Origin of the sequence: Actinomadura chibensis NBRC 106107, from assembly GCF_001552135.1 — a bacterium.
GTDB lineage: Bacteria > Actinomycetota > Actinomycetes > Streptosporangiales > Streptosporangiaceae > Spirillospora > Spirillospora chibensis.
In genome coordinates this window covers 1-41,771 of record NZ_BCQP01000003.1, presented here as the reverse complement: position 1 = coordinate 41,771, position 41,771 = coordinate 1, and the positions used below count along the sequence as shown (strand labels likewise).

The following is a 41,771-nucleotide window of genomic DNA, read 5'->3' as shown; positions in this document are numbered from 1 at the left end:
CGGCGAGGCCCGCCACCGGCTGCTCCCCCGTCACCCGGAACGTGGCGCTGCTCCCGCCGTGCCCCGGCTGCGGCGCGGCGCCCTGGTCGGCCTGCACGGCCGAGCCGAGGACCTCTCCGAGCACGCTCCTGATCTCGTACCCCGCCACGCCGTCAGTCGTCACGATCAGCATGTCACCACGGTAGATGACGGTCCGGACGGAACGCGACGCATCGCCGCGGAACGGGCGTCGGGCGGCCGAGACGCGACCGTCCTCCCGGGGGTGCGTCCGGGAGGACGGTCGCGCCGGACGTCGTCCGCGCCGCTCTCGTTCGGTCCAGCCGTTCGGTCCAGCGGTTCAGTCCAGGTACTCGCGGAGCATCTGCGCGCGGGACGGGTGGCGCAGCTTCGCGAGCGTCTTCGACTCGATCTGGCGGATCCGCTCCCTCGTCACGCCGAACTCCCGGCCCACCTCCTCCAGGGTGCGCGGATGCCCGTCGGTCAGGCCGAAGCGCAACTGGATGATGCGCTGCTCCCGCTCCGACAGCGTGCCGAGGATGTCCTCCAGCTGGTCCTGGAGGAGGATGAACGCCGCCGCCTCGATCGGGACGACGGCGTCGGCGTCCTCGATGAAGTCGCCGAGGTCGGAGTCCTCCTCGCCGATCGGCGACTGCAGCGAGACCGGCTCCTGCGCGATCCGCTGGATCTCCACGACCCGGACGGGCGACAGGCCCATCTCCAGGCCGATCTCGTCGGGGCTCGGCTCCCTGCCGAGGTCCTGGTGCATCTGCCGCTGCACGCGGACGAGCTTGTTGATCGTCTCGACCATGTGCACCGGGATCCGGATCGTGCGCGCCTGGTCGGCGATCGCCCGGGTGATCGCCTGCCGGATCCACCAGGTGGCGTAGGTGGAGAACTTGAACCCCTTCGTGTAGTCGAATTTCTCGACCGCGCGGATCAGTCCGAGATTTCCCTCCTGAATGAGGTCGAGGAACAGCATTCCCCGGCCCACGTAGCGTTTCGCGATCGAGACCACAAGGCGGAGATTGGCCTCGATCAGGCGTTGCTTCGCCCGCGCACCCTCGCGGGAGAGCAGTTCGAGGTCGAGCAGCTCGCCGCGGGCGAGGACGGCGGTCTGCGCCATCTTCTCCTCGGCGAACAGTCCCGCCTCGATCGATTTCGCCAGTTCTACTTCATCTTCTGCCGTTAGAAGCGGTACGCGACCGATCTCTCTCAGGTAGATCCGAACCAGGTCGCTCGTCGGCGCCCGCTTGCCGAGGTCTCCCTCGTCCGCTCGCGCGACGTCCTCGGTCTCCTGCTGAGACTCGAGTACGTCCACCCCCTGCTCTGCGAGCATCCGGACGACCCGCTCCAGCGAGTCGTCCGGCAAGTCCGAGCGATCGAGCGCGGCAGCGACGTCCTCGACGGTCACGCCGCCGCGTTCTCTGCCGCGTGCGACGAGGTCCGCCACCTGATCAACCGATGGCGCCTCGCTTGGCAGCACCGAAGGGCCCACGAAGACAGTCTGCGTCAAATGGGGTCTAGATCACAGGACCCATTTTGCGGTCTCTTGACTTACTGTGACCCAAGCCCTCGCTCCCGCAACACCCGTCTCTGCTGCTCAAGCGCGACAAGATCGCCGAAGAGCCGGTTGTACTCCTCGGGGGCCTCGACCGGATTCAGCCGCCCGAGTTTAGATTTCGCGTCGGCGATCATGCGGGTGAGCTGGCGTTCCTGTATTCGGGCGAGCAGTTCGACGGCATAGCGGTCGTCCGAATCCTGGGCGGCCCGGGCCGGTTCCACGCCGAGTTTGGTGATCAGGTCTCTCACCTGGTCGTTCGGCGCCCCCTCCAGCAGGTGCGCGACCCATTCCTGGACCGCGCCCGCGGCCGTCACCCCGCCCGCCGCCGCGATCACCGTGCGCACCGCCGCGTGCGGCGGCGCGATGAACGCCTCGGCCGGCACGTCGTCGAACGCCGGGCCGAGCAGCGCGGGCCGCTGGACGGCGAGTTTCAGCAGCTCGCGCTCCCGCTGGACCTCCGGGTCGTGCGGGTCGAAGGCGGGCCGCGGCGGCGCGTCCGGCGCGCCGTTCCCGTTCTGCGCGCGGGCGTCGCCGAGGTCGCGGCCGCCGCCGGGACGGCCGTTTCCGGCCCGTCCGTTACCGGGTCTTTCGCCCCCCTGGCCGGGACGGCCCTGCCGCCGGTTCGCGAGCTCGCGGACGCGCCGCAGCACGAACTGCTCGTCCATGATCCCGAGCCAGCGGTCGAGGTTCACCGCGTACATGTGGCGGCGCGAGCGGTCCTTGATGGCGGCGACGACGGGGGCCGCGGCGTCGAGCGCGCCAAGCCGCCCCTCGACCGTGTCGAGGTCGTGCTGCTCGATCGCGCTGCGCACGGCGAACTCGAACAGCGGCAGCCGGGACGCCACGAGGTCGCGCACGGCCGCGTCGCCGTGCCGCAGGCGCAGGTCGCACGGGTCGAGCCCGTCCGGCTGGACGGCGACGAACGTCTGCGAGACGAACTTCTGCTCGTCGTCGAACGCGCGCAGCGCCGCCTTGCGCCCGGCCGAGTCGCCGTCGAAGGTGAAGATCACCTCGCCGCGGAACTCGTCCTGGTCCATGAGGAGGCGGCGCAGGACCTTGATGTGGTCGTCGCCGAAGGCCGTCCCGCAGGTGGCGACGGCGGTGGGGACGCCCGCGAGGTGGCAGGCCATCACGTCGGTGTAGCCCTCGACCACGACGGCCTGGCGGCGGCGCGCGATCTCCTTCTTCGCGAGGTCGGCGCCGTACAGCACCGAGCCCTTGTGGAAGAGCGGCGACTCGGGGGTGTTCAGGTACTTCGGGCCTTCGTCGTCCTCGTAGAGGCGGCGCGCGCCGAACCCGATGACGTCGCCGGACAGGTCGCGGATCGGCCACATCAGCCGCCCGCGGAACCGGTCCATCGGGCCGCGCCTGCCCTCCTTGGCGAGGCCGCCCGCGACGATGTCGCGGTCGGCGAAGCCGCGCCCGCGCAGGTGCCGGACGAGCCCCTCCCACTCGCGGGGCGCGAAGCCCACCCCGAAGTGCTCGGCGTCGGCGGCCTCGAAGCCGCGCGCGGACAGGAACTCCCGGCCGATCGCGCCGTCCGGCGCGCGCAGCCGCTCGGCGTAGTACTCGGCGGCGGCCCTGTGCGCCTCGATCAGCCGGGCGCGCTGCCCGCCGTCCTGCCGGGGGCCGCGGCCGGGGCCGCCGTCCTCGTAGCGGAGCTGGACGCCCGCCTGCGCCGCGAGCCGCTCCACCGCCTCGGCGAACGTCAGGTGCTCGATCTCCTGGACGAACTTGATGACGTCGCCGCCCGCCTCGCAGCCGAAGCAGAAGTACAGCCCGCGCGCGGGGGTCACGTTGAAGGACGGCGACTTCTCGTCGTGGAACGGGCAGAGGCCCTTGAGATTGCCGCCGCCCGCGCTGCGGAGCTGCAGGTACTCGCCGATCACGGCGTCGATGGACGCCCGCTCGCGGACGAGCGCGATGTCCTCGTTGCGAATCCTGCCTGCCACGACGAGGAGTCTACGGCGGGCCCACGACATCCGCCGCCGCGCGCCGGAACCCGCGCACCGCCCGTCCCGCCGCGCCTCCGGCGGGCTCCGCCGGACACGGCTTAGGGCCAGCGGTCTGGATCATCCTGACATGACCGGAATTCCGGTTTTCGTGGCCGGACTCGGCCGGATTGACGGCGGTCCGTGCCGGGTCGACTATGGACAAACGGCCCCGCGCACGATGTGATGACGAGCCGAGATTTTGCTCACACGCAGGCGGAAACCGATGACGGATGTAGTGCTCGACGGCGTCGACAAGGTGTACCCCGGAGGGTTCGAAGCCGTCCGGAACGTCCGCCTGCGGATCAACGACGGTGAGCTGTTCGTCCTGCTCGGGCCGTCCGGGTGCGGCAAGTCCACCATCCTGCGGATGATCGCCGGGCTGGAGGAGATCACCAGCGGCGACATCTGGCTGAACGGGTCCGTCGCGAACGACCTCCCGCCCCGGGATCGGAACGTGGCAATGGTGTTCCAGGAGGGCGCGCTCTACCCGCACCGCACGGTCAAGGGCAACATGATGTTCCCCCTGGAGGTCTCCGGGGACGACCGCGCCGAGGCGCACGCGAAGGTCCTCGAACTGGCCCGCGCGCTCGGCATCAACACGATGATCGACCGGCTGCCGCGCACGCTGTCCGGCGGCCAGCGGCAGCGCGCCGCGATCGGCCGGGCGCTGATCCGCGAGCCGTCGGTGTTCCTCATGGACGAGCCGCTCTCCAGCCTCGACGCGGGCCTGCGCACCGAGCTGCGGGTCGAGATCGCCGGGCTGGTGCGCTCCAGCGGCACGACCACCGTCTACGTCACGCACGACCAGGTCGAGGCCATGACGATGGCCGACCGGATGGCGGTGCTGCGCGACGGCGTCCTGGAGGACGTCGGCACCCCCGAGCAGATCTACTCCGACCCGGCGACCGTGTTCGTCGCCGCGTTCCTCAGCTCCCCGCCGATCAACCTGCTGCAGGCCACGCTCTGGGCGGTGGAGGGCGAGGGGCTGCTGCTCGACTTCGGGCCGCAGCGGCTGACCGTCCCGTGGGAGGACCCGCGCGCCTCCTCGCTGATCAGCCACCACGGCCGGTCGGTCATCGTGGGGATCCGCCCGGACACGCTCATGCCCATCGCGCCGGGGACGCCCGCCGCCCCGGGAACGGTCCTTTCCGGGCAGGTCCGCGCGCTGGAGTTCCACGGGCACGAGTGGCTCGCCTACGCCGAGGCGGGCATCGCGACCGTGGACGCGACCGAGATCGGGCGCCCGCCGCGCCCCGCGCCGGCGGCGCCGGAGCGCCCCGGGCTGCGCGACCGGGTGCGCGAGCTGCTCGGCCGGCCGAACCAGGGCGGGGAGGCGGTCGAGGAGGAGCACGCCGGCCACCACCGCCGGTCCGACCTCGTGTTCCGCATCGCCCCGGGCGACCGGCCGAACCGCGGCGACCACGTCGCGCTGACCGTCGACCTCGACCGCGTGCTGTTCTTCGGCGCGGACGGGCGGCGCGTCAACCCCGTCCTGCGGTAGCGGGCTCCGCGGCGGCCCCGGTCGCGGCTCCGGCGGTGGCGGTGAGGTCGGCCTCGCCGCGCCCCGCCGAGCAGGCTCCGGTGAGCGCGTCGCCGTAGATGCCGATCTTCCACTTGATCCGCGTCTGCTGCTCGCGCAGCAGGGCGATCTGCTCCTCGACCCGGCGGTCGTGCGCCTGCAGCAGTTCGAGCCGCTCCGACACCGTGCCGGGGCCGCCCCTGGCCAGCTCGGAGTACCTGAGCATCTCGGCGATCGGCATGCCGGTCCCGCGCAGGCAGCGGAGCATTTCGAGCCAGGACAGGTCGTCGTCGGTGAACACGCGGCGGCCGGACGCGTTCCGCGCGATGCCCGAGAGCAGGCCGATCTTCTCGTAGTAACGCAGCGTGTCGATGCTGAAGCCGCTCTTCTCGGCGGTCTCAGCCGGAGAGTAGGAACCCACGTCCTCCAGACTCCCACCTGGAGTGCACTCCAGGTCAAACGCGGGCACGTCCTCTACTTGACCTGGAGTGCGCTCCAGGACGGAGAGTGAGGTCCGGCACGGCCACGAACGAAGGACCATTGAGACGAAAGGCAGACGTCCATGCGCATCGGACTCCAGATTCCGAGTTTCACCTTCCCCGGCGGGCCGGAGGGGATCGCCCCGGTCTTCGGGCGCATGGCCCGCGAGGCGGACCAGGCGGGGCTGCACTCGCTCTGGGTGATGGACCACTTCTTCCAGATCCAGGGGGTGGGGGCGTCCGAGGAGCCGATGCTGGAGGGCTACTCGGCGCTCGCCTACGCCGCCGCGCTCACCGAGCGGATCACGCTCGGGACGATGGTCACCGGCGTCACCTACCGCCACCCCGGCATCCTCGTCAAGACGGTGACCACGCTGGACGTCCTGTCCGGCGGGCGCGCCTGGCTCGGCATCGGCGCCGCCTGGAACGAGGAGGAGTCGCGCGGGCTCGGCGTCCGGTTCCCGCCGACCGCGGAGCGGTTCGAGCGGCTTGAGGAGACGCTGCGCCTCGCCCGCCAGATGTGGGACGGCGACGAGTCGGCGTTCGAGGGCGTCCACTACGCGCTGGAGCGCCCGCTGAACTCACCGCCCCCGGTGCGCCGCCCGCACCCGCCGATCCTGGTCGGCGGCGGCGGGGAGAAGAAGACGCTGCGGTTCGTCGCCAAGTACGCCGACGCGTGCAACCTCTTCGACTCCGACGAGCTGCCGCGCAAGCTGGACGTCCTGCGCGGGCACTGCGAGCGCGAGGGACGCGACTACGCCGAGATCGAGAAGACGTCGCTGTCCCTCCTCACCGGCCCGGTGTCGGTGGACCAGGTCGTCGACGCCGTCGGACGGCTCGCCGGCGCGGGCGTCGACCAGGCGATCTTCTCCCAGGGCACCGGGCAGGACCTCGCGGGCGTCCTCGGCGAGGCGCTGGCGCAGACCGAGAAGATCGTCCCGGCCGGCCGCTGAACGCGGAGCGCTACGCGGCGGCGGGGGTGAACACCCACTTCTTGTACGACCAGTAGCGGAACGCCGCGCCGAACGCGACGCCCGCGAGCAGCCCGCCGTTGTAGGCGACCCCGCCGTGCAGGCCGAGGGTGTAGTACGTGAACCCGGTGCACAGCACCTGGATGAGCAGCCCGACGCCGTTCAGCGCGAAGAAGATCGCGACCTCGCGGCCGGAGCCGTCGCTGTCGCGGTGGCGGAACACCCAGTAGCGGTTGAGCAGGTAGGACGCGAACGTGGACACCACGGTCGGCACGGCGACGCTGGTGACCGGGCTGCCGCCGAGCCAGGCGCGCATCAGGTTGGCGCCGAAGATCATGATCAGGGTGCCGACGACCCCCACGAAGCCGAAACTGAGCAGCTCGCCGAGGAAGGTTCGGTACGCCGGGGCGGCCGCGACCGTTTTGACCGGCCTTGACCGCTGCATGGTGCTCACTCGCCCAGACCTTACCTGAGTAGGACATTTACCAATGTCACAACCCGGCCAAAAAGGGTAAGAGGCTTTACCGTTCCGGGGCGGCGGCGTCCGCGGCGGTCGTGGCGGGGGCGCTCGCCGAGGCCGCCGTCCCGGCCGCGGGGGCGAGCAGCACGATCAGCCCGACCAGCCCGACGGGCACCGCGAGCGCCCACCCGAGCCCGACGCCCTGCGCGACGAACCCGATGACCGGCGGCCCGCCGAGCAGCCCGAGGTAGCCGACCCCGGTGACGCGGGAGATCCCGCTCGCCGCCGGGACGCCGGGAACGTTCCCCGCCGCGCTGAACGTCACCGGCGCGACCACCGCGACGCCGAGGCCGAACACCGTGAACCCGCCGACGGCCGCCGCCGGGTGCCCGGCGGCGAGCCCGAGCCCGAGGCCGGCCGCGGCGAGCAGGGACCCGGCCCGCAGCACCGGGACGGGCCCGAACCGGGCGACGACCCGGTCCCCGGCGAGCCGTCCGAGGGTCATCGCGACCGCGCAGCCGGCGAAGCCGAGCCCGGCGAGGCCCGGCCCGGCGCCGAGGTCCTCGCGCAGGTAGACCGCGCTCCAGTCGGCCATCGCGCCCTCGCCGACGAACGAGCAGAGGCCGATGACGCCGAGCATCAGCAGCGGCCACCGGGACGCCCGCGCCGCCGCCGCCGTCCCGGCCGGGCGGTCGTCGGCGACGGGCGCGGCGTCCAGGGTGTCGTGGGACGGGTCGAGCAGGTCGCGGCAGCCGACCGCGACCAGCACCGCCAGCACGGCGGCCGCCCCGGCGAGGTGCAGCGGGACGGGGACCCCCGCCTGCGCCATCCCGGAGCCGGCCAGCGCGGCGGCGAGCGTCCCGATGCTGTACGAGCCGTGCAGGCCGGACATCAGCGGGCGCCGGTAGCCCCGCTCGACCGCCACGCCCTGGGCGTTCATGGCCACGTCCATCAGCCCGAGGGACGCGCCCATCAGCAGCAGCGCGACGATCAGCGCCGGGAGGTTCCAGGCCAGGCCGAGCGGGACGAGGGACGCCGCCCCGGCGAGCCCGCCGCCGATCGTGGTGGCGCGGCTGCCCCGGCGGGCGACGATCCGCCCGGCGAAGCGGACGGCGACCACGACGCCGACCGGCCCGCCGAGCAGCGCGACGCCCATCGCGCCCGCGCCCAGCCCGAGATGCTCCTTGATCTGCGGGATGCGGGCGACCCAGGCGGTGCCGAACATCCCGTGGACGGCGAACGCCAGCGTGACGGCGAGCCGGGCACGGCGGAAGGTCGCGATCTCCGTAACCACCCACCCGACTGTACGTGGCTTACCGGTGCCGGTTCAGCCGAGCTCGGCGAGCGGGACGGCGGGGTCGGCGAGCCGGTCCGCGTCCACCTGCGCGCCCGAGCGGATGAGCGCCTGGACGTCGCCCGTGACGTCCCACACGTTGACGTTCATCCCGCCCACGACGCGGCCGCCGGACAGCCAGAACGCGATGAACTCCCGGCCGGGGACGTCCCCCCGGTACACGACCCGGTCGTACTCCCCCGGCGACGCGACGCCCGACATCTCCATGCCGAGGTCGTACTGGTCGCTGAAGAAGTACGGGACGCGGTCGTACACCACGTCCTGGCCGAGCATGGCGCGGGCGGCGGCGGGACCGCCGTTCAGCGCGTTCGCCCAGTGCTCCACGCGGATCCGGCGGCCGAGCAGCGGGTTGTAGGCGTTGGCGACGTCCCCGGCCGCGTAGATGTCGGGGTCGGACGTGCGCAGCGACTGGTCGACGAGGACGCCGTCCGACACCTCAAGGCCCGCCTCCTCGGCGAGACGGGTGTTGGGGCGGACGCCGATCCCGACGACCACGACGTCGGCGGGCACCTCGGCGCCGCCGGAGGTGACCACCGCCGACACCTGCCCGGCGCCCCAGAACCCCGCGACGCCCTGGTCGAGCCGCAGGTCGACGCCGTGCTCGCGGTGCAGGTCGGCGAACACGCCGCCGAGTTCCGGGCCGAGCGCGGCGTGCAGCGGGGACGGCTCAGGCTCGATGACCGTCACCTCGTTGCCGTAGGAGCGGGCGGCGGCCGCCGTCTCCAGCCCGATCCAGCCCGCCCCGGCGACGACGACGCGCCGCCCGCCGGGCGCGAACGCCTGCTTCAACTCCGCCGAGTCGGCCATGGTGCGCAGGTAGTGGATGCCCTGGAGCTTCGCGCCCGGGACGTCCAGCCGCCTCGGCGACGCGCCCGTCGCCAGCAGCAGCTTCGTATAGCGGATCGGCTCCTTGGTCGACAGCCGGACCTCGTGCGCGTGCCGGTCGACGGCGTCGACGGTGACGCCGAGCCGCAGCTCCACGTCGTGCTTGTCGTACCAGTCGGCCTCGTGGACGTGCGCCTTGTCGCGCGGCTCCTTGTCCAGCAGGAAGCCCTTGGACAGCGGCGGCCGCTCGTAGGGCCGCTCGATCTCCTCGCCGATCAACAACAGCCGTCCGGTGAAGCCCTCCTGGCGGAGCGTCTCCGCCGCCTTGGCACCGGCCAGGCTGGCGCCGGCGATCACGAACGTCTCCTCGGGCATGACGACCTCCTGTAGTTGACCTGTTGCTATCCCTACAGCGGCCTCCGTGGCGAGACAAGGGTCAGCACCGGGCGCGTCCCGGCGTAATCGGCGTCCGGCCGGATCCGCGCGGCGTCAGGCCCGGCCGCCGAGCAGGCGGTGCCGCGTCATCGCCGACAGGTCGGTCAGCGAGGCGATCTGGTCGACGACGGCGCGCAGCCGCCCGGCGTCGTCGCGGGCGTCCTCGAACGCGGCGCGAAAGCCCGGTTCGAGGGTCTCGGGCGCGCCCGCGAGGGTCAGCTCGGCCAGTTCGGTGATCAGTGCCCGCTGGCGGGCCCTGACCTCCTCGTGGCTGATCCAGACGTAGTGCGCGGTGATGCCCTTGAGCAGGGCGTTTTCCAGCCGCTGCACGCGCGGGACGATCAGCTCGGCCGCGTACCTGGTGAGCGGGCGGTCGCCGTAGGCGGCGCGGGTGGCGGTCTCGGCGGCCATGCAGAACCGCCCGATCAGCGTGCTGGTGAGGTTCTTCAGCGCGGCGAGGCTGCGCGGCGTCCCGTCGTAGCGGTCCGGCCAGTACGGCTCGGCGAGCAGCGCGCCGAACCGCTCCTCCAGCTCGGCCAGGTCGGCGTCCGGGCAGTACAGCTTGGCCGCGGTGGTCGCGACGAGCCGCCGCTCGGCCGGGTCGGCGAGCCGGGCGAAGTCGATGTGCCCGGCGACGAGCGCGTCCTCCAGGTCGTGGACGGAGTAGGCGACGTCGTCGCTCCAGTCCATGACCTGGGCCTCGAAGCACGTCCGGCCCGGCTCGACGCCCTCGCGGACCCAGTTCGCCACCGGCATGTCGTCGTCGTAGATGCCGAACTTCCCGTTCACCGCCTCGGCCAGCGGCCACGGGTACTTCATCGCGGCGTCCAGCGCGGCGCGGGTCAGGTTGAGGCCGACGCTGCGCCCGTGCAGGGGCGGGCCGTCGGGGGCGAACGACTTCGGCTCCAGCCTGGTCAGGACGCGCAGGCTCTGCGCGTTCCCCTCGAACCCGCCGCAGGGGCGGGCGACGACGTCCAGGGCCGCCTCCCCGTTGTGCCCGAACGGCGGGTGCCCGATGTCGTGGGACAGGCACGCCGCCTCCACGAGGTCGGGGTCGCAGCCGAGCGACTTGCCGAGCTCGCGGCCCACCTGGGCGCATTCGAGCGAGTGGGTGAGGCGGGTGCGCAGGCTCTGCACGGTGTCGGGGGCGGAGTCCGCGCCCGGCGAGGCGACCTGCGTCTTCGCGGCGAGCCTGCGCAGCGCCGCGCTGTGCAGGACGCGGGCCCGGTCGCGTTCGAAGGCCGTCCGGTCGCGCCGCTTGGCGGGCTCGCGGGCCCATCGCTCCCGGTCGCGGCGCGCGTAGCCGCCGGTGCCCGGGTGGGTGGAGGTGCTCGTCATGGCCCTTTCCAGGGTAGGCGGGCGCGTCCCGAGAGCAGCGGCACGGCGGTCAGGGGCCGGACGGCGGCGCGGTCGCGGACGGGTCGATGTGGATGCGCTTGATCGTCTCGCTCGGCGTCTTCACGCTCTTGCCGAGCAGCACGTACGACAGGTAGCCGCCGGTCTCGCGGACGATGTAGTGGAACTGGGTGTCGCGGGTCTGCACGCTCGGCCCGCTGCGGGTCGGGGACGCGGCCGCCTTGATCCCGCTGTCCTCGGCCATCTTCTTGGACCGCAGCCCGTGCCACGGGTCCGTGACGATCACCGCGGACGACCAGTGCCGCCGGTCGAACTCCTTGCCGACGGCCTTCATGCTCTCCAGCGTGTCGCGCCCGACGGGCACCGCGACGACCCGGTCGGCGGGCACGCCGCCCTTCGCGATCAGCCATTCGCGGCCGGAGCCCGCCTCGGTGAAGTTGTCGCCGGGCGCCTTGCCGCCCACGGTGACGATCGCGGGCGCGACGCCCCGCCGGTAGAGGTCGAGCGCGTGCTGGAGCCGCCATTTCAGCGTCGGGGACGGCACCCCGTTGTACTGGGCGGCGCCGAGCACGACGATCGCGTCGGAGCGGGGACGCTCGTCCTGCCGGGCCTGGTACCAGATCCGCAGCCCCACGGTGAGCGGGGTGAGGACGGCGATGGCGAGCAGCCCGGCGAGGACGCTCGCCGGGATCGTGATCCACGGCGAGCGCCTGCGCCGCCGCCCGCGGCGGCGGCGCGGCTCGTCGGCGCGCTCGGCTCGGTCCGGCCCGTCGGCGTCGGCGGGCTCGGCTTCGGACAGGCTCTCCGGCAATTCCACTTCCAACGTCATCGCATCGGACACACTAATTAGATGGTCCGGCACGCGCGTCGGGTTCGGTGATTCGGCGTGTCAGCCGCCTTTTCCGGATATGGTCACCGGCTGTCGCTCCCGCCCGTGCCCGATCCGGACGCGGCCTCCGCCGCCTCGATCGCGGCGCGCCCGGCCTCCAGCCGCGCGACGGGGATGCGGAACGGCGAGCAGGACACGTAGTCCAGCCCGGCCCCGTGGCAGAAGTGCACCGAGTCGGGGTCGCCGCCGTGCTCGCCGCAGATGCCGAGGTGCAGGTCGGGGCGGGCGCGCCGGCCCTCCTCGACGGCGATGCGGATCAGCCGTCCGACGCCCTCCCGGTCGAGCGTCTCGAACGGCGACACCCCGAAGATCCCGAGTTCCAGGTACTGGGAGAAGAACGCCGCCTCGACGTCGTCGCGGGAGAAGCCCCAGGTCGTCTGGGTGAGGTCGTTGGTGCCGAAGGAGAAGAACTCGGCGGCCTCGGCGATCTGCCCGGCGGTCAGCGCGGCCCGCGGCAGCTCGATCATCGTGCCGATCAGCGCCGGGACGTCGACCCCGGACGCCGCCGCGACCTCGGCGAGGATGCCGCGGGCCTCGTCCCGGACGGCCTCCAGCTCCTGCACCGCGCCGACCAGCGGGATCATGATCTCCGGGCGCGGGTCGCCGCCCGCCCGGCGGCGCGCCGCCGCGGCCTCGGCGATGGCCCGGACCTGCATGCCGAAGAGCCCGGGGATGACCAGGCCGAGGCGGACGCCGCGCAGGCCCAGCATGGGGTTCTGCTCGTGCAGGCGAGTGACCGCTTCGAGCAGCTTCCGGTCCTTGGCGTCCGCGCCGTCCCCGGCGAGCGCGACCTTGACCGACAGCTCGGTGATGTCGGGGAGGAACTCGTGCAGCGGCGGGTCGATCAGCCGGATGGTGACCGGGAGGCCGTCCATCGCCTCGAAGATGCCCTCGAAGTCCTGCTTCTGGAGGGGTTCGAGGGCGTCGAGGGCGGCCTTGCGGCCCTCGTCGTCCTCGGCGAGGATCAGCTCCTCGACGAGCCGCCGCCGGTCGCCGAGGAACATGTGCTCGGTGCGGCACAGCCCGATCCCGGCGGCGCCGAACCGGCGGGCGCGGGCGGCGTCCTCGGGGGTGTCGCAGTTCGCGCGCACGCGCAGCCTCGCCCGCGCGTCGGCGTGCCCCATCACGCGGTGGACGGCCTTCACCAGGTCGTCGCCGTCCGCCTCGGTCAGCTCGCCCTCGAAGTACCGGACGACGGGCGAGTCCTCGACCGGGACCTCGCCCAGGTAGACGTCGCCGGACGACCCGTCGATGGAGATCACGTCGCCCTCCCGGACGGTGACCCCGCCGGGCGCGGTGAAGTGCCCGTCCTTGACGTCGACGTCGAGCTCCTCGGCGCCGCACACGCAGGTCTTGCCCATGCCCCGGGCGACGACGGCGGCGTGCGAGGTCTTCCCGCCCCGGGACGTCAGCACGCCCTTGGCGGCGACCATCCCGGCGAGGTCGTCGGGGTTGGTCTCGCGGCGGACGAGGATCACGTCCTCCCCCCGCCCGGCCAGCTCGACGGCGCGGGGCGAGGTGAACACGGCCTTGCCGACGGCGGCGCCGGGCGAGGCGTTCATGCCCCTGGTGAGCTTCGTCACGCCGTCGACCCTGCTCGCGAAGCGCGGGAACATGAGCTGGGCGAGCTGGTCGCCGGTGACGCGGCGGGCCGCCTCGTCCCGGTCGATGAGGCCCTGGTCGAGGAGCTGGCAGGCGATGCGGAAGGCCGCCGCCGCGGTCCGCTTGCCGACCCGGGTCTGGAGCATCCACAGCTTGCCGCGCTCGATCGTGAACTCGATGTCGCACATGTCGCGGTAGTGGTTCTCCAGCGTCTCCATGATCTCCAGGAGCCGGTCGTAGGACGCCTTGTCGATCCGCTCCAGCTCCGTCAGCGGGACGGTGTTGCGGATGCCCGCGACGACGTCCTCGCCCTGCGCGTTCTGCAGGTAGTCGCCGTAGACGCCCTGCTGCCCGGACGCCGGGTCGCGGGTGAACGCGACGCCCGTCCCGGAGTCGAGGCCCATGTTGCCGAAGACCATCGAGCAGATGTTCACGGCCGTGCCGAGGTCGACCGGGATGCGCTCCTGCCGCCGGTACAGGATCGCGCGGGGGGCGTTCCAGGAGTTGAACACCGCCTCGACGGCGAGGTCCATCTGCTCGCGCGGGTCGGTGGGGAACGAGCGTCCGGCCTGCTCCTTGACGATCGCCTTGAACCGTCCGACGAGCTCCTTGAAGTCGTCGGCGGTGAGGTCGCCGTCGCTGCCCGCGCCCCGGGCGCGCTTGACGTCCTCGATCGCGTCCTCGAACAGGTCGCCGTCGACGTCGAGGACGGTCTTGCCGAACATCTGGATCAGGCGGCGGTAGGAGTCCCACGCGAAGCGCTCGTCCCCCGCCTGCGCGGCGAGGCCGTGCACGGACTCGTCGTTCAGCCCCACGTTGAGGACGGTCTCCATCATCCCCGGCATGCTGAACTTGGCCCCGGAACGTACGCTGACCAGGAGCGGGTCGTCGCTCTGGCCGAGCTTCTTGCCCATCGCCGACTCCAGCGCGGCGAGGTGGGAGTCGACCTCGTCGGCGAGCCCCGCGGGCAGGGTCCCGTGGGCGAGGTAGTGTCGGCACGCCTCCGCGGTGATCGTGAACCCGGGGGGGACGGGCAGCCCGAGGTTGGTCATCTCGGCCAGGTTGGCGCCCTTGCCGCCCAGCAGGTCCTTGAGGTCCTTGTTTCCCTCAGTGAAGTCGTACACGAACTTCGGCACGGAGAGCTCCTTCCGCCCTGTTTGCGGGGACTGTACCCGCGAAGTCGCGCATTGTTCGGCGCCCGGTCGGCGGGACGGAGTTTGCCCAGGTCAGACCGAGGATAGTGGTCTATTCCAATTCGGACCAACGGGGATCAACCCGGACACGAGACGTACCCGCTCGGGACGCGGGGTAATGATGGATCACGGAGGTGAGGCTGTGAGGCCGAAGGTCGCCGGCGGCCGGGCGGGGGACCCGTTCGCCCCGATCGCCGATTTCGGATTCCTGTCGGACTGCGAGACGACGGCGCTGGTCGCGCCGAGCGGCAACATCGAGTGGATGTGCCTGCCGAAGATGGACTCGCCCAGCGTCTTCGGGTCGATCCTGGACCGCGACGCCGGGTACTTCCGGGTCGGCCCGGCGGGCGTCGAGGTGCCCGCCGCGCAGCGCTACGTCCCCGGCACCATGGTCATGGAGACCACCTGGTGGGTGCACGGCGGCTGGCTCGTGGTGACCGACGCCCTGCTGATGGGCCCGTGGCACCACGAAACGGAACGTTCCCATACGCACCGCAGGGCCCCGACCGACTACGACGCCGACCACGTCCTGCTGCGGATGGTGGAGTGCGTGAACGGCCAGGTCCAGGTCCGGCTCGACTGCATGCCGGTGTTCGACTACGGGCGGCTCCCGGCCCGCTGGGAGCACACCGGGGCCGGGTACCACGAGGCCGTCGCGCGCGGCGACGGGCTCGGGCTGCGGCTCACCACCGACATGAACGTCGGGTTCGAGGGGTCGCTCGCCACCGCCCGGACCCTGCTGAAGCAGGGCGAGTCCCGGTTCGTGGCGCTGTCGTGGAGCGAGCACGCGGCACCGTCGTCCTGGGCGGACGCGCGCGAGCGGCTCACCTGGACCGTCCACCACTGGCAGCACTGGCTCGACCGGGGCCGGTTCCCCGACCACCCGTGGCGCGGCCACCTGCAGCGCGGCGCGCTGACGCTGAAGGGGCTGACGTTCGGGCCGTCCGGGGCGGTGGCCGCGGCGGCGACGACGTCCCTGCCCGAGTCGCCCGGCGGCGACCGCAACTGGGACTACCGCTACACCTGGATCCGCGACTCCACGATGGCGCTGTGGGCCTTCTACACCCTCGGCTACGACTGGGAGGCCAACGACTTCTTCTACTTCATCACCGACGTCGCCGAGGCCGCCGAGGGCCGACTCCAGATCATGTACGGGCTGGACGGCCGGGAGGAGCTGCCCGAGTCGACGCTCGACCACCTCACCGGGTACGACGACGCCCGCCCGGTCCGGATCGGCAACGAGGCGTACAAGCAGGCCCAGCACGACGTGTGGGGCGCGATCATCGGCTCGATCTACCTGTTCGTGCGCAAGCGCGACCGGCTGGACGACCGGCTCTGGAAGATCATCATCAAGCAGGTGGAGGACGCGCTCGCCAACTGGCGCGCCCCCGACCGCGGCATGTGGGAGGTGCGCGGGGAGCCCCGGCACTTCACCTCGTCCAAGGTGTTCTGCTGGGTGGCGGCCGAGCGCGGCGCCCGGCTCGCCCGCATCCGCGGCGACCGCGACCGGGCCCGCCGCTGGCAGGCCGCCGCCGACGAGATCCACGCCGACGTGCTCGCGCACGCGCTGGACGAGCGCGGCGTCTTCACCGCCCACTACGGCGCCTCGGCGCTGGACGCGTCCGCGCTGCTGATCCCGCTGCTCGGCTTCCTGCCCGCCGACGACAAGCGGGTGCGGGAGACCGTCCTCGCCATCGCCGACGAGCTGTCGGAGGACGACCTCGTCCTGCGCTACCGCGCCGCGGAGACCGACGACGGCTTCGACTCCGATGAGGGGACGTTCACGATCTGCTCGTTCTGGCTGGTCAGCGCGCTGGTGATGATCGGGGAGCTGGACCGGGCGCGGGCGCTGTGCGAGAAGCTGCTGTCCTACGCGAGCCCGCTGCAGCTCTACGCCGAGGAGATCGACCCGCACACCGGGCGCCACCTCGGCAACTTCCCGCAGGCGTTCACCCACCTGGCCCTGATCAACGCGGTCATGCAGGTCATCAGGGCCGAGAACGACGAGCCCCAGTCCCCGCTGGCGTGACGGCGGTCGGCGGGCGCCGACCCGGATGATCACAACCTGACAACTGCCGTCAGAACACCCGTTATGCCCGGGTTATCCCGGCTACCGTTCCGGCCGTGACCACACCACCCTCCCCTGGCGGCGACGGACCGGACGCGCGCGGCTGGGCGCCGCCCGACCCGCCCGCGGCCGCGACCACGCCGGGACCGGCCGTCTTCGCGCCCGTCCCCGTGGAGGAGGCGCCCGCGCGGACGAGGCGGCGCGCGGCGGTCGCGGTCGGCGCCGGGCTCGCCGTGCTCGTCCTGGCCGGGGCGGGCGTGTTCGCGGTCGTCCGGTCCACCGCCGACGACGGCGGGTCCCGCGGCCGTCCGGTCCCGGCGGGCATGGTGGCGGTGGCGTCCCTGGCGGCGGGCGAGTGCCTCAGCGGGTACACCGAGGACTACGCCGATCCGGCGGCGGTCCGGCGGCCGTGCGACCGCGGCCACAGCGGCGAGGTCGGCGCCAAGGCCACGCTGCGGGACGGCGCGTTCCCCGGCGCCGAAGGGCTCCGCGCCCAGGCGACGGACCTGTGCAAGGAGCGGACGGCGTTCCTCACCAAGGTCCCCTCGGCGGCCGACCTCGAACTCCGGATCGCGCTGCCCGACGAGGACGCCTGGCGCAAGGGCGAGCGCGAGGCCACGTGCGTGCTGGTCCACACCGGGCCCGACCAGCTCGTCGGGCCTCTCAGCGACACGGCGGACGCCAGGAGCACCTACCGTCCGGAACTGGAACCCGGCGCCTGCATCGAGAAGTTCCACTGGCGGGAGGACCGGCATCCCGTCGTGGAGTGCACGGAGAGCCACGAGGCGCAGCTGTACGCCAAGCTCACCCTGCCGAGCGGCCCGTACCCCGGAGAGCGGAAGATGGACGACGCCTCGGACGCCCGCTGCGCCGCGCGGGCGCTGCGCGTCCTGACGATGAGCCCGCCGAAGTCCGCGGAGCCGATGTACATACGGCCGAGCCGGGAGACCTGGGCGCAGGGCGACCGGCTGCTGTACTGCCTCATCGTGAGCAAGGGCGAGCCGCTGACGCGTTCCCTCATGCGGCGCTGAAAATGATCACGAGTTGGCGACAGCCGCCGGAAATGCCCCATTTGTCGATCATGAAGGTTAGCTTTCTGGCGTGACGACGCCATCGCCCCCCGACGAGGACGCCGAGAACGCGGGGAACGCCGAGGACGGGGTCCCGCGGCCGTCCGGTCCGGCCTGGGCCGCGATCGGCGAGCCCGCGGTGGAGTCCGCCGCGCCTCCCGGCGCCGCGCCGGGCGCGTTACCTCCGGGGCCGGGGTTTCGGGAGCACGGAGCCTGGAACCCGAGACACGCCTACGGGACGCCCCCGGCGGCCGCCCTGCCCCGGACGAACCGGCTAGCGATCGCGTCGCTCGTCACCGGGCTGCTCGGGCTCGTCCTGTTCGGCGTCGGGTTCGGCGTCGCCGGGCTCGTCCAGGCCGGGCGGCGCGGCGAGCGGGGCAGGTGGCTCGCGGCGGGCGGGATCCTCGCGTCCGCCGCCTGGACGATCGGCGTCGTCATCGCCCTGGCCGTCGCCGCGGGCTCGCTGTTCACCGCCGACCGCGACGAGTCGGGGCACGTCACCGGCACGGACCTCGTCATGGCCACCGCGTTGCGCACCGGCGACTGCTTCACCGGGTTCCAGGGGAAGGCCATTCCGGCCCTGGTCAGGACGATCCCCTGCATTCAGATGCACGACGGCGAGGTGGTCGCCGACGCGCGGCTGGCGGACGGCCCGTACCCGGGCGACGCGGAGACCCTGCACCAGGCGACGAGCGCGTGCTACCCGAAGACGCTGCGGTTCAGGCGGAGCCCGTACTACCGGCGACTGACGCCCTACGCCGTCCTGCCGAACGAGAAGAGGTGGCGCGACGGGGACCGCACGGTGCTCTGCGTCCTCCGCTACACCGGCCCGGAGGAGCCCACCGCGTCGCTCGGCATGACCCTGGACCCCCACCTGAAGGGGTGGCAGGAGCTGTCCCGAGGCGACTGCCTGGGCAAGTGGGACGGCGAGTTCCCGACCCAGCGCATCGGGGTGTGCGTCGAGGACTACTGGAACCAGGTGTACGAGACCTTCACCCTCCCGCCGGGCCCGTATCCGGGCAGGGACGCGACGGGCAGGCGGGCGGAGGCGGGCTGCGAGCGCCTGCTGAGGCAGGTCTTCCGCGGGCACCGGACCCCGAAGCAGTTCGCGTGGGTGTACCCGAAGGAGGTCGAGTGGGAGGCCGGGATCCGGACGGTCGTCTGCTACGCGAGCGAGGGACGCCGGGTGGACGAGCCGCTGCTGCCCGGCTGACCTCCGGCGGCGAGCCGATTCACCTTAAGAGATGAAAATGTTCCTCTATGGTCTCTAGTTGATCACGAGTTGGCGACGGGTCGCCGGAAATGGGGCTTTCGCCAGACGCGCTGGCTAGCTTTCTGCCCGTGACAACGCCACCGCCCCCTGACGGCGACCAGACCGACGTCCCCGCGTCCGCCCCGGGCTGGGTCGCGCCCCACGGACCGCTGCCCGCCGCGCCCCGGCGGCGCACGAACCCGTTCGCGATCGTGGCGCTGCTCTGCGGGCTGTTCGGGCTCGTGCTGTTCGCGATCGGGTTCGCCGTCGCCGCGTTCGTCCAGACCGGGCGCCGGGGCGAGCGGGGCAGGGGGCTCGCCGTGGCCGGCCTCGTCGCGGCCGCCGCCTGGGTCGCGGTCATCGCGGCCGTGCTCGTCGCGACCTCGCTGCTCACCGCGGACCGCGACGAGTCCGGGCACGTCACGGGCAAGGACAAACTGCTGCCCGGGATGCTCCACGTCGGCGACTGCTTCACCGGGCTGGAGGGCGTCTCCAGCAGGTCCCCCGTCACGGCCATGCCCTGCTCGCGGCCGCACGAGGGCGAGGCCGTCGCCGAACTGCGGCTCCCCCGCGACCCGTGGCCCGGCGACAGGGAGGTCCTGGAGCGGGCGAGCGACGCGTGCCACTACAAGACGGCCCAGTTGATGAAGAGCCGGTACGCCGAGCACCTGGAGGCGTACGCCATCCCGCCGAACAAGCCGGGCTGGGACGCCGGGGACCGCCGCACGCTCTGCATCCTGCGCTACATCGGCCCGGCGAAGCTCACCGTGCCGCTCGCCGAGACCCTCGATCCGAGCAAGAGGCTCTGGCGGGAGCTGCGCCGCGGCGACTGCCTCGCCGCCTGGGCGGAGGGCTCCATCGCACAGAGCCTCCTGCCCTGCGACAAGGCGCACTGGTCGCAGGTGTACGCCGTCTACAGGCTGCCCTCCGGCCCGTACCCGGGGGACAAGGCGCTCCAGCGGAAGGCCAAGGCGGGCTGCGACGCGCGTTGGCCGGACGGCTTCAGCCCCCGCGAGCGCCCGGAGATGGTGCGCTTCGCGTACCCGGTCGAGAACGAGTGGAAAGCCGGGATCCGGACCGCGGTCTGCCTCGGCGAGGCCGACAAGAAGCCCCTGAAGAAGTCGATGCTGCGGCGCTGACCGGTGGCCCCCGGCCTCCGCCGGGGGCCACCGATGCCGTCAGACGACCGCGCCGGAGTCGTTCGCCGAGCGCCGCGCCGGACGGCGGGACGGCCCGCCCTTGCGCTGCGGCGGCGGCGCCTTCGCGTACCGCTCCAGCACGACCGCGATCGGCGTCGCGGTGAACACGCTGGAGTACGTCCCGACGACGATGCCGATCAGCAGGGCGATCGCGAAGTCGGTCAGCGAGTCCCCGCCGAGGACGGCGAGCGCCGCGAGGATGAACAGCGCGCCCATCCCGGTGTTGATCGTCCGCGGGACGGTCTGCAGCACGCCCCGGTTCGCGATCGCCGCGAACCGCCCCTTCGGCTGCGCGCCCCACAGCTCCCGGACGCGGTCGAACACGACGACCGAGTCGTTCACCGAGTACCCGATGATCGTGAGCAGCGCGGCGAGGAAGACGCCGTCGATCGGTTTGCCGAGCCAGGCGAACACGCCGGTGACGATCACGATGTCGTGGAACATGGCGACGACCGAGCCGGTCGCGAACGTCCAGCGGAACCTGATCGTCAGGTAGGCGAGCTGGACGAGCAGCGCGACGCCGAGCGCGATCAGCGCCTTCTTGCGCAGCTCGTCGCCGAGGCTCGGCCCGATCAGCTCGTCGCGCTGCTTGGTCGCGCCGCCGCCCTCCTTCGCGAGCGCGTCCTGGATGCGCTTCTCCTGCTCGTTGGTCAGGTCGGACGTCCGGACGGAGATGTCGTCCTTCCCGGACGTCTGGACGACGGCGCGCGGGAACCCGGCGTCGGACACGGCGGCGCGGGCGGCGTCGATGTCCACGTGGCGGCTGGTGGAGTACTCGACGAGCCGCCCGCCGGTGAACTCGACGCCGAAGTTCAGCCCGCGGCTGAAGATCCCGGTCGCGGCGAGCACGACGGCGAGCCCGGAGACCCCGAGCCACAGGCGGCTGCGCTTCATCAGGTCGGGGCCGCTCTCCTCCAGCCACCGCCGGATCCGTCCGGCCCCGGCGAGGCCGCCGGCCCGGCCCTTGGTGAGCTTCGGGAAGCGCGCGGCGGCGGCGTCGGTGAGCACCCGGCTGAGCAGCATCGCCGACACGAGGGACGCCAGCACGCCGATCGTCAGCGTGACGCCGAACCCCTTCACCGGCCCGGACGCGAGGAAGAACAGCAGCGCGCCCGCCAGCAGCGTGGTGACGGCGCTGTCGGCGATCGCCGACCACGCCTTGTCGAACCCTACGGCGAGCGCCGCGCGCGCTCCGCGGCCGGGGGCCGCCGCCCGTTCCTCCCTCGCGCGTTCGAAGGCGAGGACGTTCGCGTCGATGGCCATGCCGATGGCGAGGACGAACCCGGCGAGCCCCGGCAACGTGAGCGTCGCGCCCACGGCGACGAGCGCGGCGTAGGAGATCAGCGCGTACCCGGCGAGCGCGACGGTGGCGAGCAGGCCGACGATCCGGTAGACGGCCACGATGAACAGGCCGGTCAGGATGATGCCGATGACGGCGGCGCGGGCGCTGGCGTCGATCGCCTGGTCGCCGAGCGTCGGCCCGACCACCCGCTGCTCGATGACCTTCACCGGGACGGGCAGCGAGCCGCCCTCGATCAGCGCGGCCAGGTCCTTGGCCTCGTCCGCGCCGAAGCTCCCGGTGATCTGGGTGGAGCCGCCGGTGATCCCGACGCCGCACGGCACGCTCTCGGTGACCTGCGGGGACGAGATGACCTTGCCGTCCAGGACGATCGCGACGCGCCGCTCGTCCCCGGCCGCGCACGCCGCCTTGGCGGTGAGCTTCTCCCAGGTCTTGCCGCCGCCGCCCTTGAAGTCGACGTTGACGGCCCAGCCGCCGATGTTCTGCGGGTCGTAGACGGCGCTCGCCGAGCCGACGCCCGCCCCGGTCAGCGCGGCCGGGCCGATGAGGATCTGCTGCCCGGACTCGTCCGGAATGAGCTGCTGCCCCTGCGCGGGCTTGCCGGTGTTGGGGAGCACGGGATGCGCGGTGAGCTGCGCGGTCTTGCCGAGCGTCGCGGCGGCCTCGGCCGGGTCCTGGACGTCGGGCAGCTCGACGATCAGCCGCCGGTCGCCGGACCGGGTGATCGACGACTCGGCGACGCCGAGCGCGTCGACCCGCCGGTGCAGCACCTCCCGGGCGCGGTCGGTGGACTTGCGGTCGGCCTTCACGGTCGGCGAGTCCTGGGTTTCGAGGACGATCTGCGTCCCGCCGCGGAGGTCGAGGCCGAGGCGGGCGGGTTTGGACCAGGCGAAGTAGAACGATGTGGCGAGCACGGCGAACGCCAGTACCGCCCGCACCACGTTGGCGCGAGTCAAGGGAACCTCCACACGGGACTTCGGCGGCGCACCCGAGGTCGGTGCGGCGCCGCTGGCTAGGGCTCAGATCCGTGGGAGGGAGGGGGGTGCGCGGCCGCGCGGGGCGCCCGCCGGGGGGACGTCCGGCGAGCCGGGGACGGCGTCGGCCCGGGACACGCGCCCGGACGGCGGCCGGACGTCGACGCCCGCCGCGGGCAGCGCCGCGTGGACGGGATGCCCGGCGAAGACGAGATGCCCGGCCTGCGCCGCGTGCACGAGCCGCGCCGCCGGGACGGGCCGCGTCACATGGACGAGCCGCGCCGCGTGCGCGGACGTGCGGTGGGCTTGCCGGTGCTTGGCCGGGGTCCGCGGCCGGGCCGGGGCCTGCTGCGCCGCCCCGGTCCTTACGGCGCTGACGACCCCGGTGGAGGCCGCCGCGCCGTGCGTCGCCGCCCCGGCGGGACCGGCCACGACGCCGACGAGGCCGAGCGCGAGGATCAGCAGCCGGGCGAGGGCCGAGGCCGGACGACGCGGCTCGCGCATCCCGCCCCTCCCCTGGTCGCTCGTCATGCGGTGGCGCCGTCGGGCGACGGCGGCGGACGGCTCCGTTTCCGGCCGGTCCGCTCCAGCCAACCTAGCCCAGGTTCCGGCCCCGCGGGACGCCGCCGCGCCCGCGCGGGAACCCCCGCCCGGCCCGCCGCCGGACGCGCGGACGGGCCGCCCCCGGCCGGGGACGGCCCGTCACGGCGCGTCGAAGGGTCAGCAGCCGATGAGCTGCGCGGCGAGGAACGACTCGACCTGGGCGATCGAGATGCGCTCCTGCGTCATCGAGTCGCGCTCCCGGACGGTCACCGCGTCGTCCTCCAGCGTGTCGAAGTCGACGGTGACGCAGAACGGGGTGCCGATCTCGTCCTGGCGGCGGTAGCGGCGGCCGATCGCGCCCGCGTCGTCGAAGTCGACGTTCCAGCTCTTGCGGAGCCGCGCGGCGAGGTCGCGGGCCTTCGGCGACAGGTCGGCGTTGCGCGACAGCGGCAGCACCGCGACCTTGACCGGGGCGAGCCGCCGGTCGAGCCGCATGACGATGCGCTTCTCCATCTTGCCCTTGGCGTTCGGGGCCTCGTCCTCGGCGTAGGCGTCCATCATGAACGTGAGCGTGCAGCGGTCGACGCCCGCCGCGGGCTCGATCACGTACGGGACGAACCGCTCCCCCGCCTCCTGGTCGAAGAACGACAGGTCGGCGCCGGACGCCTTGGAGTGCGTCGACAGGTCGTAGTCGGTGCGGTTGGCGATGCCCTCCAGCTCGCCCCACTCGCCGCCGACGAAGTCGAACCGGTACTCGACGTCGACGGTGCGCTTGGAGTAGTGCGACAGCTTCTCGGCGGGGTGCTCGTAAAGCCGCAGGTTCTCCTTGCGGATGCCGAGGTCGACGTACCACTGCATGCGCTCGTCGATCCAGTACTGGTGCCATTCCTCGTCGGAGCCGGGCTTGACGAAGAACTCCATCTCCATCTGCTCGAACTCGCGGGTCCGGAAGATGAAGTTGCCGGGCGTGATCTCGTTGCGGAACGACTTGCCGATCTGGCCGATGCCGAACGGGACCTTCCGCCGCGCGGACTGCTCGACGTTCTTGTAGTTGATGAAGATGCCCTGCGCCGTCTCGGGGCGCAGGTAGGCGAGGCCGGACTCGTCCTCGACGGGGCCGAGGTAGGTCTTCAGCAGCCCGTTGAACATCTTCGGCTCGGTGAACGCGCCCTTGACGCCGCAGTTCGGGCAGGTGATGTCGGCGAGGCCGGCCGCGGGCGGGCGGCCGTGCTTCTCCTGGTAGGCCTCCTCCAGGTGGTCGGCCCGGAAGCGCTTGTGGCAGGACTGGCACTCGGTGAGCGGGTCGACGAACGCCTGGACGTGGCCGCTGGCCTCCCAGACCTCGCGCGCCAGGATGACGCACGAGTCGAGGCCGACGACGTCGTCGCGGCCCTGCACCATGGACTTCCACCACTGGCGCTTGACGTTGTTCTTCAGCTCGACGCCGAGCGGCCCGTAGTCCCAGGAGGCGCGGAGCCCGCCGTAGATCTCGCTCGACGGGTAGACCAGGCCCCGTCGCTTGGCGAGGTTGACGATCGTGTCCAGCACATCGGAACGGCGTGCCATGAGAATTCTCCATCCGGCTGGCGGTCGGCGGGACATTGAGTGCGCCCCGGTCCCGCGGCTGCGGCGGGCGGCGGCGAGTGCGATCCCCGGTGATCCCCCGGCGCGGTCTTCCACCTGCGGCCGCGGGCATCCCCAGCTTAGGGCACGCGCGAGTCTAGTAGACCGCTGGAAGACGCGGCCGTTAGTAGACCCGGCCGTCGACCATGTCGCTGTCGATGTTCAGGGCGACCCCGCCGTGCCTCTCCCGGTGGCCGCCCCGGTACTGCTTGACGCGGCGGTGCGGGCGCCACCGGGCGTCCGGGACGAACGGGTCGCCGTACACGCTCGGCCTGCCGTCCCAGTTCGCGAACCAGACGGCGGCGGGACGGCGGATCCCGGTCGCCCGGCCCACGTCCCGGATCGCCGACCTGGCGCTGCCGTACAGGCACGGCACGTAGCCCTCGGTCCGCAGCCGCCGGACCCAGTTGTCCACGAAGCGGAGGACGGCCGCCCGGCAGGCGGGCCGCCCGTGCTTGTACGCCTCCATGTCGTAGTAGATCGGCGCGCCCTCGCGGATGCCGAGGTCCCGCGCCTTGCGGGCGGCGTCCACGGCGGACCTCCGGCCCTGGGCGGCGGCGTTCTTCGCCGTGAAGCGCTGCCGGCGGGAGCCGCACGGCGCCTGGAGCCCGACGTAGGTGGGCGTCACGCGGTAGCCCATCGCGCGGACCCCGCTCACCCACGAGCTCGTGAGGTTGGGCTGCGCGCAGCCGCGCGCCGCTCCGCCGATGTAGATGTTGGTGACCTTGAACGCCCGCCGCCACGCCTTCATGGTCGGCAGGGACGGGGCCGAGCACGTGTCGAACCCCTTGCCCTTCGCCCAGGGGCGGTGGAGCGCCGGTGCGCCGCCGCTGCCGCCGGGCCGGGGCGGGTGCTCGCGCCGGACGTCGGGCGGGGGCGCCGGGGACGGCCCGGCGGGCCGGTCGCCCCCCGACAGCCGGGTGCCGCGCAGGAGCCGCTGGAGCGCGGCGGGGTCCGTCCCGTACACCCCGGTGATCGTGAGCCCGGCCTCGGGGAGGGCGAGCCGCGCCTCGTGGTCGACCGAACGCGCGATCGTCAGCGTGGCGAACTGGCGGGGGTGGACGACCGTCGCGGTCAGGCGGCCGTCCCCGGCGGCGCGGTCCGCGGGCTGGATGTGCACGGCCTCGGTCCGGCCGACGATCCGGGCCGGGCAGTCCGGCTGCGGCCCCGGCCGGCCGAGGTAGACGGCGTGCCGGTCGAAGCGGACGCACCGGGTCGGGTCGCGGTCCAGGTCGTGGACCTCCCAGCCCGCCGGGACGGGGACGCGCAGCCCCCGGTACCGGACGACGCGCGGCGCGGCGTCGCCCCGGGCGGCGGACGGCCCGCTCAGCGCGGCGGCCCGGTCGGGCGCGGTCCCCGCGGCGGGCGCGCCGAGGACGGCGAGGACGAGAGGGACGGCCGCGGCCCCGCTGAGCAGGACGGCCCCGGACAGGACGCCCCCGGACAGAGCGGCATGGCGCATCACATCTCCCCCCGACGAGACGCCGGACCCCTCGCGGGCGGCTGCCCCGGCGGGCCTCGGCATGATCGTGACGCGGCAAAGATGACCTTGGTCAGGGGGCCCGAAACCGGCCGGGGCGCTTCTTGCCCCGCCGTTTCCCCTAACCGGCGGAGGAGATGACCTCGTAGGCGCCCGGCTCGTCCACGGCCATCACCGCGAGCGGCATGAACTGCGTCCGCACCCCGTAGTCGCCGAGGGCGCGGCGGTAGTGGCCCGCGCCGTCCCACTCGGTGACGAGGGCCCACAGGCCGGGGTCGTCGACGGTCCGGGCGAGCCGTCCGGCGCGGAAGCCGGGCGCGGCGGACAGCGCCGTCAGCACCGCGGTCATCCGCTCGGCGAAGCCGTCGGCGTCCTCGCCTGGCACCCGGTACCGGGTTATCGCGATCATCCGTCCATCCTGGCAGTACGTTGGGCACGTGGAGACGAGAGACGGGCGGCGGGGCGAGCGGGCCACCGGGCTGCGGGCGACGGTCGAGCGGGTGAGCGCGGCGCCGGTGGTGTTCCTGCACCGGTTGCCGCGATGGGTGCTGCTCGTCGCCGTGTTCGTCCTGCTGGTGGTCGGGATGGCCGGGACGGGCTGGGTGGCCGCGGCCGGGGTGCTGGTCCTCGCGGCGGCGCTGGCCTGGTTCGCCTGCCTGAACTGGCCCGCGCTGGACGGCTCCGGGCGGGCGCTGCGGGTCGTCGCGCTGGCCGTCCTCGTGGGCTTCGCGCTGGGGCGCGGCCTCGGACGATTTTGACAATCATTTTCATTCTCGGACATAATCGGCGAGTGCCTCGCTTTTCCGTCCAAAAGCATGCCCGCGCGCGCCGCGCCGGAGCGGCTGCCCTGGCCCTCGCCGGGCTCGCCGCCGGGGCGGTCGCCTGCGCCGACGCGGGCGCGGACGCCCCGCCCGGCAAGGCCGTCGTGGTCGCCTCGTTCTACCCGGTCGCGTGGCTGGCGGAGCGGGTCGGCGGCGGCGACGTCGTCGTCCGGACGCTCACCGAGCCCGGCGCCGAGCCGCACGACCTGGAGCTGACCGCGCGCCAGGTCGCGAGCGTCGAGGACGCCGACCACACCGTCTACGTGAAGGGCGTCCAGCCCGCCGTGGACGACGCCGTGAAGGGCCACGCCGAGGGCCGGTCGCTGGACGCCGCGAGCGTGGTGCGGACCCTTCCGCCGCCCGGCGAGACCGACGACGAGGAGGCGCACGACGGCGTCCGCCACGCGGAGGCGCCCTTCGACCCGCACATCTGGCTCGACCCGAGCCGGATGGCGACCGTCGCGGCCGCCCTCGGCGCGCGGCTCGCCGCCGCCGACCCCGCGCACGCGGCGGGGTACCGGCGGCGCGCCGCGGACACCGCCGCCGCGCTCGGCGCGCTCGACCGCGCGTTCCGGGACGGCCTGCGCGCCTGCGCCCGCCGCGACATCATCACGGCGCACGCCGCGTTCGGCTACCTCGCCGACCGCTACGGGCTCCGCCAGATCCCGGTCGCCGGGGTCGACCCGGCGGGCGAGCCGTCGCCCCGGCGGATGGCCGACCTCGCGCGCCGGGTCGCGGCCGCCGGCGCCACGACGATCTTCACCGAGACGCTGGTCAGCCCCAAGGTCGCGCGGGCGCTGGCGCGCGAGGCCGGGGTGCGGACGGCCGTGCTCGACCCGGCGGAGGGCGTCGCGGACGGCGCGTCCGCCGACTACCTCACGATCATGCAGGACAATCTGCGGACGCTGCGTCCCGCGCTGGAGTGCACATGAACGACACCTCCACCGGCAACCACCCGTTCACGATGACCGGCGGACGCGTCCGGCGGGACGGCCGCGACGTGCTGTCCGGCGTCGACCTGCGGGTGGAGTCCGGCGACGTGCTCGCCGTCGTCGGCCCGAACGGGGCGGGCAAGTCGACGCTGGTCAAGGCGCTGCTCGGGCTCGTGCCCCTCGCGGGCGGCCGGGTCGAGATCTACGGCGTGCCGCCCGCGCGGTTCCGCGCCTGGCGGCGGATCGGGTACGTCCCGCAGCGGCTGCCGATGGGCGGCGGGGTGCCCGCGACCGTCCGGGAGGTCGTCGCCTCCGGCCGGGTGGGCCGGACGTCGCGCTGGCTGCCGTCGCTGTTCGCCGACCGCGCCGCCGACCGGGCCGCGGTCGACCGCGCGCTGGAGACGGTCGGCCTCGCCGGGCGCGCCCGCGAGTCGGCGCACCTGCTGTCCGGCGGGCAGCAGCAGCGGGTGCTCATCGCCCGCGCGCTCGCCGGGGAGCCCGACGTCCTCGTGATGGACGAGCCGACGGCGGGCGTGGACGCGCACAGCCAGGCGGCGCTCGCGGCCGCCCTGCGCGGCCTGGCCGAGGCCGGGAAGACGATCGTGCTCGTCACGCACGAGTTCGGCCCCATGGAGCCGCTCATCACACGCACGGTCGAGCTGCGGGACGGCCGCGTCGTCCGCCACGACCGCGTGCGCCGGACGGCGGGGAGCGCCGCGTGAACGGGATGCTGCACTACGAGTTCATGCGGATCGCGCTGGTCATGGCGGTGCTGATCGGGCTGACCGCGCCCGCCGTCGGGACGTTCATCGTCCAGCGCAGGCTGTCCCTGCTCGGCGACGGCATCGGCCACATCGCGCTCACCGGGATCGGGATCGGGCTGCTCACCAGCACGTCGCCGGTGCTCGCCGCGCTGGTCGTGTCGGTGCTCGGCGCGGTCGCGATCGAGGTGCTGCGGGCCCGCAGCCGCAGCGGCGCGGACGTCGTCCTCGCCCTGCTGTTCTACGGCGGCCTCGCGGGCGGCGTGATCCTCACCAACGCCAACGGCGGCGGCGGGACGAGCCTCCAGTCCTACCTGTTCGGCTCGATCACCAGCGTGACCATGACCGACCTGTACGTCGTCGCGGGGCTCGCGGCGGCCGTCCTCGGGATCGTCGCGGTGTTCGGCCGGGAGCTGTTCCTGCTCTGCCAGGACGAGGAGGTCGCGCGGGCGGCGGGCCTGCCCGTCCGGTTCCTCGGCGTGCTGATCGCCGCGACCGCCGCGGTGACCGTCGTGATCTCGATGCGGGCGATCGGGCTGCTGCTGGTCAGCGCGCTGATGATCGTCCCGGTGGCGGCGGCGCAGCAGCTGGCGCGCGGGTTCCGCGGCACGATGCTGGCCGCGATGGGACTCGGCGTGCTGTCGGCCGTCTCCGGCCTCGCGGGCTCCTTCAAGTACGATTTGCCTCCGGGCCCCACGATCGTCCTGCTGGCGCTTGCGCTGTTCGTGGCCGCGGTCGCCGGGGGCTCGGTGGCGCGTCGCAGGCGCGCGCGGGCCGGTACGGCCGGGGACGGCGTCCCCGCCGCCGGACCCGGCGCGCAGACGCGGGTGGACGCCGAGGCGGAGGTACTTGGAGGATGACGACGGCCCGCCGGGACGCGGTGCGGCAGGTGCTCACGGGCTGCGAGGGGTTCCGCAGCGCCCAGGACATCTACGCCGACCTGCGCGCGGACGGCTCCAAGATCGGCCTCACCACGGTCTACCGGGCGCTCCAGGCGCTCAGCGACGCGGGCGAGGTCGACGTGCTGCGCACCGACGAGGGCGAGGCCGTCTACCGCGCCTGCCGGACCGAGCAGCACCACCACCACCTCGTCTGCCGCGACTGCGGCCGGACGGTGGAGGTCGAGGGCCCGGCCGTGGAGCGCTGGGCGGACGCGATCGCCCGCGAGCACGGCTTCAGCGACATCACCCACACCGTCGAGGTGTTCGGGACCTGCGGCGACTGCGCCGCGAAGTCCCGCTGAGACCTCGCCGCGGCCCGGTCCGCTGACCTTGCGCGACCGGCGGATGACGCGCCGTCCCCGCCGACAAGGCGCGTAGTTGACACGCTCTGTGTGCAATCCTTGGCACATTGCTACATCAACCTGTGAATACGCCTATGTCATAAATGTCGTGTCGCCACGGCGGGCCCGACGGCGGGCTCCGCGGGGGTGCGTGGCGCCCGCACGAGAGGGCGTTCATGACAAGACGGGCGTTCACCGGCCGACGAACCGTGCTCCTCACCTCGGCGATCCTCCTCGCGACCGGCGCCCTCGCGGCGCCCGCGGCCGCGCGGCGGGCGCCGTCCCCGCCCGATCCCGGCAAGGCGGCGGCGCGCGCGCTCGGCGCGGTCGCCTCGCGCGGCGCGGAGCTGCGCTCCGGGGACGGGCAGGCGTTCAAGGTCGTCCGGGTCCTGATGGACCGGGACGGCGCGTCCCACACCCGCATGACGCGGACCTACGACGGCCTCCCCGTCCTCGGCGGGGACGTCGTCGTCCACCAGTCGGCGTCCGGCGCATGGCGCGGCAGCAGCGGCACGCTCGCCGCCGCGCCGACCGACGCCACCCCCGAGCTTTCCGCCAAGGCCGCCGAGAGGAAGGCGCTCACCGCGCACCGGAAGGCGCAGGGCCCGCCCGCGCTCGTCGTCGAGGCCCGCACCGCCGACCACCGGCCGCGGCTCGCCTGGCGCGTCCAGACCACCGGCAGGCGGGCGGACGGCACGCCGAGCCGCGTCCTGACCTCCGTGGACGCCGCCACCGGCGAGGTCCTGCTCCGCGAGGAGACGATCCGCACCGAGGCCGGGGACGGCAGGTCCCTCTACACGGGGACCGTCCCGCTGGAGACGACGAAGTCCGGCGGCGTCTACCAGCTCAAGGACCCGACCCGCGGCAACACCTACACCGGCGACGCCGGCGGCCAGACCGACCTCTGCGTGCTCATCTGGTGCGTCCGGCGCGCGCCCGCGACCATCTTCACCGACGCCGACAACCACTGGGGCAGCGGGACGACCGCCGACCGCGCCACCGTCGCCGTCGACGCCCAGTTCGGCACCGCCGTGACATGGGACTTCTACAAGACCGTCTTCGGCCGGACCGGCATCGGCGGCGACGGCAAGGGGTCGTTCAACCGCGTCCACTACGGCGACAAGTACGCCAACGCCTTCTGGGACGACTCCTGCTTCTGCATGACCTACGGCGACGGCGACGGCGCCCAGCTCGGGCCGCTCACGTCCCTGGACGTCGCCGCGCACGAGATGAGCCACGGCGTCACCAGCGCCACCGCGAACCTCACCTACAGCGGCGAGTCCGGCGGGCTGAACGAAGCGACGTCCGACATCATGGCCGCCGCCGTCGAGTTCTACGCGAACAACCCGGCCGACGTCGGCGACTACCTCGTCGGCGAGGAGGTCGTCCTGCCCGGCTTCGGCAAGCCCGCGCTGCGCTTCATGGACCGGCCCAGCAGGGACGGCAGCTCGCCCGACTCCTGGTCGTCCGGCACGAAGAACCTCGACGTGCACTACTCGTCGGGCGTCGCGAACCACTTCTTCTACCTGCTGTCCGAGGGCAGCGGCGCGAAGACGATCAACGGCGTGTCCTACGACAGCCCGACGTCCAACGGCTCGACCGTCGCCGGGATCGGCCGGGACGCCGCCACGCGGATCTGGTACCGGGCGCTGACCACGTACATGACGTCCTCGACCGACTACAAGGCCGCGCGCACCGCGACCCTCAACGCGGCCAGGGACCTGTTCGGCGCGGGCGGCGCGCAGTACGGCGCCGTCGCCGCCGCCTGGTCCGCGGTGAACGTCGCTTAGGAACGCCGCTCAGAAACCCCGTCCCGGGGGCCGGGACGCCCCGCGCCCGGCCTCCCGGGCGCGGGGCGCCGGATGGGGCGGTTCGGTGAATCGGCGCGGAGGCCATGCGAGAGAATCGGGGCATGGCAACGACACGTACCGCAAACGCGCACTGGGAAGGTTCCCTCCTCGAAGGCCAGGGCAAGGTCTCGCTCGACTCGTCGAAGCTCGGCACCTACGAGGTGACCTGGGCATCGCGGTCCGCGGAGCCGGCCGGCCGGACGAGCCCCGAGGAGCTCATCGCCGCCGCGCACTCCACCTGCTACTCGATGGCGCTCTCGCACGGGCTCGCCGGCGCCGGCACGCCCCCGGAGAAGGTCGACACCAAGGCCGAGGTCACCTTCCAGCCGGGCGAGGGCATCACCGGCATCCACCTGACCGTCCGCGCGAGCGTGCCGGGCCTGTCCGCCGCCGACTTCGAGAAGGCCGCCCAGGACGCCAAGGCCAACTGCCCGGTCAGCAAGGCCCTGGCCGGGACCACCATCACCCTGGACGCCGCTCTCGTCTAGCCGTCAGCCGGTGGCGGCGGCGGGTTCCGTGCTGTTCGGGACCGCGCCGCCGTACCGGCGGTCCCGCGACGCGTACAGCTCGCAGGCGTGCCACAGGTGCCGCCGGTCGAAGTCGGGCCAGAGCGTGTCGAGGAAGACCATCTCCGCGTACGCCGACTGCCACAGCAGGAAGTTGGACGTGCGCTGCTCCCCCGACGAGCGCAGGAACAGGTCGACGTCCGGGATGCCGGGCTCGTCGAGGTAGCGGGCGAACACCCGCTCGTTGATCTTGTCGGGGTTGAGGCGGCCGTCCCGGACGTCCCGGGCGATCGCGGCGGCCGCGTCCGCGATCTCCGCGCGGCCCCCGTAGTTCACGCAGAACTGCAGGGTGAGGACGTCGTTGTCGCGCGTCATCTCCTCGGCCGTCTCCAGCTCCTTGATCACGCTGCGCCACAGCCGGGGGCGGCGGCCCGCCCAGCGGACCCGGACGCCCATCGAGTGGAGCTGGTCGCGGCGGCGGCGGATCACGTCCCGGTTGAAGCCCATGAGGAAGCGGACCTCGTCCGGGGACCGCTTCCAGTTCTCGGTGGAGAAGGCGTAGGCCGACAGGTAAGGGACGCCGAGCTCGATCGCCCCCATGATCACGTCGAAGAGGGAGTCCTCGCCGCGCTTGTGCCCCTCGGTGCGGGGCAGCCCGCGCTCCTTGGCCCAGCGGCCGTTGCCGTCCATGACGATGGCGACGTGCCGCGGGACGAGCCCGGCGGGGATCGGCGGCGGGGTGGCGCCGTCCCGGTGCGGCTCCGGGGGCGAAACGGCCCTTCTCAAACTCTCTCCTCGGTGGTGTCGGCGGACCCGGCGTCCTGGCCGGGCCCGGGTTCGCGCTCGACGTGGCGCAGCGAGCGGATCCCGTGCTCCAGGTGCCATTGCAGGTAGGCGGCGACGAGGCCGCTGGCCTCCGCGCGGTGCCGCTGCTCGCTGCCGTCCGCGTACTCCCAGTCGCCGCGCAGCAGGGCCAGCATCAGCGCGAACGTCGGCGCCGCCGGGGTCGCCGCGCCCGGCTGGCGGCAGTTCGCGCAGACCGCGCCGCCCGCCGCGATGGCGAACCCGCGCAGCCCGCCGCGGACGCCGCAGCGGCAGCACTCGTCCAGCGCGGGCGCCCACCCGGCGACCGACAGCGAGCGCAGCAGGAACGCGTCCAGGACGAGCCGGGGGTCGTGGCCGCGCTCGGCGAGCGTCCGCAGCCCGCCGACGAGCAGCAGGAACTGCCGCAGCGCGGGCTCGCCCTCCTCGCTCGTCAGCTTCTCCGCGGTCTCCAGCATCGCCGTCCCCGCCGTGTAGCGGGGGTAGTCGGCGACGAGGGCCTCCCCGTACGGGCGCAGCGTCTCGGCCTGGGTGATCAGGTCGAGCGAGCGCCGCTCGTACAGCTGCAGGTCGACGTGGGTGAACGGCTCCAGCCGCGCCCCGAACCGCGACCTGGTCTTGCGCACCCCCTTCGCGGCGGCGCGGATCCGGCCGGTGCGCCGGGTCAGCACCGTCACGATGCGGTCGGCCTCGCCCAGCTTCTGGGTGCGCAGGACGATGCCTTCGTCGCGGTACAGGGTCACCCGTTCATTCTGACGCACGGCGTCCGGTGCCCCGGCGTCCCACCAGGCATCTCCCCAGGTTCTTCACATGTCCCCCGGACGGCTCCTCCCCGTCGGATGACAATTACGTACCGTGACCGGATTCGGCCGTAGCGTCATGGCGAAAGTCCTGGCTCGATCCCCGGCGGGCTGGCAGCGTTGTGGCATGAGATGCCACATCGTGCCGCCGCACATGCTGGAACGCATCGCCAGAGACGCCGACGACCCGGCCCTGCGCGCCCGCGCCCGCCGGACGCTGGCCCTCACGTCCGCCTACGCCGCCGAACGCCGGACGGCCCCGGCCGAGGCCCCCGCCCCGAACGAGGACTTCGTCCCGAACCGCACGATCCACGACGCGCGGCACCGCGAGGACCTGCCGGGCCGGGCCGTCCGCGCCGAGGGCGCCGCCGCCACCGGCGACAAGGTCGCCGACCAGGCCTACGACTGGCTCGGCGCGACGTTCGACTTCTTCGAGGCCGCCTACCGGCGCAACTCGATCGACGGCGCCGGGCTGCACATGGTCTCGACCGTCCACTACGGCAACGACTACGACAACGCCTTCTGGAACGGCGAGCAGATGGTGTACGGCGACGGCGACGGCGCCCTGTTCACCGAGTTCACCGGGCCGCTCGACGTCACCGGCCACGAGCTCACCCACGGCGTCACGCAGTACACCGCGAACCTGGAGTACTACGGCCAGTCCGGGGCGCTCAACGAGTCGGTGTCGGACGTGTTCGGCTCGCTGATCAAGCAGTGGCACCTCAAGCAGACCGCCGACCGGGCCGACTGGCTCATCGGGCAGGGGCTGCTCGCGTCCGGCGTCCACGGCGTCGCGCTCCGCTCCATGAAGGAGCCCGGCACCGCCTACGACGACCCGCGGCTCGGCAAGGACCCGCAGCCGGGGCACATGGACCACTACGTCAACACCCACCGCGACAACGGCGGCGTCCACATCAACTCGGGCATCCCGAACCGCGCCTTCTACCTCGCCGCGACCGCCCTCGGCGGAAACGCGTGGGAAAAGGCCGGACGCGTCTGGTACGAAACGCTCACCGGCGGGACACTGGCCACGGACGTCGACTTCGCCGGCTTCGCGGCGGAGACCGTCCGCACGGCCACCCGCCTGTACGGGGCCGGCGCCGACGAGACGAAGGCGGTGAACCGGGCCTGGACGGGGGTAGGCGTCCCCACGGAGGCGAACGGATAGCGCAGTGAGAGTGACAGTCGTCCGGAGCGGGGGATTCGCCGGGATCGAACGGCGCGCCGAGTCCGACAGCGCCAGCGATCCCATGCTGACGCGGCTCGTCGGGCGCGTCGACCTGAAATCGATTCCCCCGCCCGGCCGAATCCCCGACCAGTTCCTCTACGAGATCGACATCGACGGCGACCGCGCGACCGTCGGGGAGGCCCAATTGCACGGCCCCCTCCGGGAACTGGTCCACCACGTGCTCGGTGGAGTGTAGGGGCCGGGGGGCGCCGCGCGCCCCCCGCCGTCCGTCCCCGCCCCCGTCACCGCCCGCTGTCGCGGGCCACCCGGTTCACGGCGGACAGGATCGCCTTCAGCGACGCGGTGACGATGTTGCCGTCGATGCCGACGCCCCACACCGTCGCGGCCGCGCCGTCCCCCGTCTGGACCTCGCACTCGACGTAGGCGGCGGCGCGGGCGTCGCCGCCCGCGCTCATCGCGTGCTCGGCGTAGTCCAGGACGCGGACGTCGATCCCGACGGTGGCGAGCGCGTCCTCGAACGCCGAGACGGGGCCGTTGCCGACGCCCTCGATCTCGCGGATCTCGCCGTCCAGCCGGATGTCGCAGCTCAGCGCGTCCTTCTCGTCCACCCGGGACGTGGCGCGGTGCGCCAGCAGGCCCGCGCGCGGGCCGCCGGTGAGGAACTCGCGCTGGAAGATGTCCCACATGAGCTCGGCGGTGACCTCGCCGCCCTCGCTGTCGGTGTGCCGCTGCACGACCCGGGAGAACTCGATCTGCAGCCGGCGCGGCAGCTCCAGCGAGTGCTCGGTCTTCATGACGTAGGCGACGCCGCCCTTGCCGGACTGGCTGTTCACCCTGATCACGGCCTCGTACGTCCGGCCCACGTCGTGCGGGTCGATCGGCAGGTACGGGACCTCCCAGCGGTACTCCTCCACCGGGAGCCCGGCGGCCTCGGCGTCGCGCCGCAGGTGGTCGAAGCCCTTGTTGATGGCGTCCTGGTGGGAGCCGGAGAACGCGGTGTACACCAGGTCGCCGCCGTACGGGTGCCGCTCGTGGACGGGCAGCTGGTTGCAGTACTCGACGGTGCGGCGGATCTCGTCGATGTCTGAGAAGTCGATCTGCGGGTCGACGCCCTGCGTGAACAGGTTCAGGCCCAGCGTGACCAGGCACACGTTGCCGGTACGCTCGCCGTTGCCGAACAGGCAGCCCTCGATGCGGTCGGCGCCCGCCATGTAGCCGAGCTCGGCGGCGGCGACGGCGGTGCCCCGGTCGTTGTGCGGGTGCAGGGACAGGACGACCGAGTCGCGGCGGGCGAGGTTGCGGCTCATCCACTCGATCTGGTCGGCGTACACGTTCGGCGTGGCCATCTCGACCGTCGCCGGCAGGTTGACGATGACCTTCTTCTCCGGCGTCGGCTTCCACACGTCGGTGACGGCGTTGCACACCTCGACCGCGTACTCCAGTTCCGTGCCGGTGAACGACTCGGGCGAGTACTGGAAGAAGATCTCGGTGTCGCCCATGTCCTCGGCGAGCTTGGCGCACAGCTTGGCGCCCTCGACCGCGATCGCGGTGATGCCCTCGCGGTCCTGCTCGAACACCACGCGGCGCTGGAGCGTGCTCGTCGAGTTGTACAGGTGGACGATGGCCTGCTTGGCGCCGCGCACCGCCTCGAAGGTCCGCTCGATCAGCTCGGGACGGGCCTGCGTCAGCACCTGGACGACGACGTCGTCCGGGATCCGGTCCTCCTCGATGATCTGCCGGACGAAGTCGAAGTCGGTCTGGCTCGCCGCCGGGAAGCCGACCTCGATCTCCTTGTAGCCCATGCGGACCAGCAGCTCGAACATGCGGAGCTTGCGGCCCGCGTCCATGGGGTCGATCAGGGCCTGGTTGCCGTCCCGCAGGTCGACCGCGCACCAGCGCGGCGCCTCGGTGATCACCGCGTCCGGCCAGGTCCGGTCGGCGAGCCTGACCGGGGTGAACGGGCGGTAGCGCTGGAACGGCATGCCGGAGGACTGCTGTTGCGGATACATGCGATGAGATCTCTCTGCTCGAACCTCGCGGCCGGGCGTCCACGCCGAAGCCCCGCAGCGAGGGAGCCGGCCGGTTACAGGCCCCCGCTGCGGCCGCTAAGGAGGAGCAGCGCACGCGTCACGTCGGCCAAGTTAACAGATGACATCCGGGTTCCGGAAACCGGCGTCCGGATGCTGAGACGCCCGCGTGTCAGGGGACGAGCACGGACAGGCAGGTCACGCAGCCGTCGAGGGCCTCGAACTCGCTGATGTCGACGCTGGTGACGCGCAGACCGTCCGCGGCGAGGCTCGCCGCCGTGCGCGGCGCGGACGCCGCCATGAGCACGTGGTCGGGCCCGAGGACCACCACGTGCGCGCCCGACGGCTCCCGGACGACCCGCAGGCACGGCAGCACCGAGGTGTCGACGTGCTCGGGCAGGCCGATCAGCCCGCCGTCCGGCAGCGCGGTCATCGCCGACTTGAGGTGCAGGCAGCCGCGCACGTCCACCGGGACGACCCGCCGCCCGCCGAGCAGCCGGGCGAGCTGGCAGATGCCCTCCTCGTTCGTCCGGGCGCCGCGCCCCACGTAGACGGTGTCGCCGACGGCGAGGACGTCGCCGCCGTCCAGGGTGCCGGGCGCCTCGATCCGCTCGATCCGCAGGCCGAGGTCGCGCGCCGCCCGCTCCGCGCCGGGCAGCTCGCCGCGCCGGACCGCCGCCCCGGACCGGCCGAGGACGGCGAGGTCCCCGCAGACGACCAGGGCGTCCTCGATGAACACGGCGTCGGGCTGGTCGTCGGCGGCGGCGACCGTGCCGACCCGCCAGCCCGCCGACCGCAGCGCGGCGGTGTAGGCGGCGTGCTGGCGCATGGCGAGCGCGACGTCCACCGGACGGCGCTCGGCGTGCGTGACGAGGCCCTCGGCGAGGCGCGGGCCGGGGGCCCGGACGAGGGCGCGGCCCGTCCCGGGCGTCATCCGCGCGGACCTGGTGTCGGGAGCGGTCCACATCTCAGCGCGCAGCTCCCTCGGTGGTCACGATCACGCCGAGGGCGTAGGCGGGCGACATGCCGAGCAGGTCGGCGATGCCGTGCAGCTCGCGCCGCTGCGCCTCGCCGAGCGGCCCGCCGGCCAGCCCGATCCGGACGACCTGCGCGAGGAACCACTCCTTGGCCTCCACGGCGAGCTGCGCCCCGGCGCCGACGACCTCGCGCTCCAGGAACGTGCGGCGCAGCGCGAGGTCGGCGTCGATGGCCTCGCCGTCGTACTCGGGCTCGCCGTAGCCGGTCACGGTCTCGACGGCGCGGGCGCGGGCCGCCGCGTTCCCGGGGTCGCCCGCGCGGAGCACCAGCGCGGCCGCGGCCCGCATGCCCGCCGCGAGGGTCTCCGCCATCCGCTGCGCGGTCGGGGTCCGCAGGGCCGAGACGGGGAAGCGGGCCCGGCACGTCCGGCACTCCACGGACTGGCCGAGCCGCCACAGCGGCACCAGCGGGACGAAGAACACCGACAGCCAGCGCCGCCCGGTCCGCCTCCGGTAGGCGCGGTCACCCCCGCACTGCGGGCAGTGGAACGTCCCCTCGCTGACCGTACGGAACACCGCCGTCAGGCCGAAAACGAGCAACACCGGGGTTCTCCTCCCATAACGGACTCCTTACAAAGTACCGATCGGCGGGGCCCGACGTGGCCGTCCCGGCCAACGGCGTCCCTGCGTTTACGCTGGGTTCATGACCGGTGACCTGGGTTCCGAGGCGGGCCGCGCGCGGTCGCGCCCGTCCTTCCTGCCGCCCGTCGACGGCTATCCGCCGCATCCGGCGGAGCCGCCGGCGCCGGCCGCACCGGCGCCGGAGCGGCCCGCGCGGTACGGCGGCGCCGCGTGGACGCTCGCGCTGATCGCCGCCGCGGCGGTCCTCGTGGTGTCGGCGTTCCTGCCGTGGGCGCACGCGTCGGTCGTCGTCGAGCTGTTCGGGCAGCCGGTCGGCCGCGACATCGGCAGCGTCGCCGGGATCGACGCCGACGACCTCGTGCTCGCCGTCCCGGTGCTGGCGGTGATCGCGATCGCGCTCGCGTTCGGCGACCTGCTCGGCCGGGACCCCCGGATCGGCGGCCTCGCCGCGATCCCCGGGACGCTCGCCCTGCTGGTGTGCGGGGTGTTCGTGCTGCGGCTCGGCGACGTCCGCGACAACCTGCCGCAGAGCGGGCTGGACGTCGGCTACCAGATCACCGTCCGCTACGGCTGGTACACGGCGGTGATCACGTCACTGCTGGTGGTGGGGTTCAGCCTGGCCCGCCCGGTCGGCGAGCGCGTGTCGAGGCCGCGGCGGCGGGCCGCCGTCGCGGAGCAGTACCCGCAGTACGACCAGGGCCAGCACTACTACGCGGATCCGCGGTATCAGGCCGACCCCTACGCGGTGTGGCCTCAGGAGGACCAGGCGTGGGGCCGCCGCGAGGAGCCCGGCGCCCATCCCGAACCCGAGCCCGAGGACCGGACGGACGCGCCCGGGGAGCCGAAGCGGGATCAGTCGTAGAAGCCGAGGCGGCGGAGCTGCTTCGGGTCGCGCTGCCAGTCCTTCAGGACGCTGACCCGCAGGTCGAGGAACACCTTCGTGCCGAGCAGCGCCTCGATCTGGCGGCGCGCCGCCGCGCCCACCTCGCGGAGCCGCGCCCCCTTGTGCCCGATGATGATGCCCTTCTGGCTGGACCGCTCGACGAACAGGTGCGCGTAGACGTCGACGAGGTCGGGGCGCCCCTCGCGCGGGCTCATCTCGTCGACGACGACGGCGATCGAGTGGGGCAGCTCGTCCCGGACGCCCTCCAGCGCCGCCTCCCTGATCAGCTCGGCGACGAGGACCTGCTCGGGCTCGTCGGTGAGGTCGCCCTCCGGGTAGAGCGCCATGCCGTCCGGGAGGTGGGAGATCAGCAGGTCGCCGACCAGGTCGACCTGGAACCCGGACTCGGCCGAGCAGGGCACGATGTCGGCGAACTCGCCGAGCCCGCCGACCGCGGCGAGCCGCTCGGCCACCTGGTCGGGCGAGGCGAGGTCGGTCTTGGTCACGATCGCGACGACCGGGGTCTTCTTCACGCCCGCCAGCTCGCGGGCGATGTACTTGTCGCCGGGCCCGACGGGCTGGTCGGCGGGGACGCAGAAGCCGATCACGTCCACCTCGGTCAGCGTGGACCGGACGAGGCTGTCGAGCCGCTCCCCGAGCAGGGTCCGCGGCTTGTGCAGGCCGGGGGTGTCGACGACGACGAGCTGCGCGTCCGGCCGGTGGACGATCCCGCGGATCGCCCGGCGGGTCGTCTGCGGGCGGCTGCTGGTGATCGCGACCTTGGTGCCGACCAGGGCGTTCATCAGGGTCGACTTGCCGACGTTGGGCCGTCCGATGAAGCAGGCGAACCCCGCGCGGAACCCCTCGGGCGTCCCGTCTCCCAGTCTCGTCACCGTCCAATTGTCGCCCACCGGGACCAGGGCTTCCGCCATCCGGTCAGGCGGCGGGCGCGCCGAGGCGGGCGAGGGCGGACGCCGCGTCCTCGGCCCAGTAGGGCGCGCCCAGCCGGTCGGCGGCCCGCGCGGCCTCCCGGTAGTGCCCCGCCGCGACCTCGGCCGGGCGTTCCAGGAACAGCGCGAGGTCGCCGAGGACCCGCGCGACTGGGCCGAAGGTGGCGACGGCGGTGGCCCCGCCCGTGAAGTGCCCGGCGTACGGGAGCAGCTCGGCGTACGCCGCTTCGGCGAGGTCGCGGTCGCCGAGGGCCATGGCGCGCAGCGCCCGCACCGGCATGGTCAGGTCGAAGAAGTAGTCGCGCCGGACGGGCCCGGCGCCCGCGGCGACCCGGCGCGCCTCGCAGACCCGCCCGGCGGCGGCGAGCGCGAGCGCGTGGATGTCGGCGGTCGCCTCGACGTGCTCCCACTGGCGGTGCAGCCAGGCGGTGCCGTCCACCAGCTCCCCGGCCCGGCCCTGGACGAGCCGCAGGGCGAACGTCCCGAGGAACGCCATGCCCTGCTCGCTCGACCAGATCCGGGTCCGGCCGATCGTGTCGTTCACCTGCTCGTAGGCGCGTTCGGCCTCGTCCGGCGGGGCGCCGAAGGCGCGCATGAGCCCGCCCTCCCAGACGGCGATCTTCGCCAGCAGCGGCAGGCCGTACTGCTCGGCGAGCCGGTGCCCCTCGGCCAGGTGGCGGCGCACGGCGTCCCGGTCGAGCGCGGCGACGGCCGCGTGCTGGAGCTGCAGGTGCGCGAGGACGAGGTAGGACCCGAGGTCGTGCTCGGTCGCGAGGTCCAGCAGCTCGGTGGCGTACCGGCGCCGCTCGGCCAGGCCGCCCGCGGACCGGTAGGCGTTGATGTAGGCGCCGTTGAGCGCGACGGCGACCAGCTCGGGGACGCCGAGGTCGCGGGCCGTGCCGAGCGCCTCCGCGGACGCGGTGACGCCCCGGTCGCGCTGCTCCCCCTCCAGCTCGATCGCGAGCGTGGTCAGCAGGCGGACGCGCAGCTCGCGCTCGTCCGCCGGGAGCCGGTCGAGCGCCTCCTCGGCGGCGTCGACGACGGCGCGGTCGAGGGTGCCGTACTCGCGGCTCGTCCACAGCGTCGGGACGTCGAAGCTGACGATGACGCGGGCGAGCAGGCCGACGTCGCCGAACGCGCGGGCGTCGGCGATGGCGGCGGCCCGCCGCTCCCGCGCCTGGA

At 73.3% G+C, this 41,771-nt stretch carries 36 protein-coding genes and 1 pseudogene; 16 read left to right on the top strand and 21 right to left on the bottom strand.

The genetic code is table 11. The annotated features are described in order from the left end of the window. Positions 1-337 precede the first annotated feature (337 nt). Positions 338-1,483, bottom strand: a complete 1,146-nt coding sequence (gene rpoD, locus ACH01S_RS01880) for an RNA polymerase sigma factor RpoD (RefSeq protein WP_067884605.1) — start codon at positions 1,481-1,483, stop codon at positions 338-340. Between the two features lie 71 nt (positions 1,484-1,554). Next, positions 1,555-3,513, bottom strand: a complete 1,959-nt coding sequence (dnaG, locus tag ACH01S_RS01875) for a DNA primase (RefSeq protein WP_067884603.1) — start codon at positions 3,511-3,513, stop codon at positions 1,555-1,557. Between the two features lie 265 nt (positions 3,514-3,778). Here dnaG and ACH01S_RS01870 point away from each other — a divergent pair, with 265 nt between their 5' ends. After that, positions 3,779-5,056 carry an ABC transporter ATP-binding protein gene (locus tag ACH01S_RS01870; protein WP_067884601.1) on the top strand — a complete coding sequence of 426 codons (1,278 nt, stop codon included), beginning with the start codon at positions 3,779-3,781 and terminating at the stop codon, positions 5,054-5,056. On the opposite strand, the gene ACH01S_RS01865 is transcribed toward ACH01S_RS01870, so the two are convergent. Then, complete coding sequence (locus ACH01S_RS01865) at positions 5,037-5,495, bottom strand: MerR family transcriptional regulator (RefSeq protein WP_148344565.1); 459 nt, start codon at positions 5,493-5,495, stop codon at positions 5,037-5,039. The two genes, ACH01S_RS01870 and ACH01S_RS01865, sit on opposite strands and share 20 nt — an antisense overlap. 141 nt (positions 5,496-5,636) lie before the next feature. Here ACH01S_RS01865 and ACH01S_RS01860 point away from each other — a divergent pair, with 141 nt between their 5' ends. Further along, a complete protein-coding gene (locus ACH01S_RS01860; RefSeq protein ID WP_067884598.1) occupies positions 5,637-6,506 on the top strand; it encodes an LLM class F420-dependent oxidoreductase in 870 nt (289 codons plus the stop codon). A gap of 10 nt (positions 6,507-6,516) precedes the next feature. Here ACH01S_RS01860 and ACH01S_RS01855 read toward each other — a convergent pair whose 3' ends face one another. The 6 genes from ACH01S_RS01855 to ppdK form a co-directional block, all read right to left on the bottom strand. Continuing rightward, positions 6,517-6,969, bottom strand: a complete 453-nt coding sequence (locus ACH01S_RS01855) for a GtrA family protein (protein WP_246236950.1) — start codon at positions 6,967-6,969, stop codon at positions 6,517-6,519. 76 nt (positions 6,970-7,045) lie between these two features. Beyond that, a complete protein-coding gene (locus ACH01S_RS01850; RefSeq protein WP_067884597.1) occupies positions 7,046-8,278 on the bottom strand; it encodes an MFS transporter in 1,233 nt (410 codons plus the stop codon). Positions 8,279-8,311: 33 nt separating this feature from the next. After that, entirely contained in the window at positions 8,312-9,538 is a 1,227-nt protein-coding gene (locus tag ACH01S_RS01845; protein WP_067884595.1) for an NAD(P)/FAD-dependent oxidoreductase, read from the bottom strand. Positions 9,539-9,652: 114 nt separating this feature from the next. Next, positions 9,653-10,936 carry a deoxyguanosinetriphosphate triphosphohydrolase gene (locus ACH01S_RS01840; RefSeq protein WP_067884592.1) on the bottom strand — a complete coding sequence of 428 codons (1,284 nt, stop codon included), beginning with the start codon at positions 10,934-10,936 and terminating at the stop codon, positions 9,653-9,655. Between the two features lie 49 nt (positions 10,937-10,985). After that, positions 10,986-11,783, bottom strand: a complete 798-nt coding sequence (locus ACH01S_RS01835; protein WP_067884590.1) for a YdcF family protein — start codon at positions 11,781-11,783, stop codon at positions 10,986-10,988. Between the two features lie 83 nt (positions 11,784-11,866). After that, a complete protein-coding gene (ppdK, locus tag ACH01S_RS01830) occupies positions 11,867-14,581 on the bottom strand; it encodes a pyruvate, phosphate dikinase (protein WP_067884588.1) in 2,715 nt (904 codons plus the stop codon). Positions 14,582-14,780: 199 nt separating this feature from the next. On the opposite strand from ppdK, the gene ACH01S_RS01825 reads away from it, so the two are divergent. From ACH01S_RS01825 to ACH01S_RS01810, 4 genes are all read left to right on the top strand, one after another. Further along, on the top strand, positions 14,781-16,667 hold the full coding sequence (locus tag ACH01S_RS01825) for a glycoside hydrolase family 15 protein (protein WP_246236915.1): 1,887 nt from the start codon (positions 14,781-14,783) through the stop codon (positions 16,665-16,667). A gap of 95 nt (positions 16,668-16,762) precedes the next feature. Then, the gene (locus ACH01S_RS01820) at positions 16,763-17,737 is read left to right on the top strand and encodes a septum formation family protein (protein WP_148344564.1); all 975 of its coding nucleotides are present in this window, start codon (positions 16,763-16,765) and stop codon (positions 17,735-17,737) included. A gap of 70 nt (positions 17,738-17,807) precedes the next feature. Further along, positions 17,808-18,989, top strand: a complete 1,182-nt coding sequence (locus ACH01S_RS01815) for a DUF4190 domain-containing protein (RefSeq protein ID WP_067884584.1) — start codon at positions 17,808-17,810, stop codon at positions 18,987-18,989. 128 nt (positions 18,990-19,117) lie between these two features. Beyond that, positions 19,118-20,167 carry a septum formation family protein gene (locus tag ACH01S_RS01810; RefSeq protein WP_067884582.1) on the top strand — a complete coding sequence of 350 codons (1,050 nt, stop codon included), beginning with the start codon at positions 19,118-19,120 and terminating at the stop codon, positions 20,165-20,167. Between the two features lie 39 nt (positions 20,168-20,206). Here the strand turns inward: ACH01S_RS01810 and secD are convergent, their stop codons facing one another. The 5 genes from secD to ACH01S_RS01785 all read right to left on the bottom strand — a co-directional run bounded on the left by secD (position 20,207) and on the right by ACH01S_RS01785 (position 26,556). After that, positions 20,207-22,483 (bottom strand): protein translocase subunit SecD, encoded by a 2,277-nt coding sequence (gene secD, locus ACH01S_RS01805; RefSeq protein WP_067884580.1) that lies wholly within the window; start codon positions 22,481-22,483, stop codon positions 20,207-20,209. A gap of 63 nt (positions 22,484-22,546) precedes the next feature. Then, the gene (locus tag ACH01S_RS01800; protein WP_067884578.1) at positions 22,547-23,005 is read right to left on the bottom strand and encodes a hypothetical protein; all 459 of its coding nucleotides are present in this window, start codon (positions 23,003-23,005) and stop codon (positions 22,547-22,549) included. A 216-nt stretch (positions 23,006-23,221) separates the two neighbouring features. Beyond that, on the bottom strand, positions 23,222-24,610 hold the full coding sequence (locus tag ACH01S_RS01795) for a glycine--tRNA ligase (RefSeq protein ID WP_067884576.1): 1,389 nt from the start codon (positions 24,608-24,610) through the stop codon (positions 23,222-23,224). A gap of 181 nt (positions 24,611-24,791) precedes the next feature. Further along, on the bottom strand, positions 24,792-26,129 hold the full coding sequence (locus ACH01S_RS01790; RefSeq protein WP_067884574.1) for a glycoside hydrolase domain-containing protein: 1,338 nt from the start codon (positions 26,127-26,129) through the stop codon (positions 24,792-24,794). A gap of 139 nt (positions 26,130-26,268) precedes the next feature. Further along, on the bottom strand, positions 26,269-26,556 hold the full coding sequence (locus tag ACH01S_RS01785; protein ID WP_067884572.1) for an antibiotic biosynthesis monooxygenase family protein: 288 nt from the start codon (positions 26,554-26,556) through the stop codon (positions 26,269-26,271). Positions 26,557-26,584: 28 nt separating this feature from the next. Between ACH01S_RS01785 and ACH01S_RS45695 the strand changes: the two genes are divergently transcribed. The 7 genes from ACH01S_RS45695 to ACH01S_RS01750 all read left to right on the top strand — a co-directional run bounded on the left by ACH01S_RS45695 (position 26,585) and on the right by ACH01S_RS01750 (position 32,281). Next, positions 26,585-26,905: a DUF6703 family protein gene (locus tag ACH01S_RS45695; protein WP_067884570.1), complete on the top strand. Its 321-nt coding sequence runs from the start codon at positions 26,585-26,587 to the stop codon at positions 26,903-26,905. Between the two features lie 32 nt (positions 26,906-26,937). Then, on the top strand, positions 26,938-27,900 hold the full coding sequence (locus tag ACH01S_RS01775) for a metal ABC transporter solute-binding protein, Zn/Mn family (protein ID WP_067884569.1): 963 nt from the start codon (positions 26,938-26,940) through the stop codon (positions 27,898-27,900). Then, positions 27,897-28,622, top strand: a complete 726-nt coding sequence (locus tag ACH01S_RS01770; protein WP_083980180.1) for a metal ABC transporter ATP-binding protein — start codon at positions 27,897-27,899, stop codon at positions 28,620-28,622. Before ACH01S_RS01775 ends, ACH01S_RS01770 begins: the two co-directional genes overlap by 4 nt. 5 nt (positions 28,623-28,627) lie before the next feature. Beyond that, a complete protein-coding gene (locus ACH01S_RS01765) occupies positions 28,628-29,521 on the top strand; it encodes a metal ABC transporter permease (protein WP_067884615.1) in 894 nt (297 codons plus the stop codon). After that, entirely contained in the window at positions 29,518-29,904 is a 387-nt protein-coding gene (locus ACH01S_RS01760) for a Fur family transcriptional regulator (protein WP_067884566.1), read from the top strand. The genes ACH01S_RS01765 and ACH01S_RS01760 overlap by 4 nt, the downstream gene beginning before the upstream one ends. 215 nt (positions 29,905-30,119) lie before the next feature. Further along, positions 30,120-31,733 (top strand): M4 family metallopeptidase, encoded by a 1,614-nt coding sequence (locus ACH01S_RS01755; RefSeq protein ID WP_067884564.1) that lies wholly within the window; start codon positions 30,120-30,122, stop codon positions 31,731-31,733. A gap of 122 nt (positions 31,734-31,855) precedes the next feature. Next, on the top strand, positions 31,856-32,281 hold the full coding sequence (locus ACH01S_RS01750) for an OsmC family protein (RefSeq protein WP_067884562.1): 426 nt from the start codon (positions 31,856-31,858) through the stop codon (positions 32,279-32,281). 3 nt (positions 32,282-32,284) lie between these two features. Here the strand turns inward: ACH01S_RS01750 and ACH01S_RS01745 are convergent, their stop codons facing one another. Both ACH01S_RS01745 and recO read right to left on the bottom strand, forming a co-directional pair. Beyond that, on the bottom strand, positions 32,285-33,085 hold the full coding sequence (locus ACH01S_RS01745) for an isoprenyl transferase (protein ID WP_067884559.1): 801 nt from the start codon (positions 33,083-33,085) through the stop codon (positions 32,285-32,287). After that, positions 33,082-33,864 (bottom strand): DNA repair protein RecO, encoded by a 783-nt coding sequence (gene recO, locus ACH01S_RS01740; protein ID WP_067884557.1) that lies wholly within the window; start codon positions 33,862-33,864, stop codon positions 33,082-33,084. The genes ACH01S_RS01745 and recO overlap by 4 nt, the downstream gene beginning before the upstream one ends. Before the next feature lie 184 nt (positions 33,865-34,048). Between recO and ACH01S_RS01735 the strand changes: the two genes are divergently transcribed. Next, the gene (locus ACH01S_RS01735; protein ID WP_083980178.1) at positions 34,049-35,089 is read left to right on the top strand and encodes a M4 family metallopeptidase; all 1,041 of its coding nucleotides are present in this window, start codon (positions 34,049-34,051) and stop codon (positions 35,087-35,089) included. Positions 35,090-35,093: 4 nt separating this feature from the next. Further along, positions 35,094-35,345 carry a protealysin inhibitor emfourin gene (locus ACH01S_RS01730; RefSeq protein WP_067884555.1) on the top strand — a complete coding sequence of 84 codons (252 nt, stop codon included), beginning with the start codon at positions 35,094-35,096 and terminating at the stop codon, positions 35,343-35,345. A gap of 46 nt (positions 35,346-35,391) precedes the next feature. Here the strand turns inward: ACH01S_RS01730 and leuA are convergent, their stop codons facing one another. The 3 genes from leuA to ACH01S_RS01715 all read right to left on the bottom strand — a co-directional run bounded on the left by leuA (position 35,392) and on the right by ACH01S_RS01715 (position 38,717). Then, complete coding sequence (gene leuA, locus ACH01S_RS01725; RefSeq protein WP_067884553.1) at positions 35,392-37,119, bottom strand: 2-isopropylmalate synthase; 1,728 nt, start codon at positions 37,117-37,119, stop codon at positions 35,392-35,394. Positions 37,120-37,309: 190 nt separating this feature from the next. Next, positions 37,310-38,104, bottom strand: a complete 795-nt coding sequence (gene ddaH, locus ACH01S_RS01720; protein ID WP_246236914.1) for a dimethylargininase — start codon at positions 38,102-38,104, stop codon at positions 37,310-37,312. Between the two features lies 1 nt (position 38,105). Further along, positions 38,106-38,717, bottom strand: a complete 612-nt coding sequence (locus ACH01S_RS01715) for a hypothetical protein (RefSeq protein WP_067884551.1) — start codon at positions 38,715-38,717, stop codon at positions 38,106-38,108. A gap of 100 nt (positions 38,718-38,817) precedes the next feature. Here ACH01S_RS01715 and ACH01S_RS01710 point away from each other — a divergent pair, with 100 nt between their 5' ends. Further along, entirely contained in the window at positions 38,818-39,618 is an 801-nt protein-coding gene (locus ACH01S_RS01710; protein ID WP_067884549.1) for a hypothetical protein, read from the top strand. Here the strand turns inward: ACH01S_RS01710 and era are convergent. Both era and ACH01S_RS44240 read right to left on the bottom strand, forming a co-directional pair. Next, positions 39,609-40,532: a GTPase Era gene (gene era / locus ACH01S_RS01705; RefSeq protein ID WP_246236913.1), complete on the bottom strand. Its 924-nt coding sequence runs from the start codon at positions 40,530-40,532 to the stop codon at positions 39,609-39,611. The two genes, ACH01S_RS01710 and era, sit on opposite strands and share 10 nt — an antisense overlap. Positions 40,533-40,575: 43 nt before the next feature. Continuing rightward, positions 40,576-41,771, bottom strand: a pseudogene (locus tag ACH01S_RS44240) (hypothetical protein); the annotation flags it as partial.

Coding starts and splice junctions, on each gene's coding strand:
- ACH01S_RS01765 (WP_067884615.1), top strand. CDS start 28,628: ATGCTGCACTACGAGTTCATGCGGATCGCGCTGGTCATGGCGGTGCTG.
- ACH01S_RS01855 (WP_246236950.1), bottom strand. CDS start 6,969: ATGCAGCGGTCAAGGCCGGTCAAAACGGTCGCGGCCGCCCCGGCGTAC.
- ACH01S_RS01710 (WP_067884549.1), top strand. CDS start 38,818: ATGACCGGTGACCTGGGTTCCGAGGCGGGCCGCGCGCGGTCGCGCCCG.
- ACH01S_RS01760 (WP_067884566.1), top strand. CDS start 29,518: ATGACGACGGCCCGCCGGGACGCGGTGCGGCAGGTGCTCACGGGCTGC.
- ACH01S_RS01770 (WP_083980180.1), top strand. CDS start 27,897: ATGAACGACACCTCCACCGGCAACCACCCGTTCACGATGACCGGCGGA.
- ACH01S_RS01750 (WP_067884562.1), top strand. CDS start 31,856: ATGGCAACGACACGTACCGCAAACGCGCACTGGGAAGGTTCCCTCCTC.
- ACH01S_RS01790 (WP_067884574.1), bottom strand. CDS start 26,129: ATGCGCCATGCCGCTCTGTCCGGGGGCGTCCTGTCCGGGGCCGTCCTG.
- ACH01S_RS01755 (WP_067884564.1), top strand. CDS start 30,120: ATGACAAGACGGGCGTTCACCGGCCGACGAACCGTGCTCCTCACCTCG.
- ACH01S_RS01860 (WP_067884598.1), top strand. CDS start 5,637: ATGCGCATCGGACTCCAGATTCCGAGTTTCACCTTCCCCGGCGGGCCG.
- ACH01S_RS01835 (WP_067884590.1), bottom strand. CDS start 11,783: ATGACGTTGGAAGTGGAATTGCCGGAGAGCCTGTCCGAAGCCGAGCCC.
- ACH01S_RS01795 (WP_067884576.1), bottom strand. CDS start 24,610: ATGGCACGCCGTTCCGATGTGCTGGACACGATCGTCAACCTCGCCAAG.
- ACH01S_RS01800 (WP_067884578.1), bottom strand. CDS start 23,005: ATGCGCGAGCCGCGTCGTCCGGCCTCGGCCCTCGCCCGGCTGCTGATC.
- ACH01S_RS01785 (WP_067884572.1), bottom strand. CDS start 26,556: ATGATCGCGATAACCCGGTACCGGGTGCCAGGCGAGGACGCCGACGGC.
- ACH01S_RS01870 (WP_067884601.1), top strand. CDS start 3,779: ATGACGGATGTAGTGCTCGACGGCGTCGACAAGGTGTACCCCGGAGGG.
- ACH01S_RS01845 (WP_067884595.1), bottom strand. CDS start 9,538: ATGCCCGAGGAGACGTTCGTGATCGCCGGCGCCAGCCTGGCCGGTGCC.
- ACH01S_RS01735 (WP_083980178.1), top strand. CDS start 34,049: ATGAGATGCCACATCGTGCCGCCGCACATGCTGGAACGCATCGCCAGA.
- ddaH (WP_246236914.1), bottom strand. CDS start 38,104: ATGTGGACCGCTCCCGACACCAGGTCCGCGCGGATGACGCCCGGGACG.
- leuA (WP_067884553.1), bottom strand. CDS start 37,119: ATGTATCCGCAACAGCAGTCCTCCGGCATGCCGTTCCAGCGCTACCGC.
- ACH01S_RS01840 (WP_067884592.1), bottom strand. CDS start 10,936: ATGACGAGCACCTCCACCCACCCGGGCACCGGCGGCTACGCGCGCCGC.